This window comes from Helicobacter ailurogastricus, assembly GCF_001282945.1.
Taxonomy (GTDB): Bacteria; Campylobacterota; Campylobacteria; order Campylobacterales; family Helicobacteraceae; genus Helicobacter; species Helicobacter ailurogastricus.
Genome location: NZ_CDMG01000004.1, coordinates 281,883 through 323,588, shown reverse-complemented (window position 1 = coordinate 323,588; position 41,706 = coordinate 281,883). Strand labels below are relative to the sequence as shown.

41 protein-coding genes are annotated in these 41,706 nt (G+C 48.0%); 15 read left to right on the top strand and 26 right to left on the bottom strand.

The window, feature by feature from the left end; genetic code table 11:
• Positions 1 to 995: 995 nt before the first annotated feature.
• From HAL07_RS04635 to HAL07_RS04525, 22 genes are all read right to left on the bottom strand, one after another.
• Positions 996 to 1,223, bottom strand: a complete 228-nt coding sequence (locus HAL07_RS04635) for a hypothetical protein (protein ID WP_053945279.1) — start codon at positions 1,221 to 1,223, stop codon at positions 996 to 998.
• 1 nt (position 1,224) lies between these two features.
• Complete coding sequence (locus HAL07_RS04630; RefSeq protein ID WP_238374485.1) at positions 1,225 to 1,995, bottom strand: terminase; 771 nt, start codon at positions 1,993 to 1,995, stop codon at positions 1,225 to 1,227.
• A 1-nt stretch (position 1,996) separates the two neighbouring features.
• Positions 1,997 to 2,359, bottom strand: coding sequence for a hypothetical protein (locus tag HAL07_RS04625; RefSeq protein ID WP_053945278.1), 363 nt, complete (start codon positions 2,357 to 2,359; stop codon positions 1,997 to 1,999).
• Entirely contained in the window at positions 2,356 to 3,204 is an 849-nt protein-coding gene (locus HAL07_RS04620) for a hypothetical protein (RefSeq protein WP_053945277.1), read from the bottom strand. The genes HAL07_RS04625 and HAL07_RS04620 overlap by 4 nt, the downstream gene beginning before the upstream one ends.
• Positions 3,204 to 4,496, bottom strand: coding sequence for a hypothetical protein (locus HAL07_RS04615; protein ID WP_053945276.1), 1,293 nt, complete (start codon positions 4,494 to 4,496; stop codon positions 3,204 to 3,206). The genes HAL07_RS04620 and HAL07_RS04615 overlap by 1 nt, the downstream gene beginning before the upstream one ends.
• Before the next feature lie 135 nt (positions 4,497 to 4,631).
• The gene (locus HAL07_RS04610) at positions 4,632 to 5,714 is read right to left on the bottom strand and encodes an RNA-guided endonuclease InsQ/TnpB family protein (RefSeq protein WP_053945299.1); all 1,083 of its coding nucleotides are present in this window, start codon (positions 5,712 to 5,714) and stop codon (positions 4,632 to 4,634) included.
• Between the two features lie 154 nt (positions 5,715 to 5,868).
• The gene (locus HAL07_RS04605; protein ID WP_053945275.1) at positions 5,869 to 7,413 is read right to left on the bottom strand and encodes a terminase family protein; all 1,545 of its coding nucleotides are present in this window, start codon (positions 7,411 to 7,413) and stop codon (positions 5,869 to 5,871) included.
• Complete coding sequence (locus HAL07_RS04600; protein WP_053945274.1) at positions 7,410 to 8,000, bottom strand: hypothetical protein; 591 nt, start codon at positions 7,998 to 8,000, stop codon at positions 7,410 to 7,412. Before HAL07_RS04600 ends, HAL07_RS04605 begins: the two co-directional genes overlap by 4 nt.
• A gap of 1 nt (position 8,001) precedes the next feature.
• Positions 8,002 to 10,641, bottom strand: a complete 2,640-nt coding sequence (locus HAL07_RS04595; RefSeq protein WP_053945273.1) for a coiled-coil domain-containing protein — start codon at positions 10,639 to 10,641, stop codon at positions 8,002 to 8,004.
• Positions 10,642 to 10,643: 2 nt separating this feature from the next.
• A complete protein-coding gene (locus HAL07_RS04590) occupies positions 10,644 to 11,423 on the bottom strand; it encodes a hypothetical protein (protein WP_053945272.1) in 780 nt (259 codons plus the stop codon).
• Positions 11,424 to 12,002: 579 nt separating this feature from the next.
• Complete coding sequence (locus tag HAL07_RS04580; protein ID WP_053945270.1) at positions 12,003 to 12,599, bottom strand: hypothetical protein; 597 nt, start codon at positions 12,597 to 12,599, stop codon at positions 12,003 to 12,005.
• Positions 12,577 to 12,996 carry a hypothetical protein gene (locus HAL07_RS04575; RefSeq protein ID WP_053945269.1) on the bottom strand — a complete coding sequence of 140 codons (420 nt, stop codon included), beginning with the start codon at positions 12,994 to 12,996 and terminating at the stop codon, positions 12,577 to 12,579. The genes HAL07_RS04580 and HAL07_RS04575 overlap by 23 nt, the downstream gene beginning before the upstream one ends.
• Positions 12,993 to 13,319, bottom strand: coding sequence for a hypothetical protein (locus HAL07_RS04570; RefSeq protein ID WP_053945268.1), 327 nt, complete (start codon positions 13,317 to 13,319; stop codon positions 12,993 to 12,995). The genes HAL07_RS04575 and HAL07_RS04570 overlap by 4 nt, the downstream gene beginning before the upstream one ends.
• Before the next feature lies 1 nt (position 13,320).
• Positions 13,321 to 13,755: a hypothetical protein gene (locus tag HAL07_RS04565; protein ID WP_156295937.1), complete on the bottom strand. Its 435-nt coding sequence runs from the start codon at positions 13,753 to 13,755 to the stop codon at positions 13,321 to 13,323.
• A gap of 123 nt (positions 13,756 to 13,878) precedes the next feature.
• Positions 13,879 to 15,078 carry a phage capsid family protein gene (locus tag HAL07_RS04560; RefSeq protein ID WP_053945266.1) on the bottom strand — a complete coding sequence of 400 codons (1,200 nt, stop codon included), beginning with the start codon at positions 15,076 to 15,078 and terminating at the stop codon, positions 13,879 to 13,881.
• 11 nt (positions 15,079 to 15,089) lie between these two features.
• A complete protein-coding gene (locus tag HAL07_RS04555) occupies positions 15,090 to 15,767 on the bottom strand; it encodes a hypothetical protein (protein ID WP_053945265.1) in 678 nt (225 codons plus the stop codon).
• A gap of 255 nt (positions 15,768 to 16,022) precedes the next feature.
• Positions 16,023 to 17,615 carry a DNA primase gene (gene dnaG, locus HAL07_RS04550; protein WP_053945264.1) on the bottom strand — a complete coding sequence of 531 codons (1,593 nt, stop codon included), beginning with the start codon at positions 17,613 to 17,615 and terminating at the stop codon, positions 16,023 to 16,025.
• Positions 17,615 to 18,787, bottom strand: a complete 1,173-nt coding sequence (locus tag HAL07_RS04545) for an ATPase domain-containing protein (protein WP_053945263.1) — start codon at positions 18,785 to 18,787, stop codon at positions 17,615 to 17,617. The genes dnaG (HAL07_RS04550) and HAL07_RS04545 overlap by 1 nt, the downstream gene beginning before the upstream one ends.
• The gene (locus HAL07_RS04540) at positions 18,775 to 19,056 is read right to left on the bottom strand and encodes a hypothetical protein (RefSeq protein ID WP_053945262.1); all 282 of its coding nucleotides are present in this window, start codon (positions 19,054 to 19,056) and stop codon (positions 18,775 to 18,777) included. Before HAL07_RS04540 ends, HAL07_RS04545 begins: the two co-directional genes overlap by 13 nt.
• Before the next feature lie 146 nt (positions 19,057 to 19,202).
• Positions 19,203 to 20,486, bottom strand: coding sequence for a phage replication initiator YdaU family protein (locus HAL07_RS04535; protein WP_053945261.1), 1,284 nt, complete (start codon positions 20,484 to 20,486; stop codon positions 19,203 to 19,205).
• A gap of 1 nt (position 20,487) precedes the next feature.
• Entirely contained in the window at positions 20,488 to 20,820 is a 333-nt protein-coding gene (locus tag HAL07_RS04530; protein ID WP_053941384.1) for a helix-turn-helix domain-containing protein, read from the bottom strand.
• The gene (locus tag HAL07_RS04525) at positions 20,817 to 21,863 is read right to left on the bottom strand and encodes a site-specific integrase (protein WP_053945260.1); all 1,047 of its coding nucleotides are present in this window, start codon (positions 21,861 to 21,863) and stop codon (positions 20,817 to 20,819) included. Before HAL07_RS04525 ends, HAL07_RS04530 begins: the two co-directional genes overlap by 4 nt.
• Positions 21,864 to 22,254: 391 nt before the next feature.
• Between HAL07_RS04525 and HAL07_RS04520 the strand changes: the two genes are divergently transcribed.
• From HAL07_RS04520 to selD, 13 genes are read left to right on the top strand one after another with little or no spacing between them, the layout of a single operon-like run.
• A complete protein-coding gene (locus tag HAL07_RS04520) occupies positions 22,255 to 23,361 on the top strand; it encodes a cytochrome-c peroxidase (protein WP_053945298.1) in 1,107 nt (368 codons plus the stop codon).
• A 52-nt stretch (positions 23,362 to 23,413) separates the two neighbouring features.
• Positions 23,414 to 23,602 (top strand): 50S ribosomal protein L28, encoded by a 189-nt coding sequence (gene rpmB / locus HAL07_RS04515; protein ID WP_053941382.1) that lies wholly within the window; start codon positions 23,414 to 23,416, stop codon positions 23,600 to 23,602.
• A 20-nt stretch (positions 23,603 to 23,622) separates the two neighbouring features.
• Entirely contained in the window at positions 23,623 to 24,762 is a 1,140-nt protein-coding gene (locus HAL07_RS04510) for a potassium channel family protein (RefSeq protein WP_053945259.1), read from the top strand.
• Between the two features lie 34 nt (positions 24,763 to 24,796).
• The gene (locus HAL07_RS04505; protein ID WP_202903475.1) at positions 24,797 to 25,780 is read left to right on the top strand and encodes a lipid A deacylase LpxR family protein; all 984 of its coding nucleotides are present in this window, start codon (positions 24,797 to 24,799) and stop codon (positions 25,778 to 25,780) included.
• The gene (locus tag HAL07_RS04500; RefSeq protein WP_053941380.1) at positions 25,780 to 26,643 is read left to right on the top strand and encodes a hypothetical protein; all 864 of its coding nucleotides are present in this window, start codon (positions 25,780 to 25,782) and stop codon (positions 26,641 to 26,643) included. Before HAL07_RS04505 ends, HAL07_RS04500 begins: the two co-directional genes overlap by 1 nt.
• Positions 26,640 to 26,978, top strand: a complete 339-nt coding sequence (locus HAL07_RS04495; protein ID WP_053945258.1) for a diacylglycerol kinase — start codon at positions 26,640 to 26,642, stop codon at positions 26,976 to 26,978. Before HAL07_RS04500 ends, HAL07_RS04495 begins: the two co-directional genes overlap by 4 nt.
• Positions 26,979 to 26,986: 8 nt before the next feature.
• On the top strand, positions 26,987 to 29,404 hold the full coding sequence (gene gyrA, locus HAL07_RS04490) for a DNA gyrase subunit A (protein ID WP_053945257.1): 2,418 nt from the start codon (positions 26,987 to 26,989) through the stop codon (positions 29,402 to 29,404).
• 54 nt (positions 29,405 to 29,458) lie between these two features.
• On the top strand, positions 29,459 to 31,207 hold the full coding sequence (locus HAL07_RS04485) for a DUF262 domain-containing protein (protein WP_053945256.1): 1,749 nt from the start codon (positions 29,459 to 29,461) through the stop codon (positions 31,205 to 31,207).
• A 3-nt stretch (positions 31,208 to 31,210) separates the two neighbouring features.
• Complete coding sequence (locus tag HAL07_RS04480; protein ID WP_053945255.1) at positions 31,211 to 31,639, top strand: hypothetical protein; 429 nt, start codon at positions 31,211 to 31,213, stop codon at positions 31,637 to 31,639.
• The gene (locus HAL07_RS04475; RefSeq protein ID WP_053945254.1) at positions 31,636 to 32,775 is read left to right on the top strand and encodes a sigma-54-dependent transcriptional regulator; all 1,140 of its coding nucleotides are present in this window, start codon (positions 31,636 to 31,638) and stop codon (positions 32,773 to 32,775) included. Before HAL07_RS04480 ends, HAL07_RS04475 begins: the two co-directional genes overlap by 4 nt.
• Positions 32,776 to 32,802: 27 nt before the next feature.
• Positions 32,803 to 33,726, top strand: coding sequence for a cysteine synthase A (gene cysK, locus HAL07_RS04470; protein WP_053945253.1), 924 nt, complete (start codon positions 32,803 to 32,805; stop codon positions 33,724 to 33,726).
• A complete protein-coding gene (gene epsC / locus HAL07_RS04465) occupies positions 33,707 to 34,219 on the top strand; it encodes a serine O-acetyltransferase EpsC (protein WP_104741449.1) in 513 nt (170 codons plus the stop codon). Before cysK ends, epsC begins: the two co-directional genes overlap by 20 nt.
• A gap of 54 nt (positions 34,220 to 34,273) precedes the next feature.
• Positions 34,274 to 35,230, top strand: a complete 957-nt coding sequence (selD, locus tag HAL07_RS04460) for a selenide, water dikinase SelD (protein ID WP_053945252.1) — start codon at positions 34,274 to 34,276, stop codon at positions 35,228 to 35,230.
• A 1-nt stretch (position 35,231) separates the two neighbouring features.
• On the opposite strand, the gene HAL07_RS04455 is transcribed toward selD, so the two are convergent.
• The 4 genes from HAL07_RS04455 to dnaG (HAL07_RS04440) form a co-directional block, all read right to left on the bottom strand.
• A complete protein-coding gene (locus HAL07_RS04455; RefSeq protein WP_053941371.1) occupies positions 35,232 to 35,597 on the bottom strand; it encodes a hypothetical protein in 366 nt (121 codons plus the stop codon).
• Positions 35,598 to 35,705: 108 nt separating this feature from the next.
• Positions 35,706 to 36,548, bottom strand: coding sequence for a DUF5718 family protein (locus HAL07_RS04450; RefSeq protein ID WP_053941370.1), 843 nt, complete (start codon positions 36,546 to 36,548; stop codon positions 35,706 to 35,708).
• A gap of 10 nt (positions 36,549 to 36,558) precedes the next feature.
• Entirely contained in the window at positions 36,559 to 37,623 is a 1,065-nt protein-coding gene (locus HAL07_RS04445; RefSeq protein ID WP_053945251.1) for a 7-cyano-7-deazaguanine synthase, read from the bottom strand.
• Positions 37,620 to 39,296: a DNA primase gene (gene dnaG / locus HAL07_RS04440; RefSeq protein WP_082355851.1), complete on the bottom strand. Its 1,677-nt coding sequence runs from the start codon at positions 39,294 to 39,296 to the stop codon at positions 37,620 to 37,622. Before dnaG (HAL07_RS04440) ends, HAL07_RS04445 begins: the two co-directional genes overlap by 4 nt.
• 230 nt (positions 39,297 to 39,526) lie before the next feature.
• On the opposite strand from dnaG (HAL07_RS04440), the gene groES reads away from it, so the two are divergent.
• Both groES and groL read left to right on the top strand, forming a co-directional pair.
• Positions 39,527 to 39,871: a co-chaperone GroES gene (groES, locus tag HAL07_RS04435; RefSeq protein WP_053941367.1), complete on the top strand. Its 345-nt coding sequence runs from the start codon at positions 39,527 to 39,529 to the stop codon at positions 39,869 to 39,871.
• 61 nt (positions 39,872 to 39,932) lie between these two features.
• Positions 39,933 to 41,561, top strand: coding sequence for a chaperonin GroEL (gene groL / locus HAL07_RS04430; protein WP_053945249.1), 1,629 nt, complete (start codon positions 39,933 to 39,935; stop codon positions 41,559 to 41,561).
• The last annotated feature ends 145 nt before the right edge of the window (positions 41,562 to 41,706 follow it).

Here is a 41,706-nt window from a genome sequence, read left to right as displayed (position 1 = left end):
CACATCTGGGGGGAGTTGGTTGCCATGGTAGTAGGCCTTGGCTTGTTTAAATTCTTGGATGGATTTAAGCGCTTTGTCTTGGTCTTTTTTAAAATCTCTTTGCAGTTGGCTAAAGTCTTTCATTTGCACCCCGCCCACTAGGACTTAACAGACTGGAGTTTTCCTGCGGCTTCTAGTGGGCTTGTTCATTGTGTAAGAAGAACAAGCGCACTATAGCAAAAGCTCTCAACACCTACAAGGGTTAACGCTAAAATGCCTAACGCAAGGCGTTTTCTGGACGCAACGGCGTTTAGCAGATGGCAACATAGGTAAGATTAAGGGATTGTTTGGCACAATAGCGCCAGCACTTCCCCGCAAATGCGGGGGCAGGTGAAAAGCACCTGCTAGGTGAAAAGCACCTGCTAGGTGAAAAGCACCTGCTAAAGGCTTATTGCAGTCGTTGGGCGAAAACGACCACAAGTGCTAACACTATCAGCATTTTATGCATTGCCGTTACTCCTTTCTAGGGAGTAACCCGCTACTTGACCCTGCCCCCTACACAAAAACAAGAAACTTTATTTTGCAGTGCGCCAAATCGCCACAAGTAACGGCAAAGTGCCAATACTCTATTCTACCAAATGCCCCTTAAGCTTTTAGGGAGAAAACGCAACGCGTTTTAGAAGGTCTAGGGGCTTTAAAGACATGGGAAAGATTCAGCGATGGTTTGGCACAATAACCCTAGCATTAGCCCACCGCCTTTAAGGCGGCGCAAGCGTTAAACGCTTGTATTTGGGCTTAGTGCAGTTGTTCCGCGAAGACAACTACAAAAGCTAGGATTACTAGCAATTTAGCCATCGGTTATCTCCTTTCTCGGGAGAAAACGCGATGCGTTTTTTGCCCGCATCACCCCGTCCCCCTACACAAACAAGTTAAAAACCCATTTGCAGGATGCCAATCGCCTTAAAGTAACGACAAAGTGCCAATTTTCTATTTTAACAAAACGCCCCTTAAGTGGGCTATTTAGGCTGCTCTTTGGGCTGCTCTTGCGTGCAGTGTTCTAAATCCTTTTCTAAAATTTCTATATAAATTAACAGCTCTTGTAGGTATTCTAGGGTGTCTAAATCTTTAGAAGGTCTAGTGGCTTTAACCACTTGGCATTTCGTAGGCAAATACACCTTTTGATAAACCACCTGCGGGCTGCAGGCGTTTAAAAGCAACAACAGGGGCACCAGCCACAAACGCACATCAATTCTCCTCTTCTAAGTTGTTGGCGATTTTTAAAAGCTCGTCTGTGGTCATTTTGCTGTAGTCGTTGTCGGGTTTATGGGCGGGCAACGTGCTTTGCTCCTTGCCAAAGAGGCTAATTTTCAAGTCGGCAAACATCTTTGCCACCTTCTCGGCCGCCGCAATGATGACGGGGTTGCCTTTAGGGTTGTTGGCGTTGTAACGGACCATGCGCATCAATTCATCTTTGGCAATGATGGCGCTTAAAAGGATATTTTTATTGATGTAGTTTAAATTCATCGCCTTCATCAACAACTCATCGCTAGAAGTTTCTAACAAGGCTTCTAAGACAATGGGATCCAGATCGGCATCTTGTAAACGCTCGCGAATGCTGTCCTTGATCTGCTCCTTTTTCGCCCCGATGAAGGTGTCGATGCTGTGATCTAGCATGGAATCGGTGATGACCTCCACCTCCACCTCCTTACGCGCCTTGCAAGGCTCCCAGCCCTCCTCTTGCGCCCATTTCTTCATCGTCCCCTCGCTCACTTCAAAGAATTTTGCCAACTCTTTAAAGTCCACATCGTGGGTTTCATAATAGGCCTTTGCCTCCGCTTTCTTCTTCTTGTAAGTCTCGGGGCATAAACGCTTCCACCCCTCGGCCAACACCCAGCGCGCGATCGTCCCATAGGGCACGCCAAATTCCTTAGAAAGTTGGGCGTGGGTGGTTTTGGTGGTTTCGTAGACTTGACGGACAGCGTCTTTTTTGTCCGCATATAAAGGCGCTCTACCCATGTTAATCCTCCAATTTAAACACCGATAAAGTCCAACTTGAGCGCACGCCATCCCATCTTTCCAACACACTTAAGCGCACCCCGGGCATTAAAGTAAGGATAAACGCCCGCTTTTTGCCTACATAGTGAATTCTACGGTCCTGATGATGACGGTAATTGAAGAATTCCTCATCATAGTCGTTTGATGTCCCCCCAGACACCCTTAAAGAGTAACGCCCATCGCTCGTGCTAACATTAATCGCGCACCCATTGCTGCCGTTGAAAGGGTGGCTTTCCACGCAAATAAACAGATCAAAGGGTTTATTGGTGTTGTTGGCATAACCCCAATCGTAAGCGTTGTCTGTTTGGAAAATAAAGCCCATCATGGCGCTCCTATTTTGCTATAAGTGTCTTTGTCGATTTTTCCGTTCGTTTCTTTGATGTAGGCGTTCTTTTGGCGGTATTTATGCAGCGCGTCTAGCACCTCCTTAGGCACTTTGCCCCCTAAGGCCTGCACCTCGCCCATTTGGCGCAATAAAAGCTTTAATTGCATGCTCTGCGCCTCGCCCATTCTAGCGGTGTTTTCCTCCTTGCCCCGAAAGCCCGCATCGATGATCTTGTGCGCGTCATTCACGGCTTGATTGGTGACCTTGCCCCCCCCATTGATGGCACTAGCTAGAGAATAAACGTATTGCCCCATCGCGGTCATAAACTCCGCCATGTTGGCATTCACCCCGATAATGCCGCTACTCATCTCGTTTAATTTGCGCCTTAGCCCGCTGTAAATCCCGCTATTGTCTTGGAATTTGTGAATCAAGCCATCGCCCAAATCTAGGGCTTTGAGGGTTTGGTACATGTTTTGCGTGGCTTGGGTGCGATTGGCGATTTTTTGGCGCAACTCCATCGTGCCGTTGACCTGCGCGTTTAAGTCCACGCCCAAATAATTTTTAGCTAAGTAGTAGTCAAACATGTTTAAATCCCCCGTTTTGACCCGCCTGTCTAAATCGGCAATGCCCGTGCTGGGTAAGTTTCTAGCCTCCTCTTGCTGTGGCTCTGGCTCTGGCGAGGGCGTTTGCTCTCTAGGCTTTTCTTTAAGGTAGCCACTCAAATCGGGCGTGTCCTCTAGGGCGCTGCTAAGGCGGGTGGTGGCCGTGGCCCCTATTGCTAAGTTTTCATCTGTGGGCTTTAATAAAGTCCCCGCTGTGTGCGCGAATTGTGAAATGGTCCCCATTATCTATCCACCAAGTGGGCTTTCGTGCCCTTTCTTTTAAACTCTTTTTCCTCAATGATGCCCGCTTTGATGAGCTCTTGGCGTTTTAAGCCCATGCGTAGTTGGTTGTTAAACTCCAATTCCTCTAATTTCTTGCGGCGCAAATAACCCGTTTCTTCCTCTAATATTTTAAGCGCGTGGCTTTGAATCAAGCTCGTTAAGTGCAACTGGGCTTCTAGCTGCATTTCTCTAAAAAGCCGCATGTTATTGGTCTCTTGGAAAAACTCTTTTGCCAAAAATTTAAATTTCGTGTTGGACGTGTTGTCTAAATGCGCGATGAGTAGAGCGTCTAAGTCCTTTTCCACTTGAGAAAAAAACCGCGCGCGCTTTTCGCGTAAAAACTCCGTGTCTAAGCGGCTTAGCGTGTCCTCTAAGAGCTCTTTAAAATCTTGTTGCAGCGCTTCGCCTAAACGCTGCTCGACCAACTCCATAAAGCTTTCATTTTGGGCCACAAAGTCGGCCATGTGCGCGCCTAGCTGCGCTTGGGCTAGGTCTTTGGCCTCTTGCACCTCGTTTAAAATGCCCGCCTGCACTTCCCTTTGCATGTCCTCTTTAAAGTTGGCAAACGCGGCCTTAAACGCAAACTTGGCCTCTTCTAAAGCACCGCCAGCCTCTGCTTCCCACGCCTCTTGCATGGCATTTAAGGCCGTGGCTTTCAAGGCGTTTAAATCTCCTTGGGCCTGTTTTTGCGTGCGCTCTAGCAGCTTTGCCGCCCGTTGCTCTAAACCCTCCCTAGCCTTTTGCAACACGCCCTCCACGCCGCTTTTGGCCTCTTCTTTGAGCCCTTGCAAAATAAGGGGCTTGGCGTTTTCCTCAAAGTCGCGTTGAAGGGTGCTTGCCATTTGGTTTAAATCCTCTAGGGCTCTTTGCTGGTAGGCTTGTTTGAACTGGGCCACACTTTGGGCTAAAGGCTCTTGCAAGGACGCGCGGATGCGCTCCTCTAGGCGGCGTTTCTCCACACTGTTTAAAAAGCGACTCACGATCTGCGCTTGGATGTTGGCCTCTAGGTCGTTTAACTTGGCGATGGCCTCTTCTCTCACAATGTTAGGCAGGTTTTCTTGGACGCTTAAAGCCTGCATCTGCTCTTGGATCATCGCGGCGATTTGGCCGTTTAACTGGTCCATCGCCCTTTTAAGCCGTGCGTCTAAATGCGCGCTTAAGGTCGTGCGGGCCTGCTCTAAAAGGGCGATGCTCTCTTGTTTGGTCTTTTGGCTGGCTTGGATGAACTCTTGGATTTTGTTGTAAAGTTGCAACGCACACCTCCAAATAACTTAAGGACCTTGATGTATAACATTTTGAAGGGGTTTTGAAAAGGGTTAAGAAGAGCGGTGTTGACATACTCCCCATAGCTAAAGCTAGGGGATTGCGGGATCATCAAGGCTAGCCCGCTAGGCGGGTCTTACAGCCTCTACTCCAAGAGTGGATGCCCCCACTCTATGAATATTCACACTTGCGTTCAAATCTCTATCCAAAGAAAAACCACAAGAGTGGCAATGAAAAACCCTATCTTTTAGGCTTAAATCCTCTTTGATGTTCCCACAACTAGAACAGGTCTTAGAGCTAGGATAGAATCTATCAATCTTGATCACTTGGGTTTTTCTCTCCAAGATAGCCACAAACTCACCAAAAGCCAAATCATTAATCTTGCGCCCCCAAAGTTTAACCATACCCTTCAGGTTTAAATCTTCAATGAAAATAGTGGCGTATTGCTTAGATAGGCTATTGGCAAGCTTGTAGAAAAAGTCTGTTCTTAGGTTTTTGATTTTTCTATGCAATCTAGCAAGTCTTAGTCTAGCTTTTAGGCGGTTATGGCTACCTCTTTTCTTTTTGGATAGAGAGCGACTACAAGCACGCATCATTGGCAAGAATTTAGAGAAAAATAAAGGCGATGGGATTTGCGTGCCATTAGAGCAGGTGAGAAAGGTTTTTAACCCAAAATCCAGCCCCACGCTGTTACCGCCTGCGGGCTTAGGGTTATCTTGCACTTCACATACAAGGCACAAGAAATAATCGCCTAGATTATCTCTTTTAATGGTTAAGGTCTTGGGTTTGCCTACAAGGTCGTAAGTCTTGACAAACTTAAAAGCATAGCCATTAAAAGAGATGATGTTGTCTTGGATTTTATAACCACATTGCGAAAATGTGAAAGATTTGTAAGAGTGTATTTTTTTAAAGCGGGGCGGTCTGCCCTGTTTCTTAAAAAACTTCTTATAAGCCTTGTTTATCCTCTCTACCAACTCCTGCAAGGTTTGCGAGCCTAGAGTTTTTAAAAAAGCAAAGCGTGTTGTTTTCTTTAGTTTGGTGATGTGTCTTTTTAAGGTATAAAAACTCAAATGTTTCTTGTAGAGCTTGTAGTATCTCTTATGCAAAGCGATACAATGGTTATAACAAATGCCATAAAGGCGCAGAAGTTTGCCGATGTGCTTATTTTTGCTTGAATTGTAGAGCTTTTGCTTGTAGGCGATTAACATGAGGGCATTATACACAACTCCAGTGATATTTAAGAGCATGCGCCTTATATCCCCATAGCTAAAGCTAGGGGCTGGACGGCGCGGTTGCTAAATCACACCACGCAAAGCAAAGATGAAGCACACGCACTTTAACTGAAAAAACCTTATTCTTTTCTTAGATACGCCACGTGCGGCGTTTAAAGGCGGGGGCGGCGCTGACCCTTTGCGCGCTGGCAATGGGGGCTTTAACCTCGGGGTGGCTAAGCGCGCTGGCGATCGCATCGATGCAATCGTCCTGTCTAAAGGGTTTATCCGGGTTGAAGCTAAAGAGCTCTTTTTTGATCTGCTCTTGGTTGTGGCAATTGTGCGCGAACACCAAAAACCCCGTGTTGTAAAAAGGGCGCATGGCTTTAATCTTATCGACTTTGCTGACCTTGCGGCTGGGCGTGTAGCAATAGATCAAATCGTTTAAAGGCGCGCCGCCAAGCTCTTTAGCCCTTTGGTTGTGTTTCACCAGCTCGACCATTAAAAGGCGGTGCAAGGTCAGCCCCCCGCCATCGCTCTCGATGTAGGTTTTGGCCTCGGGGTGCTCGGCTTTGGCCTGCAAAATATGGCCCATGGTCTGCTCCTCGCTCCACACCCCACAAAAGCAATCGACCACCACATAGCGCGCGCTCCCCTTATAATTCTCCACAGCCACCACCACCACCGCGCGGTTATCGGCACTTTCTTTTAAACTGACGGCATTATCCACAAAAATAAAGGTGTTGGCCTGCCCCACCTCGTGGGTAAAAATGTGGGTGTAAAACTGCTCGTCAAAGTAGCCCCCGCTGGTGGAGATGGGCTCTTGCTGGTATTGGGCGCTAAACTCGTCATTTCCCATTTGCAAACGCAAGGCTTCTAGCTCCTCTAAATTGTGGCGCGCCTCAAACAGCGGCTCGTTGGCGGGGCGCTCATAGCTGAAGTCTTTAATGGCGTAGGTTTGGGCGCTTTCATTCAAGGCCTGCAATTTAACGACTTTCCACTGGGCAATGGTGGCCTCGTCAAATTCTCTTTCGCTTTGCAAAAACCCGCAAAGATCATTCAAGCCTAGCCGCTGCATTAAGATCGTGATGTTGCTCTCGTTGTCTTGCAAACGGCTTAACACGCTCTCTTTAAAATTCGCATTCACGCTTTTTACCGCCGTTTTGCTCGACATTTCGCTAACCTTAATCGGGTCGTCTATGAGGATTTGGTGCGCGTGGAAACCCGTTAACGCGCTCTTAAGGGTCGTAACAAACAGCCCGCCGCCTTCTCTTAAAACGAATTCTTGGGCGTTGTCTTGCAAGAACTCTAAAGGCTCGGGAAACACCTGCGCGTAAAATTTGGACTTCATCAAGTCGCGCACTTGGTTAGCGATTTTGCGGCACAAGTCATCGCTGTAGCTGATGTAAAAGAATTTGCGCACGCGATCTAGCCCCAAACTCCACGCAATGAAGGAGCGGGCAATGATCTCGGTTTTGCCATAACTGGGGGGCATGTTGATCATTAAACGGGTGATGAGCTCACCTGCGGCGGTGCTAGGCTGGGTGCATTCTAGGACTTTGCAAAGATAGTTGATGTGCCAACTTTGCATGAAAGGAGCGAGGTTGTAACGCGCCCATTTGAGCTTTAAAAAGGTGTAAAAATCCCTTTGGGCTAGGGCTCTTAAGGCCAATTCTCTACGCAAATCCTGCACTATGGCCTCTGCATCGGGTTATCAAAAGCGGGCGGTTTAGTGGGGTCTTTCAAGGTCTCTAAAGGCTTTTTCAAGGCAGGTTTGTTGCCCTTAAAGCCCCCGCCTGCTTGCGTGAGTAGTTTATTGCCAAGCGCCATCACGCTAGGGTCTGCACTTTGGCCTAAGATGTAGCCCTTTGTGCCCGTATCCGCGTTGAGATTACGCACTTGCGCCCATCTCAAGCCCACATCGGCGGCGGTTTGTTGTTTGGCTAGGCCATAGTTGCGCTTGGCCTGCTGTTGGTTAAAGCCAAAGGTTTTTTCCCATTGCTCTTTAGCTATATCTTGTTGGCGGTTGGCTAAATCCAAACGCGCTTGCTCTAGACTCAATTGCGCCGCGCGGTGTTCTTGCTCTTTAGCGTCCTTTTCTTTTTGATAACTAAATTGCGCGGTGCTTAGGGCTAAATTGTGGTATTTGTTGGCCATGTTGGCTAAGTGCCCCTGTGTGGAGCTCACCACATTGGCTAAATGGCTGTGCGCTTGGGCTAAGTTGCTGATGTTTTGCGCCAAGACAGACACGGCCCCCCGCCCTGCGCTGATGTCGGGTCCCATGTTAGGTCCTTAAATTATAAGATAAATGCACAATGCCCCCATCGCCCACGCTCACCTGCACCCTCTGCCCGCCCTGCAAATTTAAAAACAAGGCGCGGCTTTTTCTAGCACTCACGCTGACATAGCTTCCAAAACTGCTAAATCCTGTATAGCCGCCTTGGATGTAGCAAAAGCAGTAAAGAATTTGCGTGGGGACTTGCCAATTGTGCCACCCGCTCTCCCAATAAACCCATGTGAAAGGTGTCCGGCCATAGGTGGAGCCCGCTTTCATGGTGTCGATTTGCTTTTGCAAGTCCTCAATGGGGGCAAGCACGCTCTTTTGACTCATCTCTAAGATCAAATCGCCCTTAAGCCGCCTTAAGCTATCGTTCGTGTCATCGTATTTCTTTTGGATATTGGCCTGCATTTGCTCTAAGAGCGTGTGGCTTTGGTTGTAGTTGCCCTCTAAGGCCGTGCTCTTTTGGGTGTAAGAGGTCTCTAGCGCGTTTTGCTTTTGCGTGGCCTCTTGGCTAAAGCGCAAAATTTCCTCATCCACGCGCTGCCTAAAGCCCTCGATTTTTTGGATATTGGGCGCGTTTAAGCGGTCGATTTCGGCTTGCACCCCCTCTAACTTCAAGCGGGCGTTTTCGTTAAAGCTGGCAAACTTGGCATTGTGGTTGGCGTTGTATTCTTCCAACTTTTGGTCGTCATTGGCATCGTAGTCGGCCATTTTCTGTAGGTGGTTGGCGTTGTATTCTCTCAGCCTTTCATCGGCTAGGCTCGTCAAGCTGGTGCGTTTCTCTGTGGCGTTTTTGTCAAACTCTTTTGTGTGCTGATCGGCATTCTCATTGTAGGCTTGGATTTTCGTGTCGATGGTGTTTTTAAACGCCTCTAGCTTATCCATGTTGCCTGTGTTAAAGGACTCCACCTCTTGGCTGACTTGGGCTAACTTGGCATCGGCGGCCTTAGCGTATTCTTGGATTTTATCGGTGGTGTGGCGGTTAAATTCCTCGATTTTGGCCGTGTTGTTGGCCTCAAAGTCGGCGGCGTGTTGGTCGGCATTTTGGTTATACGCGTCTAGCTTGGCTAGGTGGTTTTGGTTGTATTCCTCTAGCTTTTGGATGTCATTGACGCGGTATTCCTCTAGCCTCAAATCCGCTTGTGTGTTGTGCTGCTCTAGCCTTCTATCGGCGTTTTGGTTAAACTCCTCGAATTTTTGGGCATCGTTGTCGTTGTAGATTTTCAGCTTCTCTTCGTGGTTTTGGTTGTAGGCGGTGGTCTTGGTTTGGTCGTTTTGGTTGTATTGCTCTAGCTTCTCATCGGCGGTCGTGGTGTAAAGCTCTAGCTTTTGCTCGTGGTTCGTGTTGTAAGCGGTGGTTTTGTCTGTGCAAGTTTGGTTGTATTGTTCTAGCTTTTGCTGGGCGTTGGCGTTGTATTCATCTAGCTTTTCGTCAAAAGAATCTTGCACGGATTGCCTAATGGCTTCTAAGTAGTCCCTAATTTGCACCACGGCCTGAACGCCTGCTTTGGCCTCGTCTAGCTTGGCTAAAACCTGCACTTCAAAGTCGTTTAGCTTGGTCTGCACTGTGGCTAAATGCTCCTTGGCTTTTGCCTCAATGCCCTCTTTTAGCCCATCGATTTCCTCTAAAATTTCCGTCCTTTTGGCTAAAAGCTTGGTTTGGATGTCCGCCTCTATCGTGCCAATGTTGTTAATGGCAGTGTTGGTGGTCTCTTTAATGCTGCTTAAAGACTCTTTGCCAAGCTCTTTAATCTGCTGGACATAGACGCGGGCTTTCTTGCTGGTCTCTACAAGCTCTAATTTGACATCGTCCATGCTCTCTAGCTTCTTTAAAAGCTCTTGCACCATCGATTTCATCGCCAAAACGCCCTGAGCGTCTTTGCCTACGCGCTCTAAAAGCTTCTTGGCGATCTCGATCTGCTCCAACACTAGATCAAAATTCTTAACAATCATGCCGTTGTTGCGGATCATGATGGCGTTGAATTGGTCGAAGTAAGCGTTATAGTCGTCAATTAAAGTTTTGACGTAATCGACTTGCGCGCTGGCAAAGTTCACCCCGCTTTCAAGGTCGGGTTTTAAAAGCTCGGCTTTAGCGTATAAATCCTTCAAGGCCTGAAAACTGCTTAAAATGCGATGCACGCCCTGCAAGCTCAAATAAATTTGCTGCCGCCAATCGTCATTCTGGTTTAACGACTTCTCTAGCAGCTGCATAAAATCCTCTTGAATGGCTTTTGTGGTGGGTAAATCTAGGGTTAAATCCTGCAAATCGGGCGGGAGGGGCAACTGCTCTAAAGTGTCAAAAGGGCGCGTGTGTTTGGCGGTTTCTAACGCTAGGGCGGCCTTAGTTTGCCCGGCTTTGACCTGCTCTAGGGCGGTGCTTAAATCTTGCAAACGTGAGCTGGCCTGCTGGTTTTGGGCCTTAGCGTTTTCTAAAACCTCTGAACCCTCTTTAAGGTCGTTTTCAAAAGTGGCTAAGGCCACGCGCATAAAGTTAAGCTCCTCCTCTGCCTTCTGTAGCGCCTGTTGCTTCTCTAGCGCCTCTTTCTCCTCTGCTGTGAGTCTGACGGCTTCGGGCTCTTGCTCTTGCTCTGTGGCTTCTTGTTGGGGCTCTTTTAATTCTTGCAAATCCTCATCTTGTGCCATGGCTAGCTCCTTTTATGTTGTGTCGGCAGGTCTTGGGCTTGGACTTGGATATTAATGGTCTTGCTGGCGCTGTGCTCGCGGTTTGTGCTGGTGAAAGTGATGGCGTAAGTGCCCGGCGCGCTCTGGTTAAAAAGCATGCTGGACCCATCGCACACATGGCGGCCATCCACGCTAAAGCTGTCTTTGGAATTGCTTAAAAGACTGATGCCCCACACTTTGACGGGGTGCCCGGGCAAGGTCTCCAAACTTTGGGCAAACACCTGCACATCTTGGCGGACATCTTGCAGGGGGTCTAGGGCGTTTAATTCACCGGCTAGGCGGTCTAATATGCCTTCTAACCGCCCATTCGTGCCCGCCATGCCAATTTGGTTAATCGTCCTAATCACATTACTCGCATGCGATGTTACGGCGGCCGTGTTGGTCGCATTGCCGACCACTTGCAAAAAGCCCACGTAGGCATTCGCGCGGTTGATGGCGGCGTTGTCTTTTAAGCTCTTAAGCATGCTGGTGCATTGGATCAAAGCGTTTAAGGCATTGGCCCTTTTAAGCTCTAGCTCGTGCTTGGCGTTGCTGGCTTCAATTTCGATTTTCGCCTTGACTTGGGCGGCTTCTAGGCTTAATTTCGCCTCTTCTAAGCCCTGTTGCATTTCTTGCAAGTGCAATTTTTCGTATTCTAAAGCCCCTTGCATGCAAAGGTTGTTGAGCTCTTTTGAGCTAAAATTTTGCTCCTCTAAAGCCGACCTCAAGGTTAAAAAATTGCGGATAAAGCGATTAATGTTCATGCCATTTTCCCCTGTAGGCCATGGGGGGCAAATTTGCTATAATAAGGCCACTGGATACAGTGTTGGGACTTCTTTGCGCTAATTGGCGTATCGCATAGCTTTAGCTGTGTTTGAGTGGGTAAGGAAAGTAGCGGGTAACTCCTTAGAAAGGAGTACCAACATGAAACTGTTAATAGCCACCGTGGTAATAATGGTTCTGTTAGCGCAGCCATTATATTAACCCACTTTAAGGGGGGCCTGCCCGCAGGGGCGGGCCTACCACGGGGGTTATTGTATCCAACTTTCTTAAAATCTAAGATTAAACTACAGACTTTGCTATAATAAGGCCACTGGATACCATATGGGCTAACTTTCGGGTACTTGGCGAATCGCAGAGTTTTAAACTTTGTTGAGAGGGAAAAGGAGAACGCGGGGAACTCCTTAGAAAGGAGAAACCCGTATGAGATTGTTAATAATCCTCGTGGTTTTAGCGGTTTTTGTACCCACTCCGCTATACTAACCCGTTCGGGGGGCTCGCCGTGAAGGCGGGCTTGACCACGGGGGTTATTGTATCCAACTTTCTTAAAATCTAAGATTAAACTAAACACGCACGACCTTAGAATAAAGGTTTTTGTTGGAATACAGGTTATTTAAATACAGGGCGAGCACGTTTTTCGCCTCTTTGTAAAGGTTTTTAATCATGGCGATTTTTTGCATGTTTTGCTCGTCTGTGGGGATTTCTAACAACAGCCCCAAACTCCCATAGACCAGCGCATTCATGGACAGATCGGGCATAGGCAAATATTCATCCTCGCCACTGACGGGGTCATAATAGTTATACACCACAGACAAAAACCCCGCTTTAAAGGGCGTGACGCTGATTTTATCGCCCTCAATGAGTAGGGCCAAGTCTTGCCCCTCTTGTTGGGGGACGCTCGTCCGCCTTTCTAAATACTTGGCGTTGAAAAACGCCTCTTCCACCCCCAATAAATAATGACACTGGATGTAAGGATTTTTCGGGCTGATCAGCTCGTTTCTCTTAAACTTGTTGAGCTTAAACTCTAAAATCAAGGCCGTACAAGTGGTGTTGATGGCATCGATGATCTCATTCGTGCTGAAACGCAAATTGTCGTAATTGTCGTCTTTTAAACGGCTTCTAATGCGGTCGATGACATCAAGCATTGAGAGCATGGACATACACCTCCTCGACTTCTTTAAAAAATGGGGGACACAGATACAAGGCATTTTTAGAGATGTTGCAATCATACACCCTTAAAAATTCCTTGACAAGCTGCATGGCCCTTAAATCCACATTGGGGGGGAAGGCCCCGCCCACCAAATAGGCATCTAAAAGGGTTAAATCCAACGCATAGAAGTTTAAAGGCTTGGGGTAGTCTAGGTAGTTTAGCTCCCCCTCGCCCGGACACACGCTAAAACGATGGAGCCCGTTTGCGTTTTGGTAGGTGTAAATTTCGCTGGCATCACTTATGGGCAGGGCGTGTGCGCCGCTCACATTAAAACGCGCCTTGATGGCCCCATACCTAGAGCTTAAAAACACCTGCCCGCTGCCCTCAAAACGCACTAAACGCATCATGCGCGCACCATCGGCGCCGCTTCGTCTGCTGGTGTTTGGGGGTTTGCGCTCATGTCATAGAGTTGCGCGCTTTGCCCCATTTGCTCATTGGCCTTGAGCCGCTCGGCTTCTCTGGCATTGTAGCGTTTGGTCTCCTCCATGAATTGCTGGCGGGCTAGGTCGTTGGCGCGTTGCATTTCTTTAATTTGAGATTGGGCGTTTTGGGCCCCTTGGATGGTGTTAAATAAACCCATCCCAAGATTGACAAAATCTAGCCCCAGCCCTACTCCCATGGCCGTCTTGCTCATCATGGGGCTTAGGTTTAGATTAAAACTACCGGCCATGCTAGACTTCTAGGGTGATTTCAGAGGGCAAGAAGTAATGCATCCGCAAGATGCATAGCGGGTCTTTCTCTTCTTTAGCGGCGGGCTTGGCCGGGAGAGCTTTGGGGTCGGCTGGCCCTGCGGCGGGCTTAGTCTCGGCCTCTTTTTTGGATTTAAAGCCTGTGATGGTGGCGACCACCACCTCGTTTTTGAGCGCGCAAAAGGGCATGGAAGTGTCGGCGACATCTTTAGCCGCGCAATCCACATTGTTTAAAAAATATTCGAGGTCTTGGCCCACGCCTAAATCGATGGTGCACCCGGCTAAGGGCTCCACAATTTGTAAAGACGTGCTGATGACCTCGGCCCCTGCGGGCAGAATCGCCAATTGCTTTTTTTCTTCGTCTAAATTAAAGGCCACTTTGCATAAATAGCTGATATTCTTTACTTTCTGCAACATCAATCATCCTTTCGCTAGGGTTACAAACTAACGCCACAAAGGGCAAAACCTTAAAATTTTGGCTGTTTTGCAAATCAAGGCACAAACTGATTTGGCCTTGACTCTCGATAAGACTTTCCAAACTCACACCTTCGCGCTAAAAAGCCCTATGACCGCAAAATCTGTATTGTCGTAGACGCTAGGAACGCCGTTCGCGCTGTTAAAACGCGCCTTGCTGATGCCTAAGATTCTATCGACCCCACAAATGGTTTTGCGCCCCGCGTCCTCGGTTTCATTGATGTAGAAGTTGATAGACGCGTTGCCCGCTAGCACCAACGCGCTCGCCCCAATCAAAGCCCCAATAGACACGGGGGTATCGCCCGCGTAAGTGCTAGGCGGCGTTACACGCGTCACATTCTGCTTATTTAAATTGGCCTCAAAGTCGGCATCTTCCACTTCGGAGTTTAAAAGCCCCACATTCATAGAAGTCCAAACCCCCATGTCTAAAATGGGGCAATTGTCAATCACGCCCACAATGCCCGTAAATAGGGCGTTCTTCGCGCCTCTATCCCCCGCGTATTTTTGGATTTCTTGGTATTCGGGGTCGGTTTTAAGCTGGTTGATGGCAAAACTATCCAAGAGAATAATGTAGCTGTAATTTTGCACGCTAAGCCCACCCGTGGTGACCATTTCGCTTCTTATGGGCTTGAGCGGGAAACTTTGCTTGTTGTCATGCCTTAGGCCCGCTCTGGCTTGGAAAATCGCGCGGCGGATGGCCTTAACGCTCATTTTATCGCCCTCTTTAATTTGGCTGGTGAGCTCTGCAATGGCCTTATGCAAATTCACGGCATTTGCGGGCTTTTCGGGGCTTTTAAAGCCCTGCAACTCATCGCACACCACGACATTCGTAAAGTCATTGCTGAGCGCGCACACCAACGCGCGATCTCTCTTGGCTTGAATCCACTCGGTCAAGCTGTCGCTGGCCTCTTTGATGAAGTCTATATGCTTCATGGCCGAATAGTGCTTGATCTCGCTCTTGATGGCATTGCCCACCACTTCGGGGTAAATCGTTTGGCATAAAATCTCTAAATTGTCAAAGTTGACATTAAAGTCCGTATTGCCCTTCACCCCGCTCCCGCTAAGCTGCGCTTTTAGGCGCGGGCGGTAGGGCTGGTTATCCTCAACTATATAAGTCCTAACCCCTCTATCGCTGCCTCTGCCCGTCAAGGGCTCAAAGGGCGACTTCTTCCAACTGGCCGCCTCGATCTGTTGGCCGATCTTCACGCTCACATTCGGGTCATTCTTCCAATTGCCGATGTTGATTTCGTTTAATCCTTGTAGCATTTGCATCCTTTCTAAAATCGATTCATCACCATTTCTTGAGAGCCGCCGCCTGCTTGCGCGGGGTTGCCCTCCACGCGTTTAGGCAAGGGCTCTTCTTGCTGGGCTACTCCATTTGTGTAGGCATTGTAAAGCTCATAAAGCACATTCCAAAACTCCTCTCCGCTGAGGCTGTCTAGTTGTTGGCGGTATTTGGGGGGCAAGTCCTCGGTGTAAAAGCGCCCCATGGCCTCAATGTCGGCCTCGGGGTTTTTTTGCAAAAAGGCTTCTTGCCCGGCTTGCATGTCCTTCGTGGTTTGTTGGCCGGCGATGGTGGTTTGCAGCTCCTTAGCGCGCTGGATTTTGCCGCCCAGCTTGTCTTGCAAGAATTGGTTTTGCAACTCTAGGATTTTCTTAACAAACGCCTCTCTGTCGTCCCAAAAATCCTGCTCGAACGCCTCCATGTGCGCGGCGGCGTATTTGGCAAAGTCGGTTTCAAGGCTGGCCTCGGCTTGGGCGAGCTCTTGCTTGATGGTCTCAAGCTCTAGCTCCTCGGCGCTCGCGCTCGCCTCGTTGGCCCCGCTCGTGGCCCCGCCGCTCGTGGCCCCGCCGTTTGTGCTCGCCGCCTCGTTTGCGCCCCCGCTCGTGCCGTTCGCGCCGGTCATAGCAGCCTTAGCTGCTCCGGCCGTTTCAGGCTGGTTTTCGTGATCCATCGCAACCCCTTAAATATTTTTACGCCAAGAGTAAAGCACAAACCCAAAAAAAATTAAAGGGTTAATGCCGCTGACCCTAGCGCGCCGCTAGCCCTAAAAAGCCTAGAAGTTCCCTGAAACGTTTTAACTTTGCAGCTTAAGCCACGCTAAGGCCACAACAAGCGCCCCCAAGCCCCCCGGGCTTAGTTAAAATAGTATTGATTGCCAACCCTACGCTGCGCTATGCTGCGCTACGGGTTGGCGTAAAAAATTTTGCTAAAACCCGCGCTTGACACCCTTAAGTCTTTGATCCAACAGCCAAACCATCTTCAAATCCCTAGAATCTAATGCGCTCTGCAACGACCTTTTCAAACCAGCCGCCTTAAATTGCCTTAAAGCCATCTGCCAATACTTCGGCTCTAACATGACAAATTTAGACCTAAGCGCTTGGGCTTGATGCGAATCTAAATTGCCTGCAAGGATATTTAAGAACACTTCCTTGAGCACAAAATCTTCTGTGGATAAGTTTTTGTAGACGATGAATCTAAACTCTTCAGACTCTAACATGGTCAGCAAGATGCGCCCCTCCAAAGAGAATTTAGAATGCGGGATTGAGGGTTTCTTAGAATAAGTCTTAAACACTTCAGATTTAACCGAGGCTAGAGCTTGCAACTTGGAGAGAAACGCATCTTTGAGGAAGGGAGGGTAAGATTGGATAAGAGAGTTTAGGTAGCTGTAATTCTTATCCTTATCGGCAATGCTAAGTTCAGCACGCAAATGATGACGGCAAAAGTAGGTCCAGCCGTCCTGTTTGAATAGATTAGGCTTAACGCCATTCTTCAAAAACTTATCCAAATCTTTAAGGGCTTTAGACTTAGGCAAATCGGTTTTGGCATAGACCACAGCACAAGCCCCATACTGCGCCTTAAAACACATCTCTAAGGCTTTGAGCGTGGCGTTAAAGCCGGCCACGTCAGAATCGAAGCTAAACACAATCTCCACGCCTAGATTGGTTAAAATCTTTAAGTGGTGTTCGCTAAAAGCGACTCCCATCGTGCAAACGACATGAGGGTAACCAAAATGCGTAAAGGCCATCACATCAAAGAATCCTTCACACACGATAACCTGCTTCTTCTCTAGAATCGAGGGCATGGCTTGGTGGAGATTGTAGAGCATGAAGGATTTTTTAAAGAGGGGGGTGGCGGGGGTGTTGATGTAACGGATGATCTCGGGGGGGACATTCTCTGCCGGGTAGCGGCCGCTAAAGCCCACGACCTGCCCCCTAAAATTCATCACCGGCATTAAAAGGCGGTAAAGCATGGAGAAGTGGCCTTTTTCATTGAGAATGCCCGCCAACCGCAACACATCCACACTAAAGGCTTGCCTGACCTTTTCCACGACTCTAAGGCTACAAAAGCCCAATTTAAAGGTCTTGATTAAAGGGGTGCTTAAGCCGCGCGCGCGGACATACGCTAAAGCCCTATTGTCTTCAGCGTTTAAAAGCTCTATGGCGGCGACATTGGCCGTGTAGGCCAAAGCCTCTAAGGCGTCTCTTAAAGGCTCTATTCGGCCATCCTCGACAATCTCTAAAGAGAAGTTAGAAAGCTGGGCCACAAGCTTAACGGCCTCCACAAACTCTAAACCCTTCAAGCGTTGGACGAAAGTGATGACATCCCCACTAACCCCACAGCCAAAGCAATAAAAATACTTCTTCTGTGGGTTGATGGAGAGACTGGGAGTCTTTTCGGTGTGGAAAGGGCACACGCACTTATAGCTAAAGCCAAAGCGTTTTAAATCCACTAATTTTCCCATCACATCCACAATGTCCAAAGACTCCTTAAGCTCTTTAATGTTTTGGATGACGAGCATTAATCCTCCCTTCGATAAAAGAGTCTGGGCTGGCCTTTTCTATTGCCTTCAATGTGGACGAATTTAAAGCTCTTTTGGTCGATGCGGAAATACTTAAAGGTCTGCAAGCCGGTTTGCTTATTCTTAAGCGTGGTGATCTTGCGCATCAAAAACCCATGCTCTTCATCAAAGTTTAAACGCTTAAGCTCAAATTTCTTAAGCCTAGAAATTCTAAACATGATGTCTGCCTCATGGCTGCCCTTCTTAGAGCCAAAGGGGGCAAATTCATCGTCCTTAGAGTTTTGGATGATGAGGATAATGAGCACTTCTAAAGACTTCGCCAAAGAACTAAGCACCGTGAATTTAGAGCTTTCAAATTCCTCCTTGCTATTGATGGCATCTCCATAACCCATCACCCGCATTTGAGAGTCGATGAGAAAGGCCTTAAAACCCTTGCGGGCTAGACTCTTGATCCGCGCACTTAAATCGTTTAAGTGCTGGCTATCCCCATCCAGATACAAGTTGTCGGGGTTGAAATAAAACTTCCTTCGCAAGAGATGATCCACATAGCCACGCACGGGAAACTCAAAGCTAAAATAACACACCTTGTGCTCAAGCGCCATGAACTCTAAGAACTGCTGGCAGAGCAAAGTTTTACCCGTCTCAGCGTCCCCAGAAACCAACACAAAGCGCCCCACTTCAAACCCCCCGCCCAAGATTTCATCAAAGAAACTAACGCCTGTAGATAGCTTAGCAAGAGGGGGCATGTCGGCAAAGCGTTTGATGTATTCAGACAAGAGCGCGCCATTTTTGGAGGGCTCAATGCTGATGTAGCGGTTGATGAACTCCAAATCGTAAATCTCAGAGTTGAGCGATGCCTTAGCCAATTCATTGGCCAGCTTGCGCTGGACCTTCAAGGCTAGGAACTTCTTAAAGTCTTCCTTGAGATTGATGTAATCGGGCGTGCAATCGGCGTTAAACACCTCTAAGAAGTCTTGGCTCTGACAAAAGCCCTCACCCAGCTCCAACAACAAGGTTTCCCTAGTGATTAAACGCTTGTCCCTAGATAAATCTATCACCGCATCGATGATCTTACGATGGGCTGGTTCTAAGAACTCTAAGGGGATGCCCTCTAAGAATTCTTCTAAATCCTGCGGGAAATTGATGAGGCTATGGACGACTAACTTTTCCATGCACCCTCCAACTCACACAATAACCCCTCCCACTCATCTAAAAAGCCCCTTTGCTCTAAAAGCTTGGCATAGACCATCAAATTCTCTTTTGCCAACTGCTCGAGCATCTCCAAGATGGAGCGCTTGAGTAGGGCGTTTTGACTCAAGTTTGAAATGGCAGCGAATCGGCGAAAACTTCTGACAATGCCGGGGCTGACCATAAACTTTTTGCGCACGGGCTTTAGGGCGGGATTTATAAATCCTCTTTGATTTTTGCCAACTATGGGCATCTTTTCTCCTTTTCTTCAACAAACAATAGCGCATAGCACGCTCCACAATGACCGCCCGGCTTTGCCCCTCAATCTCGGCCACAAAGTCCAGAAGGTCTAATATCCCTTGCTCTAAAAAGAACGACCCCGTATGGATTTTAATGGGTTTAGTCTTCTTCAAACTCTTCACAATAGGTCTCGCAAACCTGATCGAGCACATCCGCGGCATTGTCGTAGTCAAAGCCGAATTTGCGCATCAAGCCATCCAAAATGCGTTTAGCCTTCTTGGCTTTAAAGTCCTGTTTGAAGTCCTCAGACTCTAAGCGCTCAATTTTAGAACTGATTAAAGGGAACAGATCGCGATAGCCCCGGCGCATGCTATAGGCCACACACGCCTCTAAATCCTCCCCCTTAGCCTTGAGCTCTAACATCCGCTCCAAGATGGCCTTTTTAGCCCCGTAGGATAGCTTAGAATGCTCACGGCGGTAAGTGACGAACTTTTCGAAGGCTTGAGCCTCGAACGGCTCTAAAGTGCTGGTATCGAAGTTAAAACACGAGTCGGCCATGTGCTTGATCTTCTCTAGGCTCTCCACGACAAACTCCCTACCCTTTAACCAGACATTTCCCCGCTTGGATTCTGCAGATTCCCCCTCCCCTCCCTCACATGCGCGCGTATGCGCGTAAGAGATTTCATGTTTCTTTTTCTCCATGTTTCTTTTTAAGGGCGCAAAATTTATACGTGTGGCTGAAACCTCGATGTGTGCGGGGTTTGTGGCACTTTTTAGGGCATTTTGCCCCATTGACGGTTTTTGCATTGAGGCGGCGTTTTCGCCCCCCACTTCTACTCCCTGCCCCGCCGCTAAAAAGTCAGACAAGGACCCGCTATTAACATAAGTTGAGCCTGTTACGCTCAACTTGTCTAAGTTAGAGGGCTCAATATGTTTTTTTCGAAATTCTGAAAATTTTGTTAAAATTTCGAAATCCGGGGCGAGCTGTTTTTCTTTAATCAGTTCCCCCGATTCCTCCACTTCTTCCCATTCCTCGTATTTTTTTTCTTTTTTTTCTCCAACGAAAAGAACGGCAGGAGCAGGAGCAGGAGCGCAAGCAGCGGGCAAGGGATGGGCGGCCGCTGGTGGGAGCTCTTCGTCCGGTGGGACCTCGTCTGGCTCTTTGAAGATGAAGGCGTACTCGTCCGTAAGTTGGCCCGACGAGAGGCGCAAACGAGAGATAGACAACACGCCCGCGGCGATGAGCTCGTTAATGTATTTCCACAAGGTGCGCGAAGACAGCTTTAACGCCTTGCAAAGGTGCGGGGTGTTGGGCTTCCAATTGCTCGGCAAGGATTTGATGAAAAGCAAAACGCCCATGCTCTGCACGCTCAAGTTGCACTTTTGGATGATGGTGTTGGAGACGCGGGTGAAGGGCTCGTTGTTGTGGATTTTGACAATCATGTTAATTCCTTTCGACAAAAACGCATTCGTGCACAATGACCCCATCCGGGGCCACAAGAGCAAGCCCATAAGCGGCGATGAATTGGCCGTGGCGGTTTCTTAGGGCTTTGATTTTCAGCACCCCGCAGCGCTTGAGCTCGTTAATGTATTTCCACAAGGTGCGCCCGGAGATGCCAAATTGGTTACAAAGGGTGTAAGTGAGCCCCGTTGTGTGGCTTTGGGTGCTTGCCAAGAAGGCTAAAATGCCCGTGGCTTGCAGACTTAGGCCGTGTTGGAGGGTGCAATATTGCAAGAGGGCGAGCACCTCATCGGCTCTGATGTATTTAGCGCTCATGAAAACTCCTTGTCTAAGAAAGTGGCGTGCGTGGTGTGCTCCTTTTTGATGTAGTGCGCGTAAACCCGGTAGGTGATTTCTAGGTTCTTGTGCCCTAGGGTGTGGCTCACCCATAGGGGGTCTTCGCCGCGGCTAAGCATCAAGCTGGCGAAGGTGTGGCGGGTGGTGTAAAGCTTAGAGTGGGGCATGCCAAGCGCGCTTAATAAATTCTTCCACGCGTAGGCGATGTTGTGCAGCCGCATGCGCTTGTAGGCAAAAATCTCCCTGTGGGGCTCATAACCCCCGATTTTGTTGGCGAACTCCATTAAAGCCCGCTTGACGACGGGCAACATGTCGATTTCGCGCGTGGAGGATTTGGTTTTGGGGGTTTGGGTGGTGCGCTGGGTGTAGTTGTAGGTCGCCTTGATCGTGATGGTGTCCTTCTTAAAATCCACATCCTCCCACCTTAAGGCCAGCAGCTCGCCCGTGCGCGCCCCGGTGAAGAAGGCCACAGTTAAGAAAGCCTTAAGCTTTGCGTCTTTGGCGTGCGCCAACACCCTTTTAATCTGTTCTAAACTAAAGGGGATGATTTTCTTAGGGGGCTTGGTGTTGGTGATTTTCTGCGTGAAGAAGGGGTTTTTTTCGATGTAGCCCTCTTGGGTGCAAAACTCTAAAAAGTCTTTGAGATAAAAGACCATGGTTTTGGTGTGGGCGTGGCTGTAGTGGCCGTCAATGAGGCGTTTGTAAAATTGGGAAACGTGGGCGCTGTTTAAGTGCATGGTGTTGCAATCCACGCCCCCGGTTAAAAGCTCGATGACGCGCTTGAGGCTGTAGTGGAAGGTTCTTTGGGTGCTGGGTTTAAGCCCGATGGCGCGCTCTAGGCGACGTTTGGCGGCAATGCTGACTTTCACGCCCTGCGTGTGCTCCTTGAGGATGGCGGCCTCGTTGGCTAAAGCCCACGCGCGGTTTGCGGGCGTGTCCTTGCGCTTGAGCGTGAAGCGGCGGCGCTGGCCGTTGATGGTAACATTGGCATATAAGTTGCCCTTGCGGCTAAATAAGGTCATTTTCTCTCCTTACACAATTTTTCTTGGTGTTCTGGGAATTCAACCAAGATTAAGACACATGCAAATTGCACCCCCCCTTGGGGTTTTGAAGTCCCGAATCGCCAAGGATTTTTCAAATGGGGGGCTTGGGGCGGGCTTCTAGGCAAGAGACTATTGGGCTTGCAACCCCGCTAGAGCGGCAAGTTTGCTTAAGCCTCTTTGGGCCTAAAATGGGCCTAAATGGGGGGGATGTTTAAGATTTGTAATAAAGGGGGGGTTTATGTTAAAATACTGGCCTGCTTTGCAAAAAACACAACAAAAGGGATTTTCCATGCCAAAATTTTTACAAACTTCTTTATTTATGTTAAAATACTGGCCTGCTTTGCAGAAAACACAACAAAAGGGATTTTCCATGCCAAAATTTTTACAAACTTCTTTATGTGCGTTTTTGGCTCTAAGCGCGCCCCTTCTTGCGCAAAAGACCGACAGCTTAGGGCTGATTAAAAAGGCTTTAGAAGCAAATTTAGTCCCCATGCCCACAGGCAAGGATTTAGACAAGTATTTGATCCAAAAGGTTAAAGAATTGGATCTAAAGTATCAAGGCGCGGTGATGACAAAGGCGCAAATCGAGCTGGGTAAAAAGCTCTATTTAGACCCAAGAATCTCCACTTCTTATTTGATCTCGTGCAACACCTGCCACAATTTAGGGTTAGCGGGCGTGGATTTGGTGTCTAGAGCTGTGGGGGAGGGCTGGAGACCTAACACGCACTTTTTAAACTCCCCCACCGTGTATAACTCTGTGTTTAACGCCGTGCAGTTTTGGGATGGGCGGGCGGCACACCTAGATGAGCAGGCTAAGGGTCCCATCAGTAACCCCGTAGAGATGAACGCCAACCCCAAAATCGTGGAGGCGAAAATCAACTCTATCCCCGGATATGTCAAAGCCTTTAAACGCGCCTATGGCAATAACATTAAGATTGATTTAAACCTCATCACAAGCACGATCGCCATGTTTGAAGCGACCTTAGTCACGCCTAGCCGTTACGATGACTTTTTGCGGGGCAATGCCAAAGCGTTGAGTCGCCAAGAGCAAGAGGGCTTAAAACTTTTCCTAGATAAGGGCTGTACGGGTTGCCACAATGGCATTAATTTGGGCGGGATGATGCAACCCTTCCAAGTGGCCGCTCCCTATAAATTCGCCAATGTGGGCGACTTTAAAGGCGACAAAGATGGCATGGTCAAAGTCCCCACTCTGCGTAATGTCCTAGAAACCATGCCCTACTTCCACAATGGGCAATATTGGGACATTAAGGACGCGATTAAAGAAATGGGCGCGATTCAGCTAGGCATCACCATCAACGATGAAGAGGCGAAAAAGATCGCCACTTTCTTCAACGCTTTAACGGGCAAAAAGCCCACCATCATTTACCCCGATCTGCCCGTCATGAGCGCGAGCACACCCAAACCACAAGGGATTATGGAGGGAGATAAAAAACCGACTAAACAGCCCACACACTAATTTAAGCGCAACTTGGGTATAATGCCCGCTTTATTTTGCAAAAGGAGCATTCATGGCTAGAAGATGTATGTTGAGCCACAAGGGGCCTATGGTGGGTAACCGCGTGAGCCACGCCAACAACAAGAACAAGCGGCGTTTATTGCCCAACCTACACACCATCCGCATCACCCTAGAGGATGGGACAAGGCAAAAAATTAAAGTCGCCACTTCGACTCTAAGGACCATGCGCAAGAGTAAATAGGCGGGCTAGGATGCCCTTTAATGCTGCAAAAAGTTAAGGGATTTCTCTCTCTTGTTAAAAAAAAGAAAGTCAAGGCAGATTACAACCTAAACGCCGAGATTTACGAACAATTTGAGGTTTTTAGACTCCCTTTAGTTTTAATCCAATGTTTTGTGTTGGTGGGGACTTTGGGCTATTTAGCCCTAGAAGATTACACCCTCATCCAAGCCTTTTTCCAAACCACTTACACTTTCACTTCTACGGGCTTTGGGGCGCTCAATGAAAGCCATTTTGGCACAATCAGCGTCTTTTTCACTTCGATCATCATGTTTTGCGGTACGGGGGTTGTTACCTTTAGTGTCGCCGTTTTAATCAGCGTCATCAACAAGGGCGTTTTATCTAGGCTCATTCGGGAGAAAAAAATGATTTACAAAATCGCAAGACTCAAAAACCACTATGTCATTTGCTACCACAACGAATACACGATTGAACTCAGCAAACAATTTCGCAGCGCACAAATCCCCTTTGTGGTGGTGGATAACAAGCCCAACTTTGAAGAAGAAGCGATCAAACACAAGTACCCCCACTACATTGTGGGCGACCCGCACACAAATTTAGCCATGTTAAAAACCCATTTAAGCAGCGCTAAGGGGGTCGTTACTTTCTCTGAGATTTTGCCGGTCAATGTGGCCCTAATCGTGAGTGTGCGGCTCTTTGAAAAGGAACTCAAGCGCAAACCCTACTATGTGATCGCCAGCGCACACAGCGATGAGGGCTTAGAAAAGTTAAAGAAACTAGGAGCTGATAGCGTGGTGTCGCCCACAAAACTGATGGCGCAAAGGGTGAGCGCGATGGCGATTCGCCCCGACATGGAAAACATCCTAGAAAAATTTATTTACAAGAAAGACACTTTATTAGACCTAGAGGAAGTGATTGTGCCTAAAGAAAGTTGGCTCGTGCAGCGCAAGCTCAAAGAGGCGCATTTTAGGGAAATCACCAAGGTTTTCATCATTGGCATCATCCAAAAGGATGGGCGCTACATCCCCATGCCCGATGGAGAGGCGATCATTGCCAGCGAGTCTAAACTCCTGATGATCGGCACTTCTGAGGGGGTGGAAAAATCCAAGTCCTTTATTCTGCAACACCAACGCCCGATGGAGATGGACTACATCACCCTATAAGCCCCCGCTAGGGGTTTTTTGCTATAATAGACAAATGAAACCGCGCTTGTCCCTTTTTTGTGCTTTGTTTTGCTCTTTAAAGGCCCTCACGCCTTACCACAAGGAGTATGTCCAGCTGCTCACAGAAGACGATGGCTACATCAACCCCTACATCGATCGCTACTACACGGCTGGTACACGCATTGGCTGGGTGAGTAAAGAATACGCCTTTAAGAAAAAATCGGCCATGTCTTGGGCGCATTTTGTGAGCTTGCAGGGCAAAAAAGAGCGCGCAACCCGTTTTAACATCTACCTCACCCAAGACATGTACACCCCCACTCTAGCCAACCGCAAACTTCCCATGCCGCTTAAAGGCGAGCACCTTTATGGGGGGTGGTTGCGTTTAAACTTTGGGATTTTCCAAAGAAGCGCGCACTCTTTAGAGCACGTGAGTGTGTCCTTTGGGATGGTCGGCCCCGCATCTTTGGCCGCACAAACGCAAAATCTCATCCACACATGGGGGCATGACCCGAAGTTTCTAGGGTGGAATAGCCAGATTAAAAACGAGTTCATTTTTGAACTCAACTACACTTGGATACAAAAGCTTGACTTTTATAAAAGCCGTTTTTTTAGCATAGACATGTTGCCCGGTGCCAGCTTTAGTTTAGGCAACGCCTTGACGAATTTTAATCTAGGTACAACTTTGCGGGTGGGTTACAATTTAGATGCTGACTTTGGACCTAACCAAATCCACAGCAATTTTGCCGGCGGTGAGCCTTACAGCAACCGCTTTTCCTTCTATCTCTTTGCGGGGGCGATGGGCTCGTTCCAGCCCTTGGATATTTTCGTGCAGGGCAACGACCCACAGACGCATGGCATCACCCAACTGCCCTATTTTCTCTACGATGCCCAGGTGGGGGTGGCGATTCTTTACAAAGGGTGGCGCTTTGCCTTTAGCGCGATTGATTTAAGCAAGACCTTTAGAGACCAGCGCCAAAACCACAACATTGGCAGCATAGAATTGGACTTAGCGTTTTAATGCGTAAAAAATTCATGTTCATTGCTTTGGGGATGGGCGGGCTTTTGTGCGCCTTGCTCTTGGGCGTGGGCTTGAAGTTAAGTGCTGATGTTAAGCACAAATTAGAGCAGAGTTTAAACAGGCTAGCCACAAATATCCACGCCAAACCCTTTAAGTGCTATGGGTTTAAAAACATTGTCTGTCAAAGTGCGGGCATCGCCAAACAGACGGGGGACATTAAAGTCGCCCTAGAGGAAGTCAAGACCAATGCCCTGCGCTTTAAGCTGGATGTCCCCACCATCTATGCCAAAGAGGCGTGGCAACCCACGAGCGCGCATTGCCTTTTAGATTTGAGTTTAAAGGACACGCTCATCGGGCAAAACGCTTGTGCGCTTAAAAACTCCAAAGCCGCCTATGAGTTTTCGCTCAACGCCCGCTTTAAAGAGGGCGACAAGCCCGTGAGTCTTAAAAATCTCTTGGGCAAAGACTCGCCCACAAAAGATTTAGAGGTCTTGGTGGAGCGGCTGGGCTTTAAGGTGTCCTCTAAGGACATGCGCTCTTTGCTCTACCCACTCTTGCAAAAAAGTGGGGACATTAAAAACCCCCATTTTGACCCGCAGGCTTATGACAAGGCTTTAAAAGAAATTGCCCGCTCGTTTAAAGGCACAATTTTAGTCGGGCTACTGGTGGCCGGCTTGCAAGATGAGGTGGTAAAAGCACAGGACTTGTCGCAAAAGTTTTTAGATTTTGCCAACAACAAGAGCGACCATGTGAGCTTTGAGCTTGTCAATAAAAACGCCCCCTTCAAGCGCTGGACGGACTTAAGAAACTTTAAAGAGATCTGGGCGTACTTGCCCCATTTTAGCCTAAAAGTCTTGCCATGAAGCGTATTTTACAAGCGTGGCTTTACTCTAAGGCGGGTTTAAAGGCGGCATTTGCAGATGAGCCCGCCTTTAGGCAGGTTGTCTTGTTGGCTCTTGTGGGCTTTGTCGGGGCGTGTTTTTTGGCGCACTCTTTTATGCAGTTTGTGCTTTTAATTTTGCCCGGGGCATTGTGCCTCATTGTGGAGTTGTTAAACAGCGCAATTGAAAACGCCGTGGATTTTACGGGGACACACCAGCACCCCTTAGCCAAAAAAGCAAAAGATATGGGCAGTGCGGCGCAGTTTGTGGCGTTGATGTTCTTTATTTTGGTGTGGGGGGGTTATTTTGTCTTTTAGGAGAGTGAATGGAAATTAAAGATGTCAAAATTGAGGAGTCTTTGCAAGAGAGTTATTTAGACTACTCAATGAGCGTGATTGTGGGGCGGGCCCTTCCAGACGCTAGAGATGGGCTAAAGCCCGTGCATCGGCGCATTTTATATGCCATGCACGAGTTGGGGCTAGGGGCGAAAGTGCCTTATAAAAAGAGCGCGCGCATTGTGGGCGATGTGATCGGGAAGTACCACCCCCATGGCGACAGTGCGGTTTATGAGGCCTTAGTGCGCATGGCACAAGATTTTTCTATGCGCTTGCCCTTAGTGGATGGGCAGGGCAATTTTGGCTCAATCGATGGCGACAACGCCGCGGCGATGCGCTACACAGAAGCACGCATGGCAGGTGCGAGCGAGGAATTGCTAAGAGACATTGAAAAACAGACCGTGGATTTTAGCGACAACTACGACAGCACGCTAAGCGAGCCGGATATTCTGCCTAGCCGCCTGCCCAATCTTTTAATCAATGGCTCTAGCGGGATTGCTGTAGGGATGGCGACTTCTATCCCCCCGCATCGCCCCGATGAGATCGTAGACGCTTTAATTTGCGTGCTTGAAAACCCCCAAGTGGAGCTCTTAGACATTTTAGACATCGTGCAAGGGCCAGACTTTCCCACAGGGGGCGTGATTTATGGCAGGGCGGGGATTTTAGAGGCTTACAACACGGGCAGAGGGCGCATTAAGGTGCGGGCCAAAACCCGCTTTGAAAAGATAGGCAGCAGAGAAAGTATTATCATAGAGGAAATCCCTTACCAAACCAATAAGGCAAAGTTAGTCGAGCAAATCAGCGAATTGGCTAAGGATAAGATCGTGGAGGGGATCGCCGAGGTGCGCGATGAGTCGGATAGAGAGGGGGTTAGGGTGGTGATTGACCTTAAAAAAGACGCGGTAGCGCAGATTGTGTTAAACCACCTTTATAAGTCAAGCAACATGGAGATCACCTTTAGCATGATCATGCTTGCCATTTACAATAAAGAGCCTAGAATCTTCAATCTCTTAGAATTGCTTAATCTCTTTTTATTACACAGAAAAACCATTGTCATTCGGCGCACCATCTACGAGCTAGAAAAAGCAAAGGCGCGGGTGCATATTTTAGAGGGCTTGTTAATCGCCTTGCAAAATAGCGAGGCGGTGATCGCCTTGATTAAGAGCAGTGCCGACACTTTGGGGGCTAAAGAGGCGTTAGCCAAAGCGCATAACTTGAGCGAAGAGCAGAGCAAGGCGATTTTAGAAATGCGTTTGCAACGGCTCACGGGGTTAGAGCAAGAGAAAATCCAACAAGAACACCAAGAATTGCAAGCCCAGATCGCCTATTTGCAAGGCATTTTAGAGCACGCGGATAAATTAAACGCCCTCATTAAAGAGGAGCTTTTAGAGGTGAAAGAGAAATTTAGCACCTCACGAAAAACCCAAATTGAAGAAGATTACGAGGGCTTAAGTGCAGAAGATTTGATCGCCCACGAGGACATGGTTGTGACGGTGAGCCACAGAGGCTATGTCAAACGCATGCCCTTAAAAGTCTATGAGCAACAAAAGCGGGGTGGTAAGGGCAAAATCTCGGGCAACACGCATGAGGACGACTTCATTGAGTTTTTCTTCAGTGCCAACACCCACGACACCATCCTGTTTGTTACCAACATGGGGCAACTCTATTGGCTTAAGGTCTATCGTATCCCTGAAATGGGTAGAAGTGCGATCGGCAAAGCCTTAGTCAATCTCATAGACTTGCAGCCTGGCGAGCGGATCAAGGCAACTTTATCCACCGCCGACTTTAGCCCTGATAAATCTTTGGTCTTTTTCACCAAAAAGGGCTTGATCAAACGCACGAATTTAAGCGCATTTGGGCGTGTTAGGGGCGGTGTGCGTGCGATTGTGCTCGATGAGGACGATGCGCTCGTGACCGCACAAATCCTAAGCTCAGGCACACAAGAGTTGTTTATGGCAAGTTCACAAGGCATGTGTATCCGCTTTAGCATAGAGGGGGTTAGAGAGATCGGACGGGTGGCTAGAGGGGTGATTGGCATGCGCCTAAGAGCCGGCGATGAGGTGATCGGGGGGGGCGTGATCTCTAGCGAGCAAGAAAAATTACTCAGTGTGAGCTCCAAGGGGCTGGGCAAGCAGACTTTAGCGGGGGCTTACCGCTTACAAGGGCGGGGCGGTATGGGGGTCATTACCATGAAAATTACCCAAAAAACGGGCGACTTGGTCGGTATTGTGAGCGTGGATGAGAGCCAAGATTTAATGCTTTTGACCAAGAGCGGTAAGATGATCCGCATGCCTATGGATAGCATCCGCGAAACGGGGCGCAATGCCAGCGGGGTGAAACTTGTGAGCGTGGAGGGCGATGGCGTGGTTTATGCGAACACTTGCCCGAAAGAAAATGAAGTGGAATAAAAGCTAAAAATCATGTTAGTATTCTTTCTTTCTCCAATGATATAAGGAGCGTCCATGCAATCCCAATCTCTAACCATAAAAGAGTTTTTTGCGGGCGATAAATGTTACACCATTCCTCTTTACCAATGCGCTTATGCGTGGGAGAAGAAAGAATGGAGTCAATTCTTGGCAGACTTGGAAGAGGTTGCCCGTGGGGGCAATGATGACTACTTTGGCAGTGTCCTTTTAGAGTCTATGACAAATCCAAAACGCATCGACATCATCGATGGCCAACAACGCATCACCACAATCCTTATTTTTATCCGTGCCTTGCACAATGTTTTAGAAAAGCGAGCGGATAAAAGCGAAAAACTAGACGATAAAAGTAAAGAAGTCTTTTTACGCTACTTAGAAGACAATTTTTTGGTTTATTACGAGGTGCCCAAACTCAAAGTAGTGGAATACGACAATGCCTACTTCTATGAGATGGTTATCGTGGGCGATGATGCAAGATGCCCCAAACCAAACACCCCCTCCCAAGAGCGTATCCAAGGAGCTAAAGAGTTTTTCACCAAAAAATTAAGAGATGAAAAAATCTCCCATATCTTGAAACTACTCTACAAAGTGGAAAACGCTAAAGTGTTGCGCACTGAATTTACCAATAAGAAAGATGCGGTTTTAATGTTTGAGTTGCAAAACAATCGGGGCAAGGACTTGACCCAAATGGAGCGGCTCAAAAGCTATTTGGCCTACCAAATCTACACTTACAGCGACAATCAAGAGAGTGCAGAAGAGCGGTTAGAAAAGATTTCTAACATTTTTGAGAGCATTTATGCCATGCTCAACGACAGTCAAATTAAGGTTTGGCATGAGGATGCGATTTTGCGCTTCTTTAACATCTCCTACTTTAAAAAACAGGGCTATGGCTATAACGAGAATGATGACAATTCCAATTACAAGAACGAACTGCATAACCCGTCAGATAACCCCAATCCAACCAAACAAGATAAGCTAATTTGGATTGAAAACTACGCTAGAGAGCTTAGAAATGCCTTTGCAGATTTTAAAGAGTTTTGCCACACCGAAAGTTGTTACAAAGACTCTCTGTTGGAGTTGGATGCCAATCCCGTGTATCCCTTTATTTTTAAGGCTTACCGCATTTTTAGAAATGCTCCAAACAAGCAAACTCTTTTAGAGCAGGTCTTTAAAGCCTTAGAGGTCATCGCCTTTAGGCATCGCTTGATCAGCACCCGCGCAGATTTGCGCACGAGGTTACAGGTCGTCTTGCAAAACTTTAGTCATGCAGATTATTTAATACAGAGCATTAAAAATATCTGTGAAAAAGACTACTATTGGACAGATGAAGCCGTGAAGAATGCCCTTGCCCCTGAACGCTACGACAATGGTTCGCGCAAAAATGTAGATATGATCATTTTAGAACGCTACGAAAACCACTTGCGGGGGCAGAATACCCGCACGAAGGGCTATGCCTTTAATCTTAAGGATTTGGAAAAACCCCAAATCGAACACATTGCCCCACAAAAAGAACGTGACAAAAATCGCCAGAGTGGGTATTGTGCCTATGACGACAATTTTGAAAAGCATTATCTCCATTGTATTGGCAATCTCTTGCTCATCGATGGCGCGCACAATGCTTCCATCGGCAATAAGGCTTTTAAGGAGAAATTAGAAAGTTATAAAGATTCTCCCCTACTCCAGCAAAAAGAAATCAAAGATTTTGCGCAGGATAAATGGGATAAACAAGCCATTAAAGCACGGCATGATCAGATTATATCTTTTGTGCTTAAAACTTGGAGTTTATAGGGTGTGGAAAGACTAGGGGCGTTTTTTAAAGTTTTTGTGTTGGCATGTTGCGTGGGGCTGTGTGTGGCCGATGAGTTTGTGCTCAGTTACCGGGTGCAAACACATAATGGGATCGCCACAAACGAGGCGTTTGGGCTAAGCCGTGCGCTCAAGAAACACCCCCACAACTCTAGCTACACTTGCGACATTCCTGTGAGTGAGCCCAAATTAAGCCCTCTACAAAAGCCCTATTTGCTTGACATCTTGCTAAAAAGCTACCAAAATGCGGTCGTGGATTGTCTGTATAAGGGCGAGGTGTTGGTGCAAGCCAGCGGTTTTAACAGCAAACTACAAAACCAAAACCAAGCCAGCCTAGACATACACGCCCCAGCCAGCGTGCATTTGGAGGGGGGGTTGTTGGTGCTAGAAATTTATGAGAAGGGAGAAAAATGAAAATCGCCATTGTGGAAGACGACATCAACATGCGTAAGAGTTTAGAGCTCTTTTTTAGCGACCATGAAGATTTGGAAGTGGTCGCCTTCAAAAGCCCCAAAGACGCGCTCAAAGCCATAGACGAGAGTTTTGAGCTCATCATCACTGACATCAACATGCCCCAAATGGACGGGCTGGAGTTTTTACGCAAATTAGAGGGGCGTTTTGAGGCGATTGTCATCACGGGCAACGCCACGCTGAATAAAGCTATTGAGTCGATCCGCTTAGGGGTGAAAGACTTTTTCCAAAAGCCCTTTAAGCCCGAATTGCTTTTAGAGTCGATTTATCGTAGCAAAAAAGTCCTAGAGTTTCACAAGATACACCCCGTGAATAAATCTTGCAAAAAAGAGTTTTTCATCGCCACTTCAAAGGCCCTAGAGGCGGTGCAAAAACAGGCTCTCAAGGCGGCAGCCACAGATGCGAGCGTGTTTTTACAAGGCCCTAGCGGGGTGGGTAAGGAGGTTTTCGCCCACTTCATCCATGAGAACTCCAAACGCAAGGGCGCGCCCTTTGTGGCGATCAACATGGCAGCCATCCCCGAGCATTTATTAGAGTCTGAGCTCTTTGGGTTTGAAAAGGGGGCTTTCACCGATGCCACGAGTGCAAGGGCGGGGCTGTTTGAGAGCGCCAACAAGGGGAGTGTGTTTTTAGACGAGATTAGCGAAATGCCCCTGAAGTTGCAAAGCAAGCTGCTAAGAGCGATCCAAGAAAAAGAGATTGTGCGGCTAGGCAGCCACAAACCCATTAAAATCGATGTCCGTTTTATCTCGGCGACCAATACGAATATCCAAGAGAAAATCAACGCCAAAGAGTTTAGGGAGGATTTGTTTTTTAGGTTACACACCATCCCCCTTAAAGTCCCCCCCTTGAAAGAACGCAAGGAAGAGATTTTACCCTTAGCCGAGTGGAAGTTACAAGAGGTTTTATGCGCCTATGATTTGGGAGCAAAGAGTTTTAGCGATCAAGCTAAGGAGTGCATGCTAAGTTACACATGGCATGGCAATGTCCGCGAATTGCTCTCTGTCGTGGAGCGCGCGGCGATACTAAGCGAGGGGACGCAAATTAGCGAGAAGGATTTGTTTTTAGAAAGAAGTTGATTTTTTAAACCAAAAGAAAGGATAACAATGATTTACAGCAGTGCGTTAGAGCTCATCGGCAACACCCCTATTTTAAAGACAAGCAAGCTTTTAGAAGTGGGGGCGGGGGATTTGTTTGTCAAGCTAGAGAAGTTTAATCCCGGGGGGAGTGTGAAAGATCGGGCAGCTTGGGGAATGATCGAGCAGGCAGAAAAGGATGGGCGGCTGATTAAGGGCATGACCATAGTTGAGCCCACGAGTGGCAACACGGGGATTGCTTTGGCATTAATTGGCTTACTTAAGGGGTATAAGGTGATCATTGTGATGCCAGACACCATGAGCATTGAGCGTAGGGAGCTGATTAGGGCTTATGGGGCGGAATTGGTCCTAACCCCGGGCAGTCAAGGCACTAAGGGAGCGATTGACAAAGCCTTAGAGATTGGTGCAGCTCCCGGACATTTTATTCCCCAACAATTTGAAAACCCCGCTAACCCTAATAAACACTACTGCACCACCGCTGAAGAGATTTTATGGGATTTGCCCGATTTAGACGCGCTGGTGCTAGGCGTGGGCACGGGGGGGACAATTGCAGGTGTGGGGCGTAAATTCAAAGAGAGTAAGCACAAGGCACAGATCATTGCCGTAGAGCCTGCCCAATCGTCTATTTTAAGCGGAGGCGCACACAGTCCGCATAAAATTCAAGGCATTGGCGTGGGTTTTGTGCCAGCTAACTATGATAAAAGCGTGGTCGATGAGGTGATCGCGGTTGATGAGCGCGATGCGATTCACACGGCTAGACTCTTTGGGCAAAAAGAGGGGATTTTAGTGGGCATCTCCTCAGGGGCGGCGATTTTTGCGGCGATGCAAGTGGCGCGCAGACTAGGTCAGGGCAAGTCTGTTTTAACCCTCGCGGCTGATGGGGGAGAAAAATACATCTCTACCGGGCTCTATGATGATGGATCTCATTTATAGTCTAGAGCGGGCTTTAGAGCAAGACCCGGCGGCGCGCAATAAATGGGAGGTCTTATTGCTCTATCCGGGGGTGCATGCTTTGTTTTTTCACCGCCTAGCCCACGCCTTGCATCAAAAACGCTTTTATTTTCTTGCCCGTGCCCTTTCGCAACTCAGTCGCTTTTTAACTGGGATTGAGATTCACCCGGGAGCACAGATTGGGCGCGGACTCTTTATTGACCATGGCATGGGCGTGGTCATCGGGGAAACCACTCAGATTGGAGATGATGTAACCATTTATCATGGAGTAACTCTAGGGGGCACTGGCAAGCTCAAAGGCAAACGCCACCCCACTTTGGGCGATCGCGTGGTGGTGGGCGCGGGTGCGAAGGTGTTAGGAGCGATCACCATTGGCGATGATGTCAAAATCGGGGCTAACGCCGTGGTGGTTTCAGATTTACCCAGTGGAGCCACGGCGGTGGGCACAAAGGCTAAGACCATCACAAAGGAATAAACATTGGCAGAAGCATTGACCCAGTTTGTGCGCTGTGCGGGTTGAGCGGCTAAGGTGGGTCTGGAAGACCTCAAACAAATCACGGCAAAGCTCACACAACCCCGCTTTAAAGGCGTGGTTTTAGATTTTAGTGATGAGGATGATTGTGGAGCAGTGCAACTAGGAGAGTCCGTGCTCGTGCAAAGCGTGGATGTGATCCCCCCGGTGGTGGATGACCCTTATATCTATGGGCAGATTGCTACGGCTAATGCCTTAAGCGATGTTTTTGCTAAGGGCGCGCGCGCGATCGGCGCGCTGAGTGTATTGGCGTGGGATCAAGAGCATGTCAGTTTAGAGAGCGTGCAAGCGATCATGCAAGGTTGCTTAGACAAGCTCAATGAGTGTTCTTGTGCGCTCTTAGGCGGGCATAGTTTAAGCGATGTGGAGCAAAAATTTGGCCTAAGCGTGACGGGGCTTGTCGAAAAATCTTTGTGGCGCAACAAGGGGGCGCAAGTGGGTGATGTGTTGATTTTAACCAAGCCCCTAGGCAGTGGAATCATCACCACCGCCTTAAAGCGCAAGCTTTTAGATAGCGCGCCCCAAGCCATAAGTAGCATGGCAACTTTAAACCTAAAAGCCATGCAGATTTTGCAAGATTTTAGCGTGCATGCCTGCACAGATGTAACTGGTTTTGGGCTCGTGGGGCATCTGTGCGAAATGCTAAATCCTAAAATTTCTATCGAAGCGGACACAGCAAATATTCCCCTTTTAAAAGGGGCTTTAGAGCTAGCTAAAGAAGGGGTGTATCCGGGGGGCAGCGTGGCAAATAAAAAAGCCCTACAAACACAGGTGCAAAGCTATACGAAACTCCCCGACATTCTCTTTTACGATGCGCAGACCTCTGGGGGTTTGCTTGTGGCTTTGGAAGCTAAAGAGGGGTTAGAATGTGCTAAAAGACTAAAAGACCAAGGCATCAAGGCAGAAGTGATCGGGCAGTGCGTGCCCGGCGGGCAAAAGATCGCCCTACTTTAGATTATTCCCAATCCGAGGGGGCCTTACCCTCCCTAATCCTCTGCAACTTGCTTTCGTAGCGTTTGATAGAAGTTAGGGTGTTGTTGTGCGTGCGCCTAAACTTTTCAAATGACTCGCGGATAGACTGCATGCCGATTTTGCATTTCTTTGACACAGAGCGCAAGCGCATATAAATGTCATTGAGGGGTTTATAAGCACGGCAACGGTTCATGAAGAAAGCGTGCCGCTCTAAAACATCTTTACAACCGTAGAGTTGCTTTTTGCTTTCTCGCAAGTAGGTCGCGTAGGCAACCTCTTGGCGCAAATACTCCTGCTTGAGTTGGTGGAATTCGTGGTCTGGACCTAAGTGGTGATCTTTTTGCTTCATATTCACTCTCTGTTAATAAATTTCATTCTAATTTTAGGCTGACATTGCTTAATAACTTTTTAAACGGGGGTTTTTGTGTTCTATTTACAAAAAAATAACACTAAATTCCTAGCCGATGCTCTCTAAAAGTATCCTTTGTTGTATGATTGAAGTATCGACTAAAGGGGCTTGTTGCAGAGTATTTGAAGCCGTCATCTCCAAAATTTTATCAAAGCTGTAACGGCGGTGGTTGTAGGCGATGATGGTGATGGTGTCGCCTTGTTGCAAAAAATGTTCTTGGGCAAAGGGCATGTAAGGCGTAGCTCCAATGGCGATTAAAAACTTAGAGGGGTAGTTTTGGGCTTTTAAAATGTCTTTGAGGTTTTCTAAACTGCCCGTATCCTCTTGGGTGTTTAACATCTCCACAATCCAATCGAGCAACTTGTCGTAAAAATACTCATATTTGACAAGTTTAGAATTTTCCCCATAAACATGGGTTTGCCCCTCTCTAGTTAAAAAGGACGCAATAGAATAGTCGTTGCACACCCCACCATAAACGAAGCGGTCGATGGGTAGTTTTTCCCCCATACCCTTAGAAGCTTTAGAAAAATTCTTTTTAGCTGAAAGTCTTTTGACGGGCAAATTGCGGACCGAGGCATCGTTAAAGGCCATGAAGTAATGAGGTGTGATGCTTTCGACTAAATGCTTGTCGTTGTAGGTTACCTCGCACTCTAGGGCAATTTCTGGCTCGGCTTGCGCCCTCAAGCTCAAATCATCAGGTAAAATGACCACTTCATTGTCGATGCAATAACGCCCCAAATAGCCACCATCCAGTGGCAAATAAAAGGGAAAAAGCCCCTTAGGCGCATCTTTTTCAATGTGTTTCATGTTAATGAAGCTGTGCGCCTCGCCCGCCTGCTCTAAATGCCGTGCAAAGTTGCCCACAACCCCTAAGCCGATAAAGTCTTGCATTTATTCTCCCTTAATTTAAAGTTAAAAACAAATAGCTCTGCGCCTTCTTTCTACTAAGCGGGCTGAGGCTAAAGGCCTTGTTGCCCACTTGCACACCATAGGCGCGCCCCTCTTCACTTTTAGCATAGCTTAACACAATTTGGGCAGCTAATTTCTTCTCTTCAGTGCTGGCGCGTTTTTCCACAAGCCCCAAAGGCCCCTTGCAATCGAGCAATGTGATTCGATCCATCAAAGGATGGTTGGTTTCTAGTTTGGCATTTTCTAGCTCATTGCGCGCCACGACAACGCGGGTGTTCCCCACGACCATATAACGCCCGACCTTAACAAGGATATTGTCTTGCACAACCATGTCTTGTTGGGTGCTTTGGCGGTGGGCTTGGAGGTCTTTAAGCTTACGGCTCACGCCTAAATCGGTCAGTAAGCACCCTCCGCTGGGGTTCTCATAATGCTCTAAGCCCAGTTCTTTGACCTTTTCTAACTGGTAAGTGCGCCCCCGCCCCTGCACACCCAAGAGTCTAGTCCGATCCACCCACTTTCGCTTTTCTGCAAAGCTGGGCTCTAAAAGCTGTGCACTCATCGGCCTTAACAACAACTCGTCCAGAAATTTGGGCTTACTGGGGTCATCGCCCTTGCGATCTAACAAGCCATCAAAGCAACTCTCCTGCCCGAAGGCACGCACTAATTTTTTCACCTGATCCATGGCTTCTTTGCGCTGACTCTTGGGGCGCTGGCCTAACACCTCCCCGCTGATGACAAAATCCGCCTGCAGTTCTAGGAGTTTGTAAAAGGCTTGTCGAAACATATTGGCGTGGCAATCGATGCAGGGGTTAAAGTATTTGCCATAGCCGTATTTAGGCTGAAAAAGCACTTCATTAAAAAACTGCTCTTGAATATCACAAAAGAGGATTTGCGCCCCAACTTGCGCGCTGGCTTTTTGCAAATACTCCCTCTTGTCCTTATTGCTCCCAAAACCGATATTAAAATGCAGGGCGATCACCTCCACCCCCTGCGCAGCCACTAGGTGCATGGACAACAAGCTATCTAGTCCGCCACTGAATAACGCTAAGGCTCTCATACTTTGACTAATTCTCCTTGGTTGGATTGGTGCAACTTTGAGCGCCACTGGGCTAGCATCTCTAGCCTTTGGGCCAACTCTAGATGCGTGTAAAGGTGGTTGATTTGCTCCAATTGCGCAGCGCAATAGCGCTTGATCAACAAGGCTAGTTGCGCGTCAAAATCTTCGTGTGGGGGTGTAGCTGTGGGTAGCCGCTCATCTAGTTTAATGGCGGCAATTTGTGCGTCTTCGGGCTGAGAGCTGCACAGCAACTCAAAGGCGTGGGCACAATGTTTAAAGACTTGGGGTGTGATGTAGGCCTTTGCTCTTTCTAGCAACTCGGGATACAGCGCCATGTATTTAATCAGCAACTCTTCCAAAGGGTCGCTAATGAGGCGTTGGGCTAGAGGTTGGGGGTTCTGGGTTTTGGGTTTATGTGGGTCTAAAAAGCGCAAAGAAGTTTGCAATAAACTGGCAGCCATCGGTTTATAATCCTCTTGCACCATGGGGGGCAGCGTGTGTAAAAAGGCTTGGACTTGTTCGAAAGCCTGCTTTTTTTGCAAGGGGTCGTTTAAGTTGTAACCTTTCACGATTCCTTGCAAAACAAACTCAATAAAGGGGATGGGGCGCTCTAAAAGGGCCTTAAGGGCTTGGGCTTGTCCTTGCAAGATCATATCCGCTGGGTCAAATTGGGGGGGCAACAACACCACACCCCCGCCCTTAAGCTCTTTGGCAAGCAGTTGGCTGGCCTTAAAAGCCGCTAAATGCCCCGCCTTGTCGCCATCATAAAGCAAGATGATAGAGGGCTCGCCCCGACTTAGGGCGGGCAAGTGCTCAGGGGTTAAGGCTGTGCCTAAAGTGGCAACCGCCGTGTTAAACCCCGCTTGGTGCAACAAAATCACATCCAAATAACCCTCGGTTAAAATCAGTTGCTTGGTTTTAAGAATGCTTTGGCGGGCTTGAAAATAGCCATAGAGCAATTTAGATTTATTAAAGAGGTGACTTTGTGGGGAGTTGATGTACTTGGCCATTTTGGAGCGATTCTTAGAATCGCCCGCAGAATCGCTTTGCAACACTCGCCCCCCAAAACCTACAATCTTGCCATTGGGGTTGTGGATGGGAAACATGAGTCGCCCATTGAAACGCACAAAGACCCTCTTAAAATCGTCCTGCCCCAAAACCCCCAACTCTAAAAGGGTTTTGTTATCTAGTCTATGTTCTTTAATGTAGGTGGATACACTTTGTTGCGTGCAAAAGCCCAAAGAAAAATCCTTGAGGCTTTGGGGGCTTACTCCTCTTTGTTGCAAGTAACTTAGAGCATTGGGGGTTTTGTCTAGCTGGGCTTGGTAGCACTGGGCGACTTGCTCCAAAACATCTACATTGGCTGTGGGCTGGGCGGTGTGGGTAAATTGTAAAGGTACATTAAACATGCCTGCCAATTTTTGCGCCGCTGTGGGGAAATCGACTTTTTCATATTCCATGATAAAGGTAAAGGCATTGCCCGCCTTAGAACAACCATAACAGCGAAAAGAATTACGCTGGGGGCTAACTACAAAACTAGGGGTCTTTTCATCGTGAAAAGGGCAAATGGCTTGGTAATTGCTCCCCACTTTTTTAAGCGGGATGTAGCCCTGCACCACTTCCACGATGTCGGCGATTTGCTTGAGTTGTTCTAGAGACTCCTGCGTGATCATGTTTAAAAATTTAGCATATGAAACTTTGATTTTGCCTAAAGGCGCACACAGACAAGTACAGCCCATAATTTTATAGATTTAATAGTAAATAACTTTAGCCTTTACATATCAAGTTTTATTAGTAAAATAATTTATATTTGCCTTAAGCCTTGACTTATACGAGATTTTTCGCTAAAATCGTGGCACTTAAATTTTTTAAGTGCTAATTTTTGTAACTTTAAGGAGACACAATGTTTAAGCCATTAGGCGAAAGAGTGCTAGTTGAAAGACTAGAAGAAGAAAAGAAAACCGCTTCTGGGATTATCATCCCTGACAACGCCAAAGAAAAACCCCAAATGGGCGTGGTTAAAGCCGTCAGCCACAAAATCAGCGAAGGGTGCAAATGCCTTAAAGAGGGCGATGTGGTGGCGTTTGGCAAGTACAAAGGCACAGAAATCGTACTAGGCGGGAAAGAATTTATGGTTTTAGAGCTTGAGGATGTGCTAGGCGTGGTGGATTCTTGCTGCCATGGGCATGAGCACGGGCATAAAAAAGGCGATCACAAACACGAGGGCGACTGCTGTCATAGCCACTAAGCTAGACTTTGGGGCGTTTTAGCGCGCCCCTCCCATTCATACAACAAAAAAAGGACAAACAATGGCAACTAAAGAGATCAGATTTTCAGACAACGCACGCAATAAACTTTTTGAAGGCGTGAAACAACTCAATGACGCGGTTAAGGTCACCATGGGACCTCGCGGGCGCAATGTGCTCATTCAAAAAAGCTATGGCGCGCCTAGCATTACCAAAGACGGCGTGAGCGTGGCTAAAGAAATTGAGCTCGCCTGCCCTGTAGCCAACATGGGCGCGCAACTGGTTAAAGAAGTGGCGAGCAAAACTGCCGATGCGGCTGGGGATGGCACCACCACCGCCACCGTTTTAGCTTACAGCATTTTTAAAGAAGGTTTGCGCAACATTACTGCTGGGGCTAACCCTATTGAAGTCAAACGCGGGATGGATAAAGCCAGCGAAGCCATCATTGCCGAGCTGAAAAAATCTAGCAAAAAAGTGGGTGGCAAAGAAGAAATCACCCAAGTTGCGACCATTTCGGCTAACTCCGATGAAAAAATCGGCAAATTAATCGCCGATGCGATGGAAAAAGTGGGCAAAGACGGCGTGATCACTGTTGAAGAAGCTAAGGGGATTGAAGATGAATTAGATGTTGTAGAGGGCATGCAATTTGATCGTGGCTATCTTTCTCCCTACTTTGTTACCAACGCCGAAAAAATGACCACCCAGCTAGAAAATGCTTACATTTTGCTCACCGATAAGAAAATCTCTAGCATGAAAGACATTTTGCCCTTGTTGGAGCGCACCATGAAAGAGGGCAAACCCCTTTTGATCATCGCTGAAGACATTGAGGGCGAAGCGCTCACAACTCTAGTGGTCAATAAACTTAGGGGTGTACTCAATGTGGCAGCGGTCAAAGCCCCCGGCTTTGGCGATCGCCGTAAAGAAATGCTCAAAGACATCGCAATCCTTACCGGCGGGCAAGTGATCTCTGAAGAGCTAGGCAAAACCCTAGAAAACGCCGATGTGAGCGATCTAGGCGTGGCGGCGCGCATTGTGATTGACAAAGACAACACCACCATCGTGGATGGCAAGGGTCAAGCGCATGCCGTTAAAGATCGCATCGCCCAAATCAAAACCCAAATTGAATCCACCACCAGCGATTACGATAAAGAAAAACTTCAAGAACGCTTGGCAAAACTCAGCGGTGGCGTGGCGGTGATTAAAGTGGGTGCGGCTTCTGAAGTGGAAATGAAAGAAAAGAAAGATCGCGTAGATGACGCGCTTTCTGCCACCAAAGCCGCCGTAGAAGAAGGCATTGTGATTGGTGGGGGCGCGGCTTTGATTCGTGCCGCCCAAAAAGTGCATTTAGAATTGCATGAAGATGAAAAAGTGGGCTATGAGATCATCAAACGCGCCATTAAAGCCCCTCTAGCCCAAATCGCGGCCAATGCGGGTTACGATCGCGGTGTGGTGGTCAATGAAGTAGAAAAGCACAAAGAAGCCCATTTTGGTTTCAACGCGAGCAATGGCGAATATGTGGATATGTTTAAAGCGGGCATCATTGACCCCCTCAAAGTAGCGCGCATCGCTTTGCAAAACGCGGTGTCTGTCTCTAGCTTGCTCTTAACCACTGAGGCCACTGTGCACGAAGTTAAAGAAGACAAGCCTGCTCCTGCTGTGCCTGATATGGGTGGCATGGGCGGTATGATGTAGCCCTTGCCTTTGCTTTTTGGAGGGGGCAAGGAGGGGGAATTTCTGCTATGTATTCGGCTAAAAAATCTCTTTTCTTAGATCATTTGCGATCGCAAAAACGGCACTATAAACGCTACACTAAAAGCCCTTTGCGCTATGGCGGGGG

Bases quoted from the DNA above. Each gene is read 5' to 3' on its own strand.
- epsC (WP_104741449.1), top strand. From the start codon at position 33,707: ATGATGGATCTCATTTATAGTCTAGAGCGGGCTTTAGAGCAAGACCCG.
- HAL07_RS04545 (WP_053945263.1), bottom strand. From the start codon at position 18,787: ATGGAAAAGTTAGTCGTCCATAGCCTCATCAATTTCCCGCAGGATTTA.
- groES (WP_053941367.1), top strand. From the start codon at position 39,527: ATGTTTAAGCCATTAGGCGAAAGAGTGCTAGTTGAAAGACTAGAAGAA.
- HAL07_RS04530 (WP_053941384.1), bottom strand. From the start codon at position 20,820: ATGAGCGCTAAATACATCAGAGCCGATGAGGTGCTCGCCCTCTTGCAA.
- HAL07_RS04590 (WP_053945272.1), bottom strand. From the start codon at position 11,423: ATGAACATTAATCGCTTTATCCGCAATTTTTTAACCTTGAGGTCGGCT.
- HAL07_RS04625 (WP_053945278.1), bottom strand. From the start codon at position 2,359: ATGATGGGCTTTATTTTCCAAACAGACAACGCTTACGATTGGGGTTAT.
- HAL07_RS04525 (WP_053945260.1), bottom strand. From the start codon at position 21,863: ATGACCTTATTTAGCCGCAAGGGCAACTTATATGCCAATGTTACCATC.
- HAL07_RS04570 (WP_053945268.1), bottom strand. From the start codon at position 13,319: ATGGCCGGTAGTTTTAATCTAAACCTAAGCCCCATGATGAGCAAGACG.
- rpmB (WP_053941382.1), top strand. From the start codon at position 23,414: ATGGCTAGAAGATGTATGTTGAGCCACAAGGGGCCTATGGTGGGTAAC.
- HAL07_RS04540 (WP_053945262.1), bottom strand. From the start codon at position 19,056: ATGCCCATAGTTGGCAAAAATCAAAGAGGATTTATAAATCCCGCCCTA.
- HAL07_RS04520 (WP_053945298.1), top strand. From the start codon at position 22,255: ATGCCAAAATTTTTACAAACTTCTTTATGTGCGTTTTTGGCTCTAAGC.
- dnaG (WP_082355851.1), bottom strand. From the start codon at position 39,296: ATGATCACGCAGGAGTCTCTAGAACAACTCAAGCAAATCGCCGACATC.
- HAL07_RS04450 (WP_053941370.1), bottom strand. From the start codon at position 36,548: ATGCAAGACTTTATCGGCTTAGGGGTTGTGGGCAACTTTGCACGGCAT.
- HAL07_RS04485 (WP_053945256.1), top strand. From the start codon at position 29,459: ATGCAATCCCAATCTCTAACCATAAAAGAGTTTTTTGCGGGCGATAAA.
- HAL07_RS04500 (WP_053941380.1), top strand. From the start codon at position 25,780: ATGCGTAAAAAATTCATGTTCATTGCTTTGGGGATGGGCGGGCTTTTG.
- dnaG (WP_053945264.1), bottom strand. From the start codon at position 17,615: ATGCTCGTCATCCAAAACATTAAAGAGCTTAAGGAGTCTTTGGACATT.
- HAL07_RS04595 (WP_053945273.1), bottom strand. From the start codon at position 10,641: ATGGCACAAGATGAGGATTTGCAAGAATTAAAAGAGCCCCAACAAGAA.
- HAL07_RS04575 (WP_053945269.1), bottom strand. From the start codon at position 12,996: ATGATGCGTTTAGTGCGTTTTGAGGGCAGCGGGCAGGTGTTTTTAAGC.
- HAL07_RS04495 (WP_053945258.1), top strand. From the start codon at position 26,640: ATGAAGCGTATTTTACAAGCGTGGCTTTACTCTAAGGCGGGTTTAAAG.
- HAL07_RS04565 (WP_156295937.1), bottom strand. From the start codon at position 13,755: ATGTTGCAGAAAGTAAAGAATATCAGCTATTTATGCAAAGTGGCCTTT.
- HAL07_RS04505 (WP_202903475.1), top strand. From the start codon at position 24,797: ATGAAACCGCGCTTGTCCCTTTTTTGTGCTTTGTTTTGCTCTTTAAAG.
- groL (WP_053945249.1), top strand. From the start codon at position 39,933: ATGGCAACTAAAGAGATCAGATTTTCAGACAACGCACGCAATAAACTT.
- HAL07_RS04535 (WP_053945261.1), bottom strand. From the start codon at position 20,486: ATGATTGTCAAAATCCACAACAACGAGCCCTTCACCCGCGTCTCCAAC.
- HAL07_RS04455 (WP_053941371.1), bottom strand. From the start codon at position 35,597: ATGAAGCAAAAAGATCACCACTTAGGTCCAGACCACGAATTCCACCAA.
- HAL07_RS04620 (WP_053945277.1), bottom strand. From the start codon at position 3,204: ATGGGGACCATTTCACAATTCGCGCACACAGCGGGGACTTTATTAAAG.
- HAL07_RS04600 (WP_053945274.1), bottom strand. From the start codon at position 8,000: ATGGGACCCGACATCAGCGCAGGGCGGGGGGCCGTGTCTGTCTTGGCG.
- HAL07_RS04610 (WP_053945299.1), bottom strand. From the start codon at position 5,714: ATGTTAATCGCCTACAAGCAAAAGCTCTACAATTCAAGCAAAAATAAG.
- HAL07_RS04510 (WP_053945259.1), top strand. From the start codon at position 23,623: ATGCTGCAAAAAGTTAAGGGATTTCTCTCTCTTGTTAAAAAAAAGAAA.
- HAL07_RS04560 (WP_053945266.1), bottom strand. From the start codon at position 15,078: ATGCTACAAGGATTAAACGAAATCAACATCGGCAATTGGAAGAATGAC.
- HAL07_RS04630 (WP_238374485.1), bottom strand. From the start codon at position 1,995: ATGGGTAGAGCGCCTTTATATGCGGACAAAAAAGACGCTGTCCGTCAA.
- cysK (WP_053945253.1), top strand. From the start codon at position 32,803: ATGATTTACAGCAGTGCGTTAGAGCTCATCGGCAACACCCCTATTTTA.
- HAL07_RS04475 (WP_053945254.1), top strand. From the start codon at position 31,636: ATGAAAATCGCCATTGTGGAAGACGACATCAACATGCGTAAGAGTTTA.
- HAL07_RS04445 (WP_053945251.1), bottom strand. From the start codon at position 37,623: ATGAGAGCCTTAGCGTTATTCAGTGGCGGACTAGATAGCTTGTTGTCC.
- HAL07_RS04580 (WP_053945270.1), bottom strand. From the start codon at position 12,599: ATGTCCATGCTCTCAATGCTTGATGTCATCGACCGCATTAGAAGCCGT.
- gyrA (WP_053945257.1), top strand. From the start codon at position 26,987: ATGGAAATTAAAGATGTCAAAATTGAGGAGTCTTTGCAAGAGAGTTAT.
- HAL07_RS04555 (WP_053945265.1), bottom strand. From the start codon at position 15,767: ATGGATCACGAAAACCAGCCTGAAACGGCCGGAGCAGCTAAGGCTGCT.